At 67.7% G+C, this 56,395-nt stretch carries 50 protein-coding genes (1 of these 50 cut by a window edge); 24 read left to right on the forward strand and 26 right to left on the reverse strand.

Annotation, left to right across the window (positions count from 1 at the left end):
* Positions 1–734 precede the first annotated feature (734 nt).
* From AB4Y92_RS21010 to AB4Y92_RS21070, 13 genes are all read right to left on the reverse strand, one after another.
* Positions 735–1,028 (reverse strand): hypothetical protein, encoded by a 294-nt coding sequence (locus tag AB4Y92_RS21010; protein ID WP_057943427.1) that lies wholly within the window; start codon positions 1,026–1,028, stop codon positions 735–737.
* Positions 1,029–1,062: 34 nt separating this feature from the next.
* Positions 1,063–1,734: a pyroglutamyl-peptidase I gene (pcp, locus tag AB4Y92_RS21015; protein ID WP_441821436.1), complete on the reverse strand. Its 672-nt coding sequence runs from the start codon at positions 1,732–1,734 to the stop codon at positions 1,063–1,065.
* Complete coding sequence (locus AB4Y92_RS21020; RefSeq protein ID WP_441821437.1) at positions 1,731–2,684, reverse strand: DUF979 domain-containing protein; 954 nt, start codon at positions 2,682–2,684, stop codon at positions 1,731–1,733. The genes pcp and AB4Y92_RS21020 overlap by 4 nt, the downstream gene beginning before the upstream one ends.
* Entirely contained in the window at positions 2,681–3,391 is a 711-nt protein-coding gene (locus AB4Y92_RS21025) for a DUF969 domain-containing protein (protein ID WP_441821438.1), read from the reverse strand. The genes AB4Y92_RS21020 and AB4Y92_RS21025 overlap by 4 nt, the downstream gene beginning before the upstream one ends.
* An 85-nt stretch (positions 3,392–3,476) precedes the next feature.
* The gene (locus AB4Y92_RS21030; protein ID WP_441821439.1) at positions 3,477–4,220 is read right to left on the reverse strand and encodes a 5-oxoprolinase subunit PxpA; all 744 of its coding nucleotides are present in this window, start codon (positions 4,218–4,220) and stop codon (positions 3,477–3,479) included.
* Between the two features lie 13 nt (positions 4,221–4,233).
* Positions 4,234–4,398 (reverse strand): LiaI-LiaF-like domain-containing protein, encoded by a 165-nt coding sequence (locus tag AB4Y92_RS21035; RefSeq protein ID WP_215057316.1) that lies wholly within the window; start codon positions 4,396–4,398, stop codon positions 4,234–4,236.
* Positions 4,399–4,801: 403 nt separating this feature from the next.
* A complete protein-coding gene (locus tag AB4Y92_RS21040; protein ID WP_441821440.1) occupies positions 4,802–6,676 on the reverse strand; it encodes a DUF885 domain-containing protein in 1,875 nt (624 codons plus the stop codon).
* Between the two features lie 137 nt (positions 6,677–6,813).
* On the reverse strand, positions 6,814–9,771 hold the full coding sequence (locus AB4Y92_RS21045; RefSeq protein WP_441821441.1) for a protein kinase domain-containing protein: 2,958 nt from the start codon (positions 9,769–9,771) through the stop codon (positions 6,814–6,816).
* Positions 9,772–9,834: 63 nt separating this feature from the next.
* Complete coding sequence (locus tag AB4Y92_RS21050; RefSeq protein WP_441821442.1) at positions 9,835–10,494, reverse strand: ECF-type sigma factor; 660 nt, start codon at positions 10,492–10,494, stop codon at positions 9,835–9,837.
* 293 nt (positions 10,495–10,787) lie between these two features.
* Positions 10,788–11,774 (reverse strand): biotin-dependent carboxyltransferase family protein, encoded by a 987-nt coding sequence (locus tag AB4Y92_RS21055; RefSeq protein WP_441821443.1) that lies wholly within the window; start codon positions 11,772–11,774, stop codon positions 10,788–10,790.
* Positions 11,771–12,487, reverse strand: a complete 717-nt coding sequence (gene pxpB, locus AB4Y92_RS21060) for a 5-oxoprolinase subunit PxpB (protein WP_441821444.1) — start codon at positions 12,485–12,487, stop codon at positions 11,771–11,773. Before pxpB ends, AB4Y92_RS21055 begins: the two co-directional genes overlap by 4 nt.
* Complete coding sequence (locus AB4Y92_RS21065) at positions 12,484–12,894, reverse strand: HIT domain-containing protein (protein ID WP_057943418.1); 411 nt, start codon at positions 12,892–12,894, stop codon at positions 12,484–12,486. Before AB4Y92_RS21065 ends, pxpB begins: the two co-directional genes overlap by 4 nt.
* Positions 12,891–13,565 carry a dienelactone hydrolase family protein gene (locus tag AB4Y92_RS21070; RefSeq protein ID WP_441821445.1) on the reverse strand — a complete coding sequence of 225 codons (675 nt, stop codon included), beginning with the start codon at positions 13,563–13,565 and terminating at the stop codon, positions 12,891–12,893. The genes AB4Y92_RS21065 and AB4Y92_RS21070 overlap by 4 nt, the downstream gene beginning before the upstream one ends.
* Positions 13,566–13,700: 135 nt before the next feature.
* Between AB4Y92_RS21070 and rimO the strand changes: the two genes are divergently transcribed.
* Positions 13,701–15,059, forward strand: coding sequence for a 30S ribosomal protein S12 methylthiotransferase RimO (gene rimO / locus AB4Y92_RS21075; RefSeq protein ID WP_441821446.1), 1,359 nt, complete (start codon positions 13,701–13,703; stop codon positions 15,057–15,059).
* Positions 15,060–15,329: 270 nt separating this feature from the next.
* Here rimO and AB4Y92_RS21080 read toward each other — a convergent pair whose 3' ends face one another.
* Both AB4Y92_RS21080 and AB4Y92_RS21085 read right to left on the reverse strand, forming a co-directional pair.
* Positions 15,330–16,469, reverse strand: a complete 1,140-nt coding sequence (locus AB4Y92_RS21080) for an NAD(P)/FAD-dependent oxidoreductase (protein WP_441821495.1) — start codon at positions 16,467–16,469, stop codon at positions 15,330–15,332.
* Between the two features lie 49 nt (positions 16,470–16,518).
* A complete protein-coding gene (locus AB4Y92_RS21085; protein ID WP_441821447.1) occupies positions 16,519–17,076 on the reverse strand; it encodes a YaeQ family protein in 558 nt (185 codons plus the stop codon).
* Positions 17,077–17,249: 173 nt separating this feature from the next.
* Between AB4Y92_RS21085 and AB4Y92_RS21090 the strand changes: the two genes are divergently transcribed.
* The gene (locus AB4Y92_RS21090) at positions 17,250–18,131 is read left to right on the forward strand and encodes a pseudouridine synthase (protein ID WP_441821448.1); all 882 of its coding nucleotides are present in this window, start codon (positions 17,250–17,252) and stop codon (positions 18,129–18,131) included.
* A gap of 27 nt (positions 18,132–18,158) precedes the next feature.
* Here the strand turns inward: AB4Y92_RS21090 and AB4Y92_RS21095 are convergent, their stop codons facing one another.
* Together AB4Y92_RS21095 and AB4Y92_RS21100 are read right to left on the reverse strand one after the other, a co-directional pair.
* The gene (locus AB4Y92_RS21095; RefSeq protein ID WP_441821449.1) at positions 18,159–18,914 is read right to left on the reverse strand and encodes a type 1 glutamine amidotransferase; all 756 of its coding nucleotides are present in this window, start codon (positions 18,912–18,914) and stop codon (positions 18,159–18,161) included.
* Positions 18,915–19,277: 363 nt separating this feature from the next.
* The gene (locus AB4Y92_RS21100; protein ID WP_441821450.1) at positions 19,278–21,419 is read right to left on the reverse strand and encodes a DEAD/DEAH box helicase; all 2,142 of its coding nucleotides are present in this window, start codon (positions 21,417–21,419) and stop codon (positions 19,278–19,280) included.
* Positions 21,420–21,783: 364 nt separating this feature from the next.
* On the opposite strand from AB4Y92_RS21100, the gene AB4Y92_RS21105 reads away from it, so the two are divergent.
* The 11 genes from AB4Y92_RS21105 (at position 21,784) to AB4Y92_RS21155 (ending at position 34,032) form a co-directional block, all read left to right on the forward strand.
* Positions 21,784–22,560, forward strand: coding sequence for a DeoR/GlpR family DNA-binding transcription regulator (locus AB4Y92_RS21105; RefSeq protein WP_441821451.1), 777 nt, complete (start codon positions 21,784–21,786; stop codon positions 22,558–22,560).
* A 255-nt stretch (positions 22,561–22,815) separates the two neighbouring features.
* Positions 22,816–24,012: an MFS transporter gene (locus AB4Y92_RS21110; RefSeq protein WP_441821452.1), complete on the forward strand. Its 1,197-nt coding sequence runs from the start codon at positions 22,816–22,818 to the stop codon at positions 24,010–24,012.
* Between the two features lie 87 nt (positions 24,013–24,099).
* Complete coding sequence (locus AB4Y92_RS21115; RefSeq protein WP_215057278.1) at positions 24,100–24,777, forward strand: glutathione S-transferase family protein; 678 nt, start codon at positions 24,100–24,102, stop codon at positions 24,775–24,777.
* A gap of 79 nt (positions 24,778–24,856) precedes the next feature.
* Positions 24,857–26,419: a protein adenylyltransferase SelO gene (locus AB4Y92_RS21120; RefSeq protein ID WP_441821453.1), complete on the forward strand. Its 1,563-nt coding sequence runs from the start codon at positions 24,857–24,859 to the stop codon at positions 26,417–26,419.
* Positions 26,420–26,886: 467 nt separating this feature from the next.
* Positions 26,887–27,426 (forward strand): hypothetical protein, encoded by a 540-nt coding sequence (locus AB4Y92_RS21125; RefSeq protein ID WP_441821454.1) that lies wholly within the window; start codon positions 26,887–26,889, stop codon positions 27,424–27,426.
* A gap of 102 nt (positions 27,427–27,528) precedes the next feature.
* Positions 27,529–29,421, forward strand: a complete 1,893-nt coding sequence (locus tag AB4Y92_RS21130) for an ATP-binding cassette domain-containing protein (protein WP_441821455.1) — start codon at positions 27,529–27,531, stop codon at positions 29,419–29,421.
* Between the two features lie 510 nt (positions 29,422–29,931).
* Positions 29,932–30,510, forward strand: a complete 579-nt coding sequence (locus AB4Y92_RS21135) for an SRPBCC domain-containing protein (protein WP_441821456.1) — start codon at positions 29,932–29,934, stop codon at positions 30,508–30,510.
* Positions 30,507–31,223, forward strand: coding sequence for a helix-turn-helix domain-containing protein (locus AB4Y92_RS21140; protein ID WP_441821457.1), 717 nt, complete (start codon positions 30,507–30,509; stop codon positions 31,221–31,223). The genes AB4Y92_RS21135 and AB4Y92_RS21140 overlap by 4 nt, the downstream gene beginning before the upstream one ends.
* 38 nt (positions 31,224–31,261) lie before the next feature.
* Entirely contained in the window at positions 31,262–32,395 is a 1,134-nt protein-coding gene (locus tag AB4Y92_RS21145) for a hypothetical protein (RefSeq protein WP_441821458.1), read from the forward strand.
* A gap of 194 nt (positions 32,396–32,589) precedes the next feature.
* Complete coding sequence (gene thpR / locus AB4Y92_RS21150; protein ID WP_441821459.1) at positions 32,590–33,177, forward strand: RNA 2',3'-cyclic phosphodiesterase; 588 nt, start codon at positions 32,590–32,592, stop codon at positions 33,175–33,177.
* 39 nt (positions 33,178–33,216) lie between these two features.
* The gene (locus tag AB4Y92_RS21155) at positions 33,217–34,032 is read left to right on the forward strand and encodes a YdeI/OmpD-associated family protein (protein WP_441821460.1); all 816 of its coding nucleotides are present in this window, start codon (positions 33,217–33,219) and stop codon (positions 34,030–34,032) included.
* 298 nt (positions 34,033–34,330) lie between these two features.
* Here AB4Y92_RS21155 and AB4Y92_RS21160 read toward each other — a convergent pair whose 3' ends face one another.
* The 5 genes from AB4Y92_RS21160 to AB4Y92_RS21180 all read right to left on the reverse strand — a co-directional run bounded on the left by AB4Y92_RS21160 (position 34,331) and on the right by AB4Y92_RS21180 (position 39,701).
* Positions 34,331–35,710, reverse strand: coding sequence for an esterase-like activity of phytase family protein (locus AB4Y92_RS21160; RefSeq protein ID WP_441821461.1), 1,380 nt, complete (start codon positions 35,708–35,710; stop codon positions 34,331–34,333).
* A 57-nt stretch (positions 35,711–35,767) separates the two neighbouring features.
* Positions 35,768–36,619 (reverse strand): endonuclease/exonuclease/phosphatase family protein, encoded by an 852-nt coding sequence (locus AB4Y92_RS21165; RefSeq protein ID WP_441821462.1) that lies wholly within the window; start codon positions 36,617–36,619, stop codon positions 35,768–35,770.
* A gap of 62 nt (positions 36,620–36,681) precedes the next feature.
* Complete coding sequence (locus tag AB4Y92_RS21170; RefSeq protein WP_441821463.1) at positions 36,682–37,101, reverse strand: hypothetical protein; 420 nt, start codon at positions 37,099–37,101, stop codon at positions 36,682–36,684.
* A 164-nt stretch (positions 37,102–37,265) separates the two neighbouring features.
* Positions 37,266–39,062: a M14 family metallopeptidase gene (locus tag AB4Y92_RS21175; protein ID WP_441821464.1), complete on the reverse strand. Its 1,797-nt coding sequence runs from the start codon at positions 39,060–39,062 to the stop codon at positions 37,266–37,268.
* A gap of 27 nt (positions 39,063–39,089) precedes the next feature.
* Positions 39,090–39,701 carry a hypothetical protein gene (locus AB4Y92_RS21180; protein WP_441821465.1) on the reverse strand — a complete coding sequence of 204 codons (612 nt, stop codon included), beginning with the start codon at positions 39,699–39,701 and terminating at the stop codon, positions 39,090–39,092.
* A gap of 248 nt (positions 39,702–39,949) precedes the next feature.
* Here AB4Y92_RS21180 and AB4Y92_RS21185 point away from each other — a divergent pair, with 248 nt between their 5' ends.
* The 4 genes from AB4Y92_RS21185 (at position 39,950) to AB4Y92_RS21200 (ending at position 44,041) form a co-directional block, all read left to right on the forward strand.
* The gene (locus tag AB4Y92_RS21185) at positions 39,950–40,576 is read left to right on the forward strand and encodes a glutathione S-transferase family protein (RefSeq protein WP_441821466.1); all 627 of its coding nucleotides are present in this window, start codon (positions 39,950–39,952) and stop codon (positions 40,574–40,576) included.
* Between the two features lie 226 nt (positions 40,577–40,802).
* A complete protein-coding gene (locus tag AB4Y92_RS21190) occupies positions 40,803–41,603 on the forward strand; it encodes a hypothetical protein (RefSeq protein ID WP_441821467.1) in 801 nt (266 codons plus the stop codon).
* A gap of 151 nt (positions 41,604–41,754) precedes the next feature.
* Positions 41,755–43,377 (forward strand): POT-type proton-dependent oligopeptide transporter, encoded by a 1,623-nt coding sequence (locus AB4Y92_RS21195; RefSeq protein ID WP_441821468.1) that lies wholly within the window; start codon positions 41,755–41,757, stop codon positions 43,375–43,377.
* A 46-nt stretch (positions 43,378–43,423) separates the two neighbouring features.
* Complete coding sequence (locus AB4Y92_RS21200) at positions 43,424–44,041, forward strand: rhomboid family intramembrane serine protease (protein ID WP_441821469.1); 618 nt, start codon at positions 43,424–43,426, stop codon at positions 44,039–44,041.
* A 97-nt stretch (positions 44,042–44,138) separates the two neighbouring features.
* On the opposite strand, the gene AB4Y92_RS21205 is transcribed toward AB4Y92_RS21200, so the two are convergent.
* The gene (locus AB4Y92_RS21205; RefSeq protein WP_441821470.1) at positions 44,139–44,330 is read right to left on the reverse strand and encodes a hypothetical protein; all 192 of its coding nucleotides are present in this window, start codon (positions 44,328–44,330) and stop codon (positions 44,139–44,141) included.
* Between the two features lie 318 nt (positions 44,331–44,648).
* On the opposite strand from AB4Y92_RS21205, the gene AB4Y92_RS21210 reads away from it, so the two are divergent.
* The 5 genes from AB4Y92_RS21210 (at position 44,649) to cfa (ending at position 50,272) form a co-directional block, all read left to right on the forward strand.
* Positions 44,649–46,211: a hypothetical protein gene (locus tag AB4Y92_RS21210; RefSeq protein ID WP_441821471.1), complete on the forward strand. Its 1,563-nt coding sequence runs from the start codon at positions 44,649–44,651 to the stop codon at positions 46,209–46,211.
* Between the two features lie 69 nt (positions 46,212–46,280).
* Positions 46,281–46,556 carry a GNAT family N-acetyltransferase gene (locus AB4Y92_RS21215; protein ID WP_057943388.1) on the forward strand — a complete coding sequence of 92 codons (276 nt, stop codon included), beginning with the start codon at positions 46,281–46,283 and terminating at the stop codon, positions 46,554–46,556.
* A 506-nt stretch (positions 46,557–47,062) separates the two neighbouring features.
* The gene (locus tag AB4Y92_RS21220) at positions 47,063–47,776 is read left to right on the forward strand and encodes a pseudouridine synthase (RefSeq protein ID WP_057943387.1); all 714 of its coding nucleotides are present in this window, start codon (positions 47,063–47,065) and stop codon (positions 47,774–47,776) included.
* Positions 47,777–47,910: 134 nt separating this feature from the next.
* Positions 47,911–48,744, forward strand: a complete 834-nt coding sequence (locus AB4Y92_RS21225) for a hypothetical protein (RefSeq protein ID WP_441821472.1) — start codon at positions 47,911–47,913, stop codon at positions 48,742–48,744.
* Between the two features lie 382 nt (positions 48,745–49,126).
* Entirely contained in the window at positions 49,127–50,272 is a 1,146-nt protein-coding gene (gene cfa, locus AB4Y92_RS21230) for a cyclopropane fatty acyl phospholipid synthase (RefSeq protein WP_441821473.1), read from the forward strand.
* A 199-nt stretch (positions 50,273–50,471) separates the two neighbouring features.
* Here cfa and AB4Y92_RS21235 read toward each other — a convergent pair whose 3' ends face one another.
* Positions 50,472–51,914, reverse strand: a complete 1,443-nt coding sequence (locus AB4Y92_RS21235; protein ID WP_441821474.1) for an amino acid permease — start codon at positions 51,912–51,914, stop codon at positions 50,472–50,474.
* A gap of 248 nt (positions 51,915–52,162) precedes the next feature.
* Here AB4Y92_RS21235 and AB4Y92_RS21240 point away from each other — a divergent pair, with 248 nt between their 5' ends.
* Positions 52,163–52,471 carry a hypothetical protein gene (locus tag AB4Y92_RS21240; RefSeq protein ID WP_441821475.1) on the forward strand — a complete coding sequence of 103 codons (309 nt, stop codon included), beginning with the start codon at positions 52,163–52,165 and terminating at the stop codon, positions 52,469–52,471.
* Positions 52,472–52,601: 130 nt separating this feature from the next.
* Positions 52,602–53,924, forward strand: a complete 1,323-nt coding sequence (locus AB4Y92_RS21245; RefSeq protein ID WP_441821476.1) for a glycerophosphodiester phosphodiesterase family protein — start codon at positions 52,602–52,604, stop codon at positions 53,922–53,924.
* 492 nt (positions 53,925–54,416) lie between these two features.
* Here AB4Y92_RS21245 and AB4Y92_RS21250 read toward each other — a convergent pair whose 3' ends face one another.
* Positions 54,417–55,256 carry an NAD-dependent protein deacetylase gene (locus AB4Y92_RS21250; RefSeq protein WP_441821477.1) on the reverse strand — a complete coding sequence of 280 codons (840 nt, stop codon included), beginning with the start codon at positions 55,254–55,256 and terminating at the stop codon, positions 54,417–54,419.
* A 272-nt stretch (positions 55,257–55,528) separates the two neighbouring features.
* Positions 55,529–56,395, reverse strand: the end of a protein-coding gene (locus tag AB4Y92_RS21255) for a YadA family autotransporter adhesin (RefSeq protein WP_441821478.1). It continues 2,343 nt past the right edge of the window; the window shows 867 of its 3,210 coding nt (coding positions 2,344–3,210); its start codon lies beyond the right edge, outside the window; it ends in the stop codon at positions 55,529–55,531.

The following is a 56,395-nucleotide window of genomic DNA, read 5'->3' on the forward strand; positions in this document are numbered from 1 at the left end:
CGTGCGCCGGGTCCCACCTTGGGCAGGATGCCCAATGTGGGACCTGCCTGCGCAGGCACCGCACTCGTGGCTTTTGACTCGAAACAGCCCAAAGCGTTTTCTTTGGTTACTTTCTTTGTCGCTTTGGACAAAGAAAGTGACCCGCCGCTGTATGGCGGAAGCGTTTAGCGTTTGATCTTGCTTGTGGCTTCTAAGGCTTCTAAGGCTTCTAAGGAAACGGAAGTCTCTGATCGAAACAGCCAGACCTACGCACTCCCACCTACCGTCATTCCCGCGAACGCGGGAATCCAGGGCCTTTCGTGCGAGAACGATTGAAGTCGCTGGATTCCCGCGTTCGCGGGAATGACGAGCAAAAGAAGCCTCAAGCAAGAGCAAGAGCGAAAGCAAGATCAAACGCCTAAAGCTTCCGCCATGGAGCGGCGGGTCACTTTCTTTGTCCAGAGCCACAAAGAAAGTAACCAAAGAAAGGGCTTCAGCTGTTTCGAGTCAAAAGCCACGAGTGCGGTGCTTGCGCAGGCAGGTCCCGCAGTGGGCATCCTGCCCACGGCGGGACCCGGCGCACGTCCATGTGCGCCGCCCTCCGGGTGTCCTTCGGTCTCGCGAGTTAGTAGCGGCGCCCAGCAACGGCAAAAGCCATGGCAACTGCCACAGCTGAGCTAAGCCAAAGTCAAAGGCAAGCTAAAGCCGAGCCAAGCCAATTAGAGCTTTGAAAATCAGGTCGCGCGGATTGCCGCTCAGGGCTTCTGATACGTCACAAAGAACCCCTGCAAATCCCCATTCTCGATATACGGCTCCACACTGACCACGTCGTACCCACGGGTAGTGAACGCCTGATGCGCCCGGCTGAGCGCGTTGGCCGCGCCCTGATTGCGGAAACCCCAGCTCGCATCGACCCATAAGGTCACCGCGCGCAGATTCTGAGTCACCGCCTCCTGCGCGACCTTGTCCGGATTCTTGTCGAACAGGCCGGCGTGCGCGGGCGAGGCCGCGGCGGCGGCGAGCAGAACGGCGAGCAGCAGACGTTGCATGGGTAGACTCCGTGGAAGCGGCCGCGGGCCGCGATCAGTGTTCGGCGCCGCCGGCGATGCGGCGGTCCAGCGTGGTGGCCAGCGCGGTGTCCACGGCCACGCGCAAACCCTGGGCGACGGTGTCGATCGCCAGACTCGCGGCGCCGGCGTGGTGCGCGGCTTGCGCGGGAGAATACGGAATGTGGATGAAGCCGCCTCGAACGCCGGCATCGCCGCGTGCGCTCAAGGCGTGCATCAAGCCGTAGAACACCTGATTGCACACATAAGTACCGGCGGTCTGGGAAATCTCCGCCGGAATGCCGGCCTCGCCCAATGCGGCCAGCATCGCCTTGACCGGGAGCGTGGCGAAGTAAGCGGCCGGGCCGCCGGCGATGACCGGCCGGTCGATCGGCTGCGCGCCGCGATTGTCGGCGATGCGCGCATCGATCAGATTGATCGCGACACGCTCGATCGACAGCCGCGAACGCCCGCCGGCCAAGCCCACGCACAGCACCAGCGCCGGGCGCACGGCGTCGATGTGATTGTTCAACTCGCGCAGCGAATCGTCGAAGGCGACCGGCAAGCGGCGCGCGACGATGCGATGGCCGGCGACGACTTCGCCGTCGAGCGAATTCACCGCGTCCCAGCTGGGATTGCCGGTCTCGCCGCCGAACGGCGCGAAGCCGGTCAACAGCACGCTGCCCTGGGGTTTGCGTTGCGGGCTCATCGAAAGGCGATCCAGTACATCAACAGCACATTGCAGACCAGCAGCACCGCGCCGGTGGGCCACTGCGCGCGGATCACGCCGTAGGGGTCCTTGAGTTCCAGCAGCGCCGCCGGCACGAGGTTGTAATTGGCCGCCATCGGCGTCATCAGCGAACCGCAATAACCCGACAGCATGCCGATCGCCGCCAGCGAGGCGGCGTCGGCATGGTGGTGCTGGATCAGCAAGGGCAGGGCGATGCCGCCGGTCATCACCGGGAACGCGGCGAAGGCGTTGCCCATGATCGCGGCGAACAAGGCCATGCCGAGCGCGTAGGCGACGACCACGACGAAGGCGTTTTCCACCGGAATCACCGCGCGCACCACGCCGGCCACGGCCTGGCCGACGCCGCCGGCTTCGAACACGCTGCCCAGCGCGGCCAGCAGCAGCGGCAGCAGCGCGGCCCAGCCGATCGCATCGACCAGCCGGCGCGATTGCTCCACGCCGCTCCACGGCGTCTGCCGGGTCAGCCGGCAGGCCGCGAACAAGGCGACGATGCAGGCGATGGCCAGCGCGATCAAGGTCACGTTGGCGCTCTGCAGCAGCGGCGTGTCGCCGATCTTGACGAACTTCAGGCCCAGCGCGCCGATCAGCGTCACCGCCGGAATCAGCAGCGCCGGCCAGAACAGGTTGTTGCCCAGGCGCAGCGCCTCGGCGTGCTTTTCCTCGCCGGAGGTTTCCGCGTAGCGGCCCTTGCCGAGCCCGCCGAATCCGGCCAGCACTGCCAGCACCACCACGCAGGCGCCGACAACTTTGTTCGGCAGGTGTTCGGCCAGGAACATCAGCGCGGCGATCAGTCCCCAGAACAGCGCGGTGGTGTGGCGGCGCGGATTGCCCGCATCGCGCAAGCCGCGCCAGGCTAGCGCGGCGAAGTAGGCGCCCATCAGCCAGTAGACGAAGGTCAGGGTGATCATGGCGACGGCGCCCGATCGGCCGCGGCCTGCCGCGCCTGCGCCACGCGCTGCGCGAGCTTGCGCTCGAAGCGCAGTACCCGCACCACGTGGATCACGAACGCGCAGATCGCGGTCGGGATGCCCCACAGCGCGATCTGCAGCGGGTCCATCGCCAGTCCGTGTTCGGCGAAGAAACTCTGGATCAGCAGCACCGCGCCGAAGGCGATGAAGATGTCTTCGCCGAAGAACAGGCCGACGTTGTCGGTGCCGGCGGCCATCGCGCGGATGCGCTGTAGATCTTCGTCGCTGAGCTCGCCGTGGCGGGTCTGCGCCGCGCCTTCGGCCATCGGCGCCAGCAGCGGGCGCACGGTCTGCGGATGGCCGCCCAGGCTGGTCAGGCCGACCGCCGAGGCGAGCTGGCGCATCAGCAGGTACGCGATCAGCAAACGCCCCATCGTCGCGCCGCGCAGTTTGGCCACCCACAACTGCGCGCGTTCCTTCAGGCCGTGGCGTTCGAGCAGGCCGATCACCGGCAAGGTCAGCAGGAACAGCAGCAGGAAGCGTTTCTCGGTGTAGGCCTTGCCGAGCACTTCGAGCACGTCCAGCGGCGACAGCTGCGCGGCCAGCCCGGTGATGAAGCCGGCGACCACCACCACCAGGGCCGGGTTGAGCCGCAGCACGAAGCCGAGCACGACCGCGGCGACGCCGATCAAGGGCCAATAATTCATGCCGCGTCCTCGTAGCGAAATGCAGGGGCGAGTGGAGCGAAGCGGATACCGGTCGACGCGCGGGCGGGGCCGGCGCGCGCCGCGGTCACAGCGCGGCGACCTCGATGCCGTCGGCGTGCAGGGCCTCGCGCACCGCGCGCGCGAACGCCGCCGCGTCGTCGCGGTCGCCGTGCAGGCACAGGGTGTCGGCGCGCAGCGCGATGCGGCCGCCGCCGGCGACCTCGACTTCGCCGCGCAGCACCAGATCGCGCACTTGCCGGATCGACGCGTCCAGCGATTCGATCACCGCGCCGGGCTGGCCGCGCGGCAGCAGGCGGCCGTTGGCGGCGTAGCCGCGTTCGGCGAACACTTCGTGCGCGGCGCGCAGCCCGGCCTGTTCGGCGGCGTCGGTGAGTTGCGATTGCGCCAGGCCGTAGACGATCAGATGCGGATCGAAAGCGGCGACGGCGCCGACGATGGCCTGGGCGACGATGCGATCGTCGGCGGCGAGGTTGTACAAGGCGCCGTGCGGCTTGACGTGGGTCAGGCGCACGCCTTCGTCGTCGGCGATCGACGCCAGCCGCGCGAGTTGGCTCAGCATCAGCATGGCGATTTCGTCGCGGCTCAGCGGCAGGGTGCGGCGGCCGAAATGCTCCGGATCGTCGTAGCCCGGATGCGCGCCGGCGGCGACGCCGTGCTGGCGGCACAGGCGCAAGGTGGCGCGCATGGTGGCTTCATCGCCGGCATGGCCGCCGCAGGCGATGTTGGCCGAACTCACATAGGGCACGATCGCGGCATCGTCGCCGCAGCCTTCGCCGATATCGCAATTGAAGTCGATGCGGGCGAGCATGGTCTGAATCGGACTAGTTGCGCTTGAACAGCAGGCCCAGGCCGACCGCGATCAGGATCGCCGGCCAATAGGTGACCAGCACCTTGGTCAGACTGAGGTTGGTGAAGCCCAGATTGTTGAGTAGGAACAAGGTACCGATGACGATCAGGATCAGGGCGCCGACGACGTGGGATTTCATGTGCTGCGGGTCTCGCTGGAGTGCTGGGCGTCGAAGGGCCCGGGACGGGGACGAGTCTAGTCCGGTTGGGCGGTTTGCCCAAGGGGAACTGACGCTCGACACAGCGCCGCTCGCCGGGCCGACGTGCAACTCCACCCAAGCCACGCCCACCAGTCGCCGCGCAGCGTCGTACCGCGCCGTGCAACCCCACCCAAGCCGCGTCAACTAGCCCCCTTTGCAAAAGGGGGCGGGCGCCAGCGCCGCACGAAGTCAGACCGCCGCTGCAATAGCGCCAGGGGATTACCCACACGCCGAGGTGCACCAACCCAAGCAAGCAAAAAAAACGGGACCGCACCCGCGGCCCCGTCTTCAACCGATCGCGAATCGAATCACCAACCCCGACCGATCATTCCACCCACCCGCATCACATCGAACTCTTAGGCGCCGCCTTATCCGGCGACCCCGAAGCCGGCGCCGCCGCCGCATCGCCCGCCGCAGCCGGAGCCGCTGCCGCCGCAGCCGGAACCACCGCCGGCGCCGTCCACAACTTACCCTGCGCCGCCCCACCCATCATCTGCCCGCGCACCAGCGGAATCGGCGGCCCGCCATAGCTCAGGAACTGATCGTGGAACGCCTTCCAGCCGGCGCGGCCGCCATGAGTGGCGGTCCAATCCTCGCGCAACTGCATGATCATCAACTTGCCCAGCGTGTAGTTCAGATACGCCGGATCGTAAGTGCCGCGCGCGGCCTGCTGGCGCGCATTGCCCGGATCCTGGAACGCCTTGTCCTTGAACATCTGCTCGGACTGGGCCACGGTCATGCCGCCGGTGTGCAGGCCGATCGCCGACAGATAACGCACGTTGCGCAGCAGCGCATTGGTCAGCTGGCCGATATGGATTTCCGGCGTGGCGCCGTCCAGGCCCGCATCGAACATCATCTCTTCGGTGTAATGCGCCCAGCCTTCGGCGTAGGCGTAACCGACGAACAACTGCGCGAACTTCCACTGCGAACGGTTGGCGTGCAGGAACTGCAGGAAATGCCCCGGCCAGACTTCGTGCGCCGAGGTGAACAGCAGATCGGCCTTGCCCGGCACGTAGGCGTCCTGCTCGGCCTTGGGCCACTTCGGATCGGGCGGGGCGATGTAGTAGACCGAGGGCAGGTTCTTCTCGTACGGCCCGGGGATTTCGATGTAAGCGAAGTTGTTGCGGTTGAACGGCGGCGCTTCCTCGACCTTGGCCTGCTCGGTGCCGGGAATCGTCACCAGATCCTTATCGACGATGAACTGGCGCAAGCCCGCCAACTGCGCGCGCGCGCCTTCCACCGCGCCGCCCTGCGGCTTGTCGGCATTGACCTTGTCGATGCACTCGCCGAGCGGACGGCCCTGGGCGTATTGCTCGCAGGCGCTCTTCAGCGCGGCCAGGTTGCGCGCCAGATCGGCTTCGCCCGCGGCTTTCAGCTGATCCAGCGGCAGGTCCACGCCCTCGGTGGCCTTGAGCATCTTGGAGAACTTGTCCGCGCCCAGGGCGAAATCCTGCGTGGCCTGCGGCTTGATCGAAGTCAGGTAATCGGCCAGGCCCTGCATGCTTTCGATGGCCTTGGCGTTGGAGGCCTTGAAGCGCGCCTGCAGCGCTTCGTCCTTCACCTCGGCAAAGGCCTTGGGCACGTCGTTCTTGAAGAACTCGGCGAAACCGCCGAAGCCCATCACACCCAGCTCGATATAAGTTTTCGGCAGCGGGCCCTTGAGGTTGGCGCGGATCTGCTCGGCGGCCTTGGGCAGCGCTTCCTGGTAGGTCGCGAAGGCGGCCATGCGCTGTTCCAGCGGCGCGTAGGGGCGGGTCAGGTACATGCTCGGCGACAGGTCGCCGAGGTAGAAGGCCGGGTTCTTGTTGGCGAAGCCGGAGTCTTCCAGCCAGAACAGCTGGCCGTCGATGACCGCGCGCACGTAGTCGCGCTGATAGCGTTGCGGCGCGTCCAGGCGATCGTCGCCGAAGGCGCCGACCGCGTCGCGCTGCTGATGCAGCCACTGGATATTGCGCTGCTGGCCCTCGGGCGAGAAATCCGGGAGCTTGCCGTCGAACTCGTGCTTGCCGGCGCCGGCGCCGAAGACCGGGAAGTGTTCGAAGTAACCCTGCAGGAAGCCGTCCACGGCGGCGTCCCATTCGGCCGTCGCCGGCTTGGCGGCGCTCGCGCTCGCGGTGTTGTCGGCGGAGGCCGGCGGCGGAGCGGTTTCGGACTTGCAGCCGGCGACCAGCGCGGCGGCGACACAGGCGGATAACGACAGCAGACGCAGGCTATGCATTGCAGGATCTCCAGGGCGACATGACGATGCGGCGCGGAGCCGGCCGCGCTCTTGGTCCGGCGGCCGGGAACGCACCGCGGCCGCCGATCGTCCCGCCTGAGATCGCGGCGCGCCAGTGCCTTTCGCCCTATTCGCCGTCAGCGCGACGGCTGGGGCGCGCAGGCCCGCGCCCTGCGGTTGAGCGCATCGAGTTCGGCGACGGGCAGCAGGAAGCCGGTGGTGTCCATCATGCGGCCCTGTCGGCTCAGGTGATCGAGATAGCTCATGGCGCTGCGAGTGGCGTCGTGACCCGGGCCCAGCGCCCGCCGGTCGAAATCCACCGCTTCGCGCAGGAACGCCAGGGCCTGATCCTTGCGGCAATGCTCGTGCGCGTACAAGGCCCGGTAGCTCAGCGACTGGCTGAGCATGTTCGCTCGCCACGAATCGTGGGACGACAGCCGGGCGGCGTCGGCGGTGCGCATGAATTCGCGGGCGGCCTCGATCTTGCGCGCGAAGTTCGCATCGGCCCGTTCGCGCTTTCCCTCGCGGAACAACAGGCGATCGTCGAGTTGGTCGATTCGCTGCATCACGCCGTCCTGCGGGCTGTAGTAGAGCAAGGCCTGGCGACGGTTGATATCCAGCAAGGTCCGCGCTTGCGCCACTTGCCGCTCATCTCCGTAGCGCAGCAGGCCCAGGATCAGCTGGCTCCGGTCGGTCACCGCGGGAACGCCCATGCGGTCGCGTTCTTCGATGGTCTGTTGCAGAAAAACGATGCCGTCGCGGATGTCGGCGTCGGTGCGCCAAGGCGGCGGCAAGTGGATCAGATCCTTGCCCAGATTGCCCTTGACCGAGGCGTTCACGGCGCCGTGCTGGCCAAGGGTGGCTTCCACCGTGGCCAGAGCCCTGCGCAGCAGGTTGATGTTGTCGCGCGGATCGCGCGCGATGATCCAGGACGACGCGCCCAGGGCCGAGGCGTATTCGGGATGGTCCCGGCCGTAGGTGGCCTCCATCGACGCCAGGGCCTTTTCCACTTCGTCCCTGGAAGGCCTGGGATAGCGCGACAAAGCCAGGCGGATCCTCGCCTGAGCCGTTTTCGGATGCATTTCGCCCAGGCTGGCGCGCCGGTTGCGCAGCAGTTTCTCGCTGAGCGACATCAGTTCCGGCGGGTCTCTTTGCGAGGTCGTCATCACCAGTTGTTCGAGACCGTCGTCGGCCAGCACCGGATTCACCGGCCGCGCCAATGCGATCGCGCGGCGAATGTCGGCCTCGGCCTGTTCGGCGCGCATCAGCCGGGTCAGGAATGCGGCGCGCAGCAACAGCGCCTGCGCGGTCAGTTCCTCGTGTCCGGGCCCCAGGACACGGACCTGCTCGACCAGCGAGTCGGTGGTGAGGCTCGCGATCTTGGTATCGCCCAGCCCCCATTGCGCTTTGGCCAGTTCGGCGGTGTAGGCGATGCGCGCCAGTCGGGTCGGCTCGTCGTCGCCTGTGAGTTTTTCGATTTGTCTGTTCGCCAGATCGCGTGCCTGGGCGTAACGGGTCTGGGTGTTGAGCATCGCCATGCGCGTGCTGGCCACCAGCGTATCGTCCAGTCCGGCGCGATCGAGCAGCCTATGAGCTTCATCGGTCAATCGCTCGGCATGCGCGTAGTCGCCGATCACCGCGTAACTGCGCGCCAAGGTCGCCAGACTGCGCGCGTGCAGCCCGGGCTGGTCGTCCAGCGGCAGCTTGGCCAGTTCGCGCTCGGTCTTCTCCAGCAGCGCGCGCGAAGAGAACGGCGTGCTGCCCAGTCCGGACAAGGTCGCCGCGCCCAGGGTGGAGGCGAACAGTTGGCTGACGGTCTGGGTGGCGGCGCGCGCGCGCGCGCTGCGCTGCTGTTGCCACAGCGACAGGCCCAGCGTCGCCAGCATCACCAGCGCCAGGGTCGTGCCCAGGAGCGCTGCGACCGGATTGCGCCGCCGCCACTTGCGCATGCGCGACCAACGGCTGCCCGGGCGGATGCCGAGCGGACGGTGTTCGCGCCAGCGTCGCAGGTCCTGGGCGAATTCCTTGACACTGGCGTAGCGGTCCTGCGGCTGCGAGGCCACGGCCATGAGCGCGATCGCCGACAGGTCGCCGGCCAGCTCGCGCCGCAACGCCGCCGCATCGCGCGCGCCGCGCTGACGAGCGACGGCTTGCGCGTCGTCGTCGATCAAGCGGTCCATCGGCATCGGCTCGCTGATGCTCACCGCGATGAGATTGCGTAGGCGATGTAACGGCAGCGGCCACTGCGCGCACAGCAGCCGATAGGTCAGCACGCCGAGCGCGTATTGGTCGGCGGCCGGCGCGTGCACGCCGTGTTCGCGCGCTTCCGGCGCGGCGTAGTCGGGGGTTATCGCGATATGTTCGCCCGGCGCCTCGCCGCCGCCGAATTGCGAGGAGATGCCGAAATCGACCAGATGCGCGCGTCCGTCGGCGTCGACCAGCACGTTCGACGGCTTGATGTCGCGGTGGACGATGCCTTGCGCGTGCGCGTAGCTGAGCGCTTCGCAAACCTGGATCAGCAGATCGACACGTTCGCTCACGCTGGCGTTGCGGCGGTCGCACCACAGGTCCACGGCGACGCCATCGACGTAGCGCATGGCGAACCAGGGATGGCCGTCGTCGCCGACGCCGCCGTCGAGCAAGGTGGCGATACCGGGATGTTCCAGCCGCGCCAGATAATTGCGTTCGCTCAGGAACGCCTGCAGCAAGGCCGGCGAAGCCAGGGTGGCGCGCACGCATTTAAGCGCGGCGCGCTGCTCGTACTGGCCGTCGGCGCGATGGGCGGCGTAGACCGTGCCCATGCCGCCTTCGGCGATCACGCCGTCGATCTGCCATGCGCCCAGGCGCGTGCCGACGCGCGGGTCGTCGGGTTCCGGCGTCGCCGGTTCGGCCGAGCGCGCTTGCGCCAGCAGTTCGGTGGGCGCGATGTCGAGCAGGCTCGCCTCGCTGTCGGCGGCCAGCATCGACAGCAGCGCGGCGAGCAGTTCGGGATCGCGTTGCTGCAGGTCGGCGCGCATGCGCGCCTGCGCCGGCTCGGACAGGTCGAGGTAGTCGTCGAACACCGACAGTGCGCGCAGCTTGGGATCGGAGGTCATGAGGATCGCGAACGACGAATCAGGGTCAGCGCAGCCCGCGGATGGAGGACTGCGCCGGGGTTTTCACGAATCCAACTCGGCGCTGCCGCGATCGCCGAGGCTGCTCGACAGGAACGCGCGCGCCCGCCGCCAGTCGCGGCGCACGGTGCGGTCGGTGACGCCCAGCGCCTGCGCGACTTCTTCATCGGTCATGCCGCCGAAATAGCGAAGCTCCACCAGCAGGCCCAGGCGCGGCTCGGCTTCGCTGAGGCGGTTCAGCGCTTGATCCACCGCCAGCAGATGTTCCAGGCGCGCGTCGTAGGCCAGGCCGATGTCGTCCTCTTCCAGCATCACCGCTTCGAATCCGACGCCGCGTTTTTCCGCGAGCAATCGCCGCGTTTCATCGACCAGCGCATAACGCATGGCGTGCACGAGCACGCTGATCAGGTGGGTGCGATCGTTGATGTTCAAGGTCGCCTGGCTCAGCCGCAGCCAGGTGCGATTGATCAAGGACGTGGGCGAACGCTCGGCACCTTTCCAGTGCTGGCGGATCTGCATCCGCGCCAGCCGGTGCAGTTCGCGATAGAGCGCGGTGTAGACCTGATCCCAGGCGCCGGGGCGTCCTTTCTGGGCATCGGCGATGAGTTCGGTTATCGATTCCAGTGCCGCGTCGGACAGAGCCAATACACCGGTATCCACCGGCTGCGGGGTGGGAGTCTGGCCGCCGTGATCTTGTTCTGACATGTCCGGATTTTGCCTCAAATGGCGATCCAATCATCCGCCAAATCGTGACAGTTATCGCGTTCCTATTCGAGGGCTAGCGTATTGGCGGCGACTTGGGCGTAACGGCGCAACCTGCCGGCACATGCGTTGTGGAAACTTGTTTCGGATTGCATGGCCGGCGCGTCAATTCGCGTCGATTGCTGCGCGATTGTGTCGGCAAGGTAACGCTCCGGTCGGGGCAATGGCCGCTAGCGGATCGCGGCCCTTGGCTCGCATTCAGCCAGACGGAAACCGCGGCTTCGTATCGCGCCGGATTACTGGTGCTTTAAGCGTGCTTCGATGGCCAGTTTCAGGCGCGCCCATTCCGCCCGCGCCTTGCGCGCGGCCGCCGCCGCTTGCGCCGCGTCGCAACGGACGAAGCGCAGTTCGGCGTTCGGCCGCGCCTGCGCCAGACGCGGCAAGTCGGCGGCGATGACATGACCCAGGCGCGCGTAGCCGCCGACAGTTTGCGCGTCGGCCAACAGCACGATCGGCCGTCCGTCGGCAGGCAACTGGATCGTTCCCGGCGCGACCGGTTCCGACAGCGCGCCGGCCTCCGGCGCCTGCAGCGCATCGCCGTCCAGGCGCAGGCCCTGGCGATTGCTCGCGGCGTTGACGCGCCAGGTTTGCCGGCTCAACTGCGCGGCGATTTCGCCCAAGGCCGGCGCGTCGCTGGCGAGGTAGCGGATCGGCGCGTGCGGGTCGTGGTTGAAGTCGGGATCGATCCACCAGCCGGGCATGCGCGGCTGCGAGGTTTCGATGGGGCGGTGCGCGCCGACCGGCAGGTGGTCGCCGCCGCGCAGCGCGCGTCCGTCGATGCCGCCGAAGCCGCCGCGCAGATCGGTGGCGCGGCTGCCGAGCACGCACGGCGTGTCCAGGCCGCCTTGCACCGCCAGCCAGCCGCGCACGCCGCTGCGCATGCCGCCCAGGCTCAGCACGCCGGCCGGCAAGTCGATCGGCCGCGCCGGCGGCAGCCACTGGCCTTCGAAGCGCGCTTCGCACAGCGCGCCCGTCAAGGCGATGCGCAGCGGCCGTGGCAGGCGCAGGCTCGGGCCTTGCAGGGTGAATTCCAGCACCGCGTCGCCGTCGCGGTTGCCGACCAGGGCGTTGGCGAGCGCGGCGCAGGCCGGGTCGAGCGCGCCGCCGCGGCAGATGCCCAGATGGCGCCAGCCGTCGCGGCCCAGGTCCTGCACGTGGCTGAGCGGGCCGGGCGCGACGACTTCGATATCGCAGCGCGCCTCGGGCGAATCCGCGGCGTTCACGGCGCCGCCTGCAAACGCGCGAATTCCAGCGCGTCGATGGGACGAAAGCGCACGCGGTCGCCGGGCTGCAACAGGCTGGGCGCATCGCGCGCGGCGTCGAACAAACGCAGCGGCGTGCGTCCGAGCAGGCGCCAGCCGCCGGGACCGGGCCGCGGGTAGATGCCGGTCTGGGCGCCGCCGATGGCGACGCTGCCGGCAGCGACCGCGGTGCGCGGCGTCGCCAGTCGCGGCAGCGCCAGCTCCGGGTCGAGCCCGGACAGATAGGGGAATCCCGGAGCGAAGCCGATCATCGCCACCGTGTAGTCGCGCTCGCTGTGGCGCGCGATCAGCACCTGCGGCGATACGCCGAGTTCGGCCGCGCTGTCGTGCAGGTCCGGGCCGAACTCGCCGCCGTAGGCGACCGGAATTTCGATCGTGCGCGCGGCGGGCGAGGGCGCGGCGGCGTATGCGTGCTCGCATTGTGCACGCAGCCATGCGCGCGCATCGGCGGCGTCGATGGCGAAGGGATCGAAAAACACCGCCAGGCTGGCGTAGGCCGGGACCACGTCGCGCAGCCACGACGGCGCTTGCAGGCGCAGCCGCGCCGCCAGCGCGTGCACGCGCGCGTTGAGTCCGTCGTCGATGGCGCGGCCCAGTCGCAGCAGCCAGGCGTCGTCGGCGAGGGCTTCGAATTCGATCGCCGCGTCCGACGCGGCCGGGCGGCCCGCGTTCACGCCGACAGCGCGTCCTGCAGGCGGCGGATGCGTTGCACCAAAAGGTCGGGCGAATACGGTTGCGCGGTCGCCATGCCCCAGACCGGACGCGGCCAGGCGATGTCTTCGCGATAGCGGGCGATCACGTGCACATGCAACTGCGGCACCAGATTGCCGAGCGCGGCGATGTTGAGCTTGTGCGGCGCGAACTGCGCCTGCAGCGCGCGGCTGGCGCGGGCGATTTCGCCGGTCAAGGTGAGTTGCTGGTCGTCGCTGAGGTCGATCAGCTCGACCGCGCCGTCCACCCGCGGCACCAGGATCAGCCAGGGGTGATTGGCGTCGTCCATCAGTCGCAGTTCGCTCAATTCGAACTGGGCGACCGGATGGGTGTCGTCGGCGAGTTGCGGATGCAGGTGCCAGGGGTTCATTTCAGACTGTCCGCGAGGAAATCCAGGGTGCGGGTCCAGGCCAGCGCGGCGCTGGCGGGGTCGTGGTCGGCGCGCAGCTCGCAGTTGAAGCCGTGGCCGGCGTCGTACAGGTGGATCGGCGCGGCCGGCAGCGCCTGGCGATGCTGTTCGATCGCTTCCGGCGGAATGCTGCCGTCGTGGCGGCCGAAGTGGAACATGACCGGCGCGCGCACCGGCGCGCGGGTCGGCTCGTCGAGAAAGGGCAGGGTGCGCGCGCCGTAGTAGCTGACCGCGGGCAGATCCAGGCGGGTATTGGCCAAGAACGCCAGCGAGCCGCCCCAGCAGTAACCGACCGCGCCGGTGCGCAGGCCCTCGACCTGCAGCAGGTTCGCGGCGCTGGCGACGATCTGCATGGCGCGATCGAAGCCCACCGCGTTGCGCAGTTCGCCCCCGCGCGCGGCCGCCGACTGGTCGTAGCCCAGCTCGACCCCGCGCTCGACCGGGTCGAACAAGGCCGGCGCCAGCGCCACGTAGCCGGCCTGGGCGAAACGCTCGGCGACATCGCGGATATGCGAATTGACCCCGAAAATCTCTTGAATGACCACCAGCCCGCCGCGCGGAATGCCGGCGGGATCGGCCCGCCAGGCCTGAACCGGGCCGACGGGGGTGTCCAGATCAATCCAATGAGCCATGAGCCGCTCCAGTTGCGAATGAACCTTGAATCGAGGCCAGTTTAGCCCCGGAGGCTATAATTCGCGCCCCCAGCCGCTCAGCGGCTTCCGGATCGCCGTCCGCGCCCGGATTCTCTCGTTCAGGTCTTCTCCCGCATGTCTTCCGCCAGCGTCGCGCCAGCCAATCCCAAAGTCGGTTTCGTCAGCCTGGGTTGCCCCAAGGCCCTGGTCGATTCCGAACGCATCCTCACCCAGCTGCGCGTGGAGGGTTACGACATCGTCCAGACCTACGACGATGCCGACGTGGTGGTGGTCAACACCTGCGGCTTCATCGATTCGGCGGTGACCGAATCGCTGGACGCGATCGGCGAGGCGATCGCCGAGAACGGCAAGGTCATCGTCACCGGCTGCCTGGGCAAGCGCTCGGAGCTGATCCGCGAAGCCCACCCGGGCGTGCTGTCGATCAGCGGCCCGCAGGACTACGGCAGCGTGATGAGCGCGGTGCACGCGGCGCTGCCGCCCAAGCACGATCCGTTCCTGGATCTGGTGCCGCGGCGCGACGACGGCGTCGGCGTCAAGCTCACGCCCAAGCACTACGCGTACCTGAAGATTTCCGAAGGCTGCAATCACCGCTGCAGCTTCTGCATCATCCCGTCGATGCGCGGCGACCTGGTCTCGCGGCCGGTGGACGATGTGCTGCGCGAAGCCGAGAAACTGGCGATGGGCGGGGTCAAGGAACTGCTGGTGATCTCGCAGGACACCTCGGCCTACGGCGTGGACGTCAAGTACGCCGAGCGCGAATGGCGCGGCAAGAGCTACCAGACGCGGATGAAGGCGCTGTGCGAAGGCCTGAGCGAACTGGGCATCTGGACGCGTCTGCACTACGTGTATCCGTATCCGCATGTGGACGACATCATTCCGCTGATGGCGGAAGGCAAGTTGCTGCCGTACCTGGACATTCCGTTCCAGCACGCCAGCCCGCGCGTGCTCAAGCTGATGAAGCGCCCGGGCGCGGTCGATAAGACTCTGGAGCGCATCCAGCGCTGGCGCTCGATCGCGCCGGACATCGCCATCCGCAGCACCTTCATCGTCGGCTTCCCGGGCGAGACCGAGGCCGAATTCGAGGAGCTCCTGGATTTCCTTGACGAAGCCCAGCTCGACCGCGTCGGCGCGTTCGCCTACTCGCCGGTGGACGGCGCCAAGGCCAACGATCTTCCCGATCCGGTGGACGAGGACGTCAAGCAAGAGCGCCTGGCGCGTTTCATGGAGCGTCAGGCGGAGATTTCCGCGAACAAGCTCGAAGCCAAGATCGGCAGCGTGCAGCGCTGCATCGTCGATGCGATCGACGGCGACCTGGCGATCGCGCGTTCGATGGCCGACGCGCCGGAGATCGACGGCCTGGTGCAGATCCAGAACGGCCTGGACGCGGGGTTGCGCGTGGGGCAGTTCGTGGATGTGGAGATCATGGGCAGCGACGAACATGATTTGTTCGGCGAGGCGGTGGTGGAGGGCTGATTTGCGGGCGGTTGCGCGGCCGGTGCGGCTTGGCGGTCGCGGGCCGCGCTTCGCGGTCTCGCCTCAGTGGTTGTGCCTTGCGCGGTTTCTAGGCAGGCACGCGACATTCTTTCAAGGCCGTCATTCCCGCGAACGCGGGCTCCGCTTTACTTCGGCGGAGCCGAACATCCAGTGCCTTTCGTGCGAGAACGTTTGAAGTCGCTGGATTCCCGCTTTCGCGGGAATGACGAGCAAGAAGCGAAAGGCGGCAGCAAAGGCAAAGGCCAGCCCTTAAACCGCCAACCCCGCCGCATGCCCCGACGCCCAGGCCCACTGGAAGTTGTAGCCGCCCAGCCAGCCGGTCACGTCGATCACCTCGCCGATGAAATACAGCCCGGGCACGCGCTTGGATTGCATCGTGCTGGACGACACTTCGTCGGTGTCCACGCCGCCCAGGGTGACCTCGGCGGTGCGATAGCCCTCGGTGCCGCTCGCGATCAGCGGCCACGACGAAAGCGTCGCGGCGATCTGCTTGAGCTCGGGCAGGTTGTACTGCTTCATCGGCTTGTTGCTCAGCCACACTTCGCACAGGCGCTGGGCGAAACGCTTGGCGATGGTTTCGCCGAGCACGGTCTTGAGCTCGGCCGCCGGCCGTTCGCGCTGCTGGCTCAGCAGCCAGTCGAGCGCGTCGCGGCCGGGCAGCAGGTCCAGGCGCAGATCGTCGCCGGGCTGCCAGTACGAGGAAATCTGCAGGATCGCCGGGCCGCTGACGCCGCGATGGGTGATCAACATCTGGTTGCTGAAGTCGATGCCGTTGCAACTGGCGGTCACCGGCAAAGCGACGCCGCTGAGATCGTGCAGGCGCTCCTGGTGCTTGCCGCTGAGCGTCAGCGGCACCAGCCCGGCGCGCAAGGGCAGCACGTTGTGGCCGTAGCGGCGGGCCAGTTCATAGCCGAAGCCGCTCGCGCCCATGCTCGGAATCGACAGGCCGCCGCTGGCGATCACGAGCGAAGTCGTGGCGATGTTGCCGCGCGTGCTGTGCAGGCGAAAGCCGCTGTCGCCTTCGTCGTGGGCGATGCGTTCGATCGAACAACCGGTTTCGATGCGCACGCCCGCGGCCGCGCATTCGTCCACCAGCATCTTCACGATCAGCTTGGACGACTCGTCGCAGAACAACTGCCCGAGTTCTTTCTCGTGATAGGCGATGCCATGGCGTTCGACCATGGCGATGAAATCCCACGGCGTGTAACGCGCCAGCGCCGATTTGCAGAAATGCGGATTGGCCGAAAGGTAATTGCCCGGGGTGGTGCCGGTGTTGGTGAAATTGCAGCGTCCGCCGCCGGACATCAGGATTTTCTTGCCGACCTTGTTCGCGTGCTCGATCAGCAGCACGCGGCGGCCGCGACGGCCGGCGGTCAGCGCGCACATCATCCCGGCGGCGCCGCCGCCGACGATGACGGCGTCGTAGACCTCCGCCACTTCAGGCCGCTCGCACTTGCGCGCCCTGACGCACGGTCGGGGTGAAGGTGAGGCTGGCCTTGTCGTTGCTGAGCGCGACTTCGCTGTCGGCGATCTGGCAATCCAGGCGGAAGCTACGCTCGACCATCGCCGCCATCGCGTCCACCGAGGCGGCGTCGATGTCGATCACGGTGAGGTTCTTCAGCCGGCGCAGGATCGCGACGTTCTTGTCCCACCAAATGTTCGCCGCGTTGCCGCCGTAATTCACCACCACCACCTGCCGCGCCCGCCCGCAGGCCTTGCGGATGCGCGACTCGTCCGGCTGGCCGACATCGATCCACAGCTCGATATCGCCGGTGTAATCGCGCAGCGCCAGATCCGGTTCGTCCTCGCTGCTCAGCCCCGGGCCGAACTCCAGCCGCTCGTGCGCGTTCAAGGCGAAGGCGAGCATGCGCACCATCAGCCGCTGCTGGGTCTCGGACGGATGCTGGGCCAGGGTGAGCGCATGGGCGGCGTAGTAATGCCGGTCCATGTCGCTGATTTGCAGTTCGATCTTGACGATGGTGGCGTTGGGCGCCATGGGGCATGCCTGCTGGAAAACAGCGCGCATTCTAAGCTTCCGGCGGGCCCGGCGCCCGATTTCGGGGCCGGGCGACCCGGGCCGCGCACGCAAAACCGCGCAAATGCCGCGCGGATCCGGCTTCCGCCCGCCCGCGCATCCGGTTTGCGCCCGCGATCGGCGAAGATGCGCGCATGCCCCGTCACGATGCCTCCGCCGCCAGCGCGCCGCCCAGTCGCCTGCAACTGCCGCCCGGGCCGTGGGCGAGCCTGCTCGACGGCCTGTGCGCGCGGTTTCCGGCGATCGGCCGCGAACTCTGGCGCGAGCGTTTCGCCCGCGGCCGCGTGCTCGATGCGCAGGGCCATGCGCTGGCGGCCGACGACGCTTACCGCGTCGGCATGGAGATCCGCTATTTCCGCGAAGTCGAACACGAACCGGTCATTCCGTTCGAAGAGCGCGTGCTGTATCGCGACGAACGCCTGCTGGTGGCCGACAAGCCGCATTTCCTGCCGGTGATCCCGGCCGGCGGTTTCGTCGCCGAAACCCTGCTGGGGCGGTTGCAGCGGCGCTACGGCGAGACCGATCTGGTGCCCTTGCACCGGCTCGACCGCGGCACCGCCGGGGTGGTGCTGTTCTCGCGCGATCCGGCCACGCGCGATGCCTACCAGTCGCTGTTCCGCGAGCGGCGCATTGCCAAGCGCTACGAAGCCTTGGCGCCGCCGCTTGCGCAATGGCAGTTCCCGCTGCTGCGGCGCACGCGTCTGGTCGCGGGTGAGCCGTTCTTCCTGATGCGCGAAGCCGAGGGCGAGGCCAACAGCGAGACCCGCATCGATGTGATCGAACGCGGCGCGCAGGTCTGGCGTTACGCGCTGGAACCGGTCAGCGGTCGCAAGCACCAGCTGCGCGTGCACATGGCCGGGCTGGGCGCGCCGATTCTCAACGATCGTTTCTATCCGCTGGCCGAGCAGGCCGAAGACGATTTTTCGCGGCCGTTGAAGCTGTTGGCGCGCGAGCTGGCCTTCATCGATCCGATCGACGGCAGCGAGCGATGCTTCGAAAGCGGGTTGAGTCTGTAACCGGCTAAGGCCCGGGTTGCGCGTCGCTCAGACAAACTCGCGCGAGGGCAGGGTGAATTTGCGCTGCGGCCGGCCGATCAGGTCGAGGAAATTGTTGAACACCGCGTCGGCGCGAATCTGCATGGCCTGGATGTGCTCGGCGGTCTGCGCGCGGATCGCCGCTTCGCTGGTGTCGTGGCCGAGTTCGGCCAGTTCCTGGCGATACACCGGGTTGGCCAGCCAGCGCTCGATCAGCGGCACGTCCATCTCCAGATGAAACTGGAAGCCGTAGGCGTTGTCGCCCCAGCGGAAGGCCTGCTGCTCGCAGGTGTCGGTACGGGCCAGATGCTGCGCGCCCTGCGGTACTTCGAAGCTGTAGCGGTGCCACTGGAACACCGGCGCGGCCTGCGCCAGCGGCGCCAGTACCGGATCGGCCGCGCAGGCCGCGGTCGGCTGCAGCCGGTACCAGCCGATTTCGGGCTGATGGTGCTTGCGCACCGGCGCGCCGAGCACGTGCGCGAGCAACTGCGCGCCCAGGCAGATGCCGAGCACGGGCTTGCCTTGTTCGAGCATGCGTTCGATCGCGAGCAGCTCGGTCTTCAGGTGCGTACGCGTGGCCTGGTCTTCGACGTTCATCGGCCCGCCGAGCACGATCAGGCCGCGATAGCGATCGACGTTGGGCTGCGCCTCGGGATCGCGGTCGAAGTTGGTGAAGCGGATGCGATGGCCGCGCCGACGGATCAGCGGATCCAGCGTACCCAGCGGTTCGGCGGCGACGTGTTGGAAGACCAGGATGCGGGACATGAGCGGCGGCGTTGCGGGTTACGCCTGCGACTATGCCAAACCGCGGGTGCGGTTAGCGACAAGTGGCTTATGACTTGTAGTGCGGATGTGGCGGAGTCGTCCCTTGCCAGTCGCTGCGTGTAGCTCCCTCTCCCGCTTGCGGGGTGAGCGGACGCGGCTTGCGAGCCATCGGCTCGCGCGTCTGCGAACGCCCAAACGCTGGCGTTTGGGCCGGGGTGGGCTGGGGTGAGGGCACGCGCATCCGCGGTTACGGCGTTGCCCACATTTCGCGTGCCCTCATCCGGCCCCCCGCCTTCGCGGGGGCAGGCTCTTCGGGCCACCTTCTCCCGCAAGCGGGAGAAGGGATTTTGCGAGCTGCGTGCTTTAGCGAGGCGTACGCGGCTTGAACGACTTCTTGGGCCCGCCATGCGGCGGACGCGGGCCACCGGGGCGCGGCGCGCCGCTGTGCGGACGCGGGCCGCCCGGACGCGGACCGCCGGGACCGCCCGGACCACGGCCAGGACCGCCGCCCGGACGCGGCGAACGGCCGCCCTCGGTGTCGCCCGGCGTGGCGCGCTGGATGCGCAGCGGATGTCCGGACACGCGCACCTTCTTCAGATGCTCCATCAGTTCGCGCGGCATGCCCTCGGGCAGATCGACCAGGGTGTAGTCGTCGCGGATGTCAATGCGGCCGATGTAACGGCTTTCCAGATCGGCCTCGTTGGCGATGGCGCCGACGATGTTGCCCGGCTGCACGCCATGGCTGTGGCCGACCTCGATGCGGAAGGTCTCCATGCCGACTTCGGCGTCGCGCGGCGCGCCGCGATCGTGCGAACGCTCGCTGCGTTCGGCGCGCGGCGACGGCGCTTCGTCGTCGAAGAACGACTCGGCGTTGTTGACCACCGGTCGGTGCGCGGCCGGCGGCGTGTACTGGCGTTCTTCGTGACGCGGCGCCGGCGCGGAACGCTCGTGATCGCGCGGCGGACGCGGCGCTTCGGCGCGGCGCGAATCCGGACGCGAATCCGAACGCTGATCCTGGCGGTATTCCTGGCGATGCGCGCCCGAGTTGGAAGCGTTGTCGCGCTCGACGAACTTGCGCGTGGCCTGGCCGCGGTGTTCGCGCGGGCTATCGCGCTCTTCGCGCGCATAGCGCGGCACCGCCGGCGGCGGGGTCAGCAGCAGCGGGTTGTCGCCCTGCACCAGCTTGGCCAGCGCCGCGGCGATTTCCACCGCCGGCACGTTGCGTTCGCGCTCGTAGCGCTCGACCATGTCGCGGAACAGGCCCAGGTCGCTGCTTTCCAGGGCGTCGCTGATGCGGCCGAGGAAGCGCGAGACGCGCTGCTCGTTGACCGTTTCCACGCTCGGCAGCTCCATCGGCTCGATCGGCTGGCGCGTGGCGCGCTCGATCGCGCGCAGCATGCCGCGCTCGCGCGGGGTGACGAACAAGATCGCCTCGCCCTTGCGCCCGGCGCGGCCGGTGCGGCCGATGCGGTGGACGTAGCTTTCGGTGTCGTAGGGGATGTCGTAGTTCAGCACGTGGCTGATGCGGTCCACGTCGAGACCGCGCGCGGCCACGTCGGTGGCGACCAGCACGTCGATCTTGCCGTCCTTGAGGTTCTGGATGGTCTTCTCGCGCTGCGCCTGCTGCACGTCGCCGTTGATGGCCGCGGCCGAAATGCCCCTGGCCGACAGCTTCTCGGCCAGTTCCTCGGTGCCGAGCTTGGTGCGCGAGAACACGATCATCGCGTCGAAGGATTCGGCTTCCAGGATGCGGGTCAGCGCATCGAGCTTGTGCACGCCGCTGACCGACCAGTAGCGCTGGCGGATGTTGGCCGCGGTGGTGGTGGTCGATTTGATCGCGATCTCGACCGGGCTCTTCAGATAGGTCTGAGCGATGCGCTTGATCTGCGAGGGCATGGTCGCGGAGAACAACGCGACCTGGCGCGTTTCCGGGGTCTTCTTGAGGACGCTCTCGACGTCGTCGATGAAGCCCATGCGCAGCATTTCGTCGGCTTCGTCCAGCACCAGGCAACGCAGCTCGGACAGGTCCAGGGTGCCGCGGTCGAGGTGATCGATCACCCGGCCCGGCGTGCCGACGACCACGTGCACGCCGCGCTTGAGCGCCTGCAGCTGCGGGTAGTAGCTCTGGCCGCCGTAGATCGGCAAAACATGGAAGCCGGGCAGGTGCACGGCGTACTTCTGGAACGCCTCGGCGACCTGGATCGCCAGTTCGCGCGTCGGCGCCAGCACCAGCGCTTGCGGCTTGAACTGCTTGGGATCGATCTGGGCCAGGATCGGCAGGGCGAACGCGGCGGTCTTGCCGGTGCCGGTCTGGGCCTGGCCGAGCACGTCGCGGCCTTCCAGCAGCGGCGGGATGGTCGCGGCCTGGATCGGCGAGGGCGATTCATAGCCGACGTCGGCCAGCGCGCGCAGCAGCGGCGCGGACAGGGCGAGATCGGTGAATTTCGGCGAGGCCGGGGATTCGGCGGGGGAATCGGAGGGGGTATTGGGCAAGTCGGCGCTCATGACGAGGCTCCAGCAGCGCCGGCGAGGCCGGTCGGGGAAGACCGACCAGTTTACTCGCATGTGCGTGGAGCGAAGGCTCTTAAGCGAAGCCAATCTTGGAAAGGCCGGAAAACAAGGGATTTTTGTCGGCGATAGGACGGGGCGGCGAAGGTTTTGCGCGGCCGATCGGGGCCGGGATGCGCGATTGCCTGCTGCGCTGGCGGCTCGATTCGCCGTTTCGTTCGCCATCGCGGCCATGGCCGGCTCATCCCGCGCCGATCGCGCTGTGCCGGATCGGTCGGTTGGCCCGGGGCCGGAAGCCGGTGCTTGCAGGGTTTGCACGGTTGTGCACAATTGAGTCCGATCATTAACGATTGGTCCCCCGATGTCGGCCGAAGAACTGCTGCCCCAGCAACGCCACCGCCTGATCCTCGACCGCCTGCTCGCCCAGGGCCGGGTGATCGCGGTCGATCTGGCGCGCGAGCTGGAGGTGTCGCACGACACCATCCGCCGCGACCTGCGCGAGATGGCCGCGGCCGGGCAATGCCGGCGCGTCTACGGCGGCGCGCTGCCGCTGGCGCCGGACAACGGCCCGATCGCGCTGCGCCAGACCCAGGCGCCGGCGCGCAAGGCGGCGCTGGCGCGCGCGGCGGCCGGCCTGGTCGAACGCGGGCAGGTGCTGTTTCTCGACGCCGGTTCGACCAACACCGCCATCGCCCAGGCGCTGCCGCGCGGTCATGGACTGACGGTGGTGACCAATGCGCCGGCGATCGCCGCGTTGATCGCCCAGCGCGAGGACCTGGAACTGATCGTGATCGGCGGCCGGGTCGATCCGCGCATCGGCGCCAGCCTGGGCAGCGGCGCGATCCGCGATGCCGAGGCGATCCGCAGCGATCTGTACTTCGTCGGCGTCTGCGGCGCCGACGCCGAGGCCGGCGTCAGCGCGCTGGGTTACGAGGACGCGCAGTTCAAGCTGGCGGTCGCCGCGGCCAGCCGCGCGGTGGTGGCGGTGGTCACCGACGAAAAACTCGGCACCGCCGCGCCGTATGCGGTGGTGGCGGCCGATGGACTGCATGCATTGGTGATCGAACACGGCGGCGATGCGGCGCAGGCCAAGGCCTTCGCGCGGCTGGGTGTGCGCGTGGTGCGGGCGGAGGGGTGAGTGCGTGGCGGCGGATCGAACAGCATCGGGGCTGAAGCCCCTCCCACAAAAGACCTCGTTGTATCGAACTGTCTATCTGACTTCGCTTGATTCAATCAGTACCCGGAGCACGAAACGCCCACTCGCGGGCATGCGGCGACGCCACGAGATCTTTTGTGGGAGGGGCTTCAGCCCCGATGCCTTTCGTTCCGCCGCGTCGAACTATCCACCCAGCTTCCCCTTGATCCAACCCAAGCACCGGAGTCCGAAACACCCATGAGCGAATCCGATTCCCCCGCAGCCGCGGTCGCTGCCGTCGCCAGCGCGCGCGCGGCCACCGCCCCCATCGGCGCAAGCGAACGCCTCTCTACCCGCATCGCCTTCTTCATCGCCGGCCTGGCGATGGCGGCCTGGGCGCCGCTGGTGCCGTACGCGAAAGCGCGCACCGGGGTGGACGAGGGCACGCTCGGGCTGTTGCTGCTCGCGCTCGGCGCCGGTTCGCTGATGACCATGCCGCTGACCGGCGCGATCGCCGCGCGCTACGGCTGCCGGCGGGTGATCCTGCTGGCCAGCGCGGTGGTCTGCGCGACCTTGCCGCTGCTCGCGCAGTTCTCCACGGTGCCGGCGATGGCGCTGAGCCTGTTCGTGTTCGGCGCGGCCATCGGCACCATCGATGTCGCCATCAACATCCAGGCGGTGATCGTGGAAAAGGCCAGCGGGCGCCCGCTGATGTCGGGATTCCACGGCTTTTTCAGCGTCGGCGGCATCGCCGGCGCGGGCCTGGTCAGCATCATGCTGTGGCTGCAGGCGACGCCGCTGGTGGCGGCCTTGAGCGTGGCGGTGCTGTTGGCGCTGCTGATGCTGCTCGGCGGCCGCGGCCTGTTGCGCTACGGCGACGACGGCCATGGCGGCTCGATGTTCGTGCTGCCGCACGGCGTGGTGATCCTGATCGGCGTGCTGTGCTTCATCGTGTTCCTGGCCGAAGGCGCGATGCTGGACTGGAGTGCGCTGCTGCTGGTGTCCGGACGCGGCGTGACGCCGAGCGTGGCCGGGATCGGCTACGCGGTGTTCGCGTTGGCGATGACTATCGGCCGCTTCAACGGCGACCGCATCGTGCAGCGGTTCGGCCCGCGTCCGGTGCTGGCGCTGGGCGGCGCCTGCGCGGCGGCCGGTTTCCTGCTGGCGGCGCTGCTGCCCTGGGCGGGGACGACCTTGCTCGGCTTCGCTCTGGTCGGACTGGGTTGCTCGAACATCGTGCCGATCCTGTTCACCGCCGCCGGCAATCAGAAAGCGATGCCGGCCGGCGCGGCGGTGTCGGCGATCAGCACCCTGGGTTACGCCGGCATTCTCGCCGGGCCCGCCGGCATCGGCTGGATCGCGAAGATCAGCAGCCTGCCGCTGGCGTTCCTGCTGCTGGGCGCGGCCCTGGTCGCGGTCGCGGCGAGCGCGCGCATCGCCGCGGCCAAGGCCTGAGCGGGCGGGCGCGGCGACGGCGCCCACATTGCCGTCCGCGCGCATCCCGTACCATGCCCGCACCTTCCCGCTGGCTGCATCGCGCGCATGATCAAGGTCCATCACCTCAACAACTCCCGTTCCCAGCGCGTGCTGTGGCTGTTGGAAGAACTGCAGCTTCCGTACGAGATCGTCCGCTACCAGCGCGATCCCAAGACCATGCTGGCGCCGCCGGAGTTGCGCGCGATCCATCCGCTGGGCAAGTCGCCGGTGGTCGAGCTCGACGGTCAGGTGCTGGCCGAATCGGCCGCGATCATCGAAACCCTGACCGAGCGCTACGACAGCCAGCACCAGCTCTCGCCGCCGCTGCATCCGCTGGAGAGCGAGGAACGCACGCGCTATCGCTACTGGCTGCATTACGCCGAGGGCTCGGCGATGCCGCCGTTGCTGATGAGTCTGGTGTTCGCACGTCTGAAGACCGCGCCGATGCCGTTCTTCGCCAAGCCCATCGCGCGCGGCATCGCCGACAAGGCCATGTCGTCCTTCGTCGGCCCGCAGTTGGCGCTGCACCTGGGCTATATCGAAAGCGAGCTGGGTCAGCGGCCGTGGTTCGCCGGCGAGCGCTTCACCGCGGCGGACATCCAGATGAGTTTCCCGGTGGAAGCCGCGGCCGCGCGCGCCGGCGGCAAGCGCCCGCACACGCAGGCTTTCGTCGAGCGCATCCGCGCGCGCCCGGCCTATCAGCGCGCGGTGGAAAAGGGCGGGCCGTATTCGCTGCTGAGCTGAGCGCCGGCGCTTGGGTTCGCGCCGGGCGGCACCATCTGAAGCGGTAACGCCGGCCGTCGCGGCGAAGTCCTGGGTTTTCATGCACGCACTGCGCTTCGACAATGCCTTCGTCCGCGATCTGCCGGGCGATCCGGAGACCGGGCCCGACGTGCGCCAGGTGCACGGTGCGCTGTATTCGCGCGTGCAGCCCACGCCGGTGGCCGCGCCGGTGCTGCTGGCGCATTCGGCGGAAATGGCCGCGACCCTGGGTTTCAGCGAGACCGATGTCGCCAGCGCCGAGTTCGCCGCGGTGTTCGGCGGCAACGCCTTGCTCGACGGCATGCAGCCGTATGCGGCCAATTACGGCGGCCATCAGTTCGGCCATTGGGCCGGGCAACTGGGCGACGGCCGCGCGATTTCGCTCGGCGAAACCATCAACGCCGCCGGCGAGCGCTGGGAACTGCAGCTCAAGGGCGCCGGGCCGACGCCGTACTCGCGCAGCGCCGACGGCCGCGCGGTGCTGCGCTCGTCGATCCGCGAATTCCTGTGCAGCGAGGCCATGCATCACCTCGGCGTGCCGACCACGCGCGCCTTGAGTCTGGTCGGCACCGGCGATGCGGTGGTCCGCGACATGTTCTACGACGGCCATCCGCAGGCCGAGCCCGGCGCCATCGTCTGCCGGGTCGCGCCGTCGTTCATCCGCTTCGGCAACTTCGAACTGCCGGCCTCGCGCGGCGACAACGAAGTGCTGCAGAAACTGCTGGATTTCTGCATCCGCCGCGATTTTCCGGAGCTGTCCGGCGCGGGCGAGGACCTGTACGCGCAATGGTTCGCGCAAGTGTGCGAACGCACCGCCGTGCTGATGGCGCACTGGATGCGGGTGGGTTTCGTGCACGGGGTAATGAATACCGACAATCTGTCGATTCTCGGCCTCACCATCGATTACGGCCCCTACGGCTGGATCGACAACTACGACCCGGACTGGACCCCGAACACCACCGACGCCGGCCGCCGCCGGTATCGCTACGGCCAGCAGCCGCAGGTCGCGTACTGGAATCTGAGCCGGCTGGCCGGCGCGCTGTCGGTGCTGATTCCGGTCGAAGTCCTGCAGGACGGCTTGCGCCGTTATGTCGATACCTACAACGCCGCCGAGGGCGACAGCATCGCGCGCAAGCTGGGCTTGCGCGAATGCGGCGAAAGCGATGTCGTGTTGATGCAGGAACTGCGCGACTGGCTGCAGCGGCACGAGGTCGATATGAGCATCTTCTTCCGCGCGCTGGCGAAGGTCGATGTCGCCGGCGACACCGCCGACACGCAGGTGTTCGCCGATGCCTGGTACGACGCGGAAAAGCGCGACGAAGGCGAGGCGCCCTTGCGCGCGTGGCTGGCGCGCTACGCCCAGCGCGCGCGCGCCGACGCGATGCCCGCGTCCGAGCGCATCGCGCGCATGAACGCCGCCAATCCGCGTTATGTGCTGCGCAACTACCTGGCCCAGCAGGCGATCGACCGCGCCGAGCAGGGCGATCCGGACGGGGTGCGCGAGTTGCTCGAGGTGATGCGCCGGCCCTATGAGGATCAGCCCGGACGCGAAGCCTTCGCGGCCAAGCGGCCGGATTGGGCGCGGGTGAAGGCGGGGTGTTCGATGCTGTCGTGCAGTTCCTGAGGTTCGCGGACCCTAGGATCAGGCCGATGCCGGCCCGTGTGTGCGCAATGGGCTCTTAAGCGCCGGCTCAGGCCATTTCCGGCGGCCGGCGCCGACCTGAGCGGCCGCGCGGCGCGTGCGGTGGCCGCGGACGCCGCTGCCACCGCCTCAACCCATCAGGCCGCTTGCGGGCCCGTCGGGCGGGTACGAGTACCGCTTCAGACCGGGGCGAAGCCCTTGGTGGTCTTCTTTTCGTTCTTCTCGGCGCGCTTTTCCTTCATGGTCTTGGCCGGTTTCTTCTTGCTTTCCTTCTTGCGGTCTAGGCCCTTGCTCATGACGTTTTCCTCGCTGGATGACGGCGCGGCGCGGCGGATGCCGGGCGCCTGCGCCGAGTATGCGCCTGCCCGGGCCGCCGTGTAAGCGGAAGGCTGTCGTCGCTTGCGCCCTGTGGGGGGTAACCTGCCGGCTTGGCGGAGCCGTATCCAACCGTGGCTTCAGTAAGCAAGGGCAGGGACGTGCTGAAAAACAGGATCGTCGATTTCGAGTCGGTGGCCGGCAAGATCGAACAGGCCAGAGGTGTAGAGGATCTTTGTTGTTTCGATATCGATTTGAATGCAATGGCAAAGAGGGCCGGGGTTCGCGATTGTTTTGTGTGCGGCTTCCCTTTGCACAATTGCGGAGCGCTCGCGCGCGATGCGATCGCCGTTTGCTGCCGTTGCCTCCACCTGTATGTAACGGCCGGCGACTATGTAGAGTCGCTTGCGCGGTTCAAGGCGAGCGTCGAGAACGCCAACCGCTGCGCGCAAGCGTTGGCGGCGAGGGTGAACAGCGGCCAGGCCATCGACGAAAAGACGCTCGGCGCCTTGGTGACAGGATTGCAGCTGAGCGAGGTGGAGTTTTACCTGGGACCGCCGAAAGACTTAGGCAGCTTCGACCACGGCCTGGAGCTGGGCAAATGGGTGGTTGCCGGCGTTGCGTTCGACTTGTGGTTCCAAAGCCAGGTTTGCGTCTCGGTGCGCTGGATTTAAGTATCCCCTTCAGTATTCGCCGCCCGCCCACCGCCGCGGCTTCAGGCGTGCGCCCCTGAATCTTGCCGGCGCTGGCGACAGCGCGCCTGATAGAATGGCCGGATGCCTCTGATCACCGTCCAGAACGTCGACTACAGCGTCGGCGGCCCGCTCCTGCTCGAAAACGTCGAATTGGCCATCGAACCGGGCGAACGCATCGCCCTGATTGGTCGCAACGGCGCGGGCAAGTCCACGCTCATGAAACTGCTGGCCGGAGAAATCCAGGCCGATGACGGCGAGATCCGCCGCGAAGGCAGCACCCGCATCGCCCGGCTCGAACAGGAAGTCCCGCCCGGCGCCAGCGGCACCGTGTTCGACGTGGTCGCCGACGGCCTGGGCGACCTGGGCCACTGGCTGGCCGAGTACCACCACCTCACCCATGGCGATCACTACGACGCCGACAAGCTCGCCGAAGTCCAGACCAAGATCGAGGCCGCGCAAGGCTGGGGACTGGACCAGCGCGTCACCGAAACCCTGACCCGCCTGGACCTGGACGGCGACGCGGAATTCTCCGGCCTGTCCGGCGGCATGAAGCGGCGCGTGCTGCTGGCGCGCGCGCTGGTGTCGGCGCCGGACCTGCTGCTGCTGGACGAACCGACCAACCACCTCGACATCGAAGCCATCGACTGGCTCGAACAATTCCTCAAGTCCTGGCAGGGCGCGCTGCTGTTCGTGACCCACGATCGCCGCTTCCTGCGCGCGCTGGCCACCCGCATCGTCGAGATCGACCGCGGGCAGGTCACCAGTTGGCCCGGCGATTGGGCCAACTACGAGCGCCGTCGCGAAGAACGCCTGAACGCCGAAGCGCAGGAAAACGCCCGCTTCGACAAGTTGCTGGCGCAGGAAGAGGTGTGGATCCGCCAGGGCATCAAGGCCCGCCGCACCCGCGACGAAGGCCGCGTGCGTCGGCTCAAGGCCATGCGCAACGAGCGCCAGGCCCGCCGCGACACGGTCGGCAACGTGCGCATGGATCTGGCCCAGTCGGAAGCCTCCGGCCGCAAGGTGATCGAAGCCAAGAACGTGTCCTTCGATTACGGCGGCAAGCCGCTGCTGCGCGACCTGTCCACTACCGTGTTCCGCGGCGACCGCATCGGCCTGATCGGCCCCAACGGCAGCGGCAAGACCACGCTGCTGAAGATCCTGCTGGGCGATCTGCAGGCCAACAGCGGCGAAGTGCGCGAAGGCAGCAAGCTGCAGATCGCTTATTTCGACCAGTACCGCGCGACCTTGCGTGAAGACTGGAACGCGCTGGAAAACGTCGCCGAAGGCCGCGAGTTCGTCGAAGTCGGCGGCAAGAGCAAGCACGTGATCGGCTATCTGCAGGATTTCCTGTTCACGCCCGAACGCGCGCGCGCGCCGATCACCCGCCTGTCCGGCGGCGAGCGCAACCGCCTGCTGCTGGCCAAGCTGTTCGCGCAGCCGTCCAACCTGCTGATGATGGACGAACCGACCAACGACCTGGACGTGGAAACGCTGGAGTTGCTGGAAGAACTGCTGGGCGACTACCCGGGCACGCTGCTGCTGGTCAGCCACGACCGCGACTTCCTCGACAACGTGGTCACCTCGACTCTGGTCATGGAAGGCGACGGCCAGGTCGGCGAATACGTCGGTGGCTACAGCGACTGGCAGCGTCAGCGCCCGGCCGGTTATGCCGCCGCCGCCAAGGCCACGGCCAAGGATTCGGCCAAGGCCGTGACCGCGGCCAAGCCGGCGCCGGAAGCGGCCGCGCCCGCGGTCAAGCGCAAGCTCAGCTACAAGGACGCGCGCGAACTCGAACAGATGCCGGCGCGGATCGAGCAGTTGGAGGGGCGCGTGGCCGAGTTGACCGCGCAAATGAACGAGCCCGCGTTCTATCAGCGCGACAGCGCGGCGATCAACGCGCATAACACCAGCCTGGCGCAGACGCAGCTTGAGCTGGAAGCGGCGTATGCGCGGTGGGCGGAGTTGGATGCTTGAACAGACGGCGCCTGTTTGGCGCTGCGAATCTTCAAGCCGTCATCCCCGCGCAGGCGGGGATCCAGGGCTCTATCGCGACATCGCTTTGAAGTCTTTGCTGCTCGGCCAGGGCGCATGCGCCTTGGCGTTCGGGGATGCGCGAGCGAGAGGCTTCGTCGCGATAAATCATTCAGGCGACGACGCGGTGTTCTGAAGTCAGGTGGCTTCGCTCCCGATTGATTAGCGGCCCTGGCCAGGGCTGGCCGCCCTGGCGTTCGCGGATGCGCGAGCCTTTGGCTTCATCGCGATAAATCGTTCGGGCGACGACGCGGTGTTCTGAAGTCAGGTGGCTTCGCTCCCGATTGGTTAGCGACCCCGGCCAGGGCTGGTCGCCCTGGCGTTCGCGGATGCGCGAGCCTTTGGCTCGCAAGCGCATCCGCTCACCCCAACTTCCGTCCATTGCGCCGGACCATCCCGCCAGTCCCTAATTCCCTCAACGACACCGGGACGGCCGGCGAGGGGAGCAGAGCGATGCGCACCACCATCGGATCGATCACCACCAGCATCATCGCCGCCCTCGGCCTGACGCTCGCCGCCGGCAGCGCCGGCGCCGCGGTCAAGGACGTGACCGCCAACGGTTTCACCATCGAGAACGAACAGACCGTCGCCGCCGATCCGGCCACGGTCTGGAAAGCCCTGGTCGGCGATGTCGATCGCTGGTGGCCGAAGGACCACACCTGGTGGGGCGCGGCTTCGACCTTGTCGATCGATCCGCGCGCCGGCGGCTGCTTCTGCGAGATCAGCCGCGACGGCAAGCAACAGGCCCTGCACATGACCGTGAGCTTCGTCGATCCGGGCAAGACCCTGCGCCTGCTCGGCGGCCTGGGCCCGCTGCAGGGCATGGGCCTGAGCGGGGCGATGGAGTTCCGTCTCAGCGCGGCCAAGGACGGCGGCACCCGCATCGTTCTGTACTACCGCGCCGGCGGTTACAGCCCCGACGATCTGAGCAAGTTCGTGCCGGTGATCGACAAAGTGCAGGGCCTGCAGTTGGGCGGCCTGGCCGACTACCTGCGCAAGCCCGCCACCGCGGCCAAGGACGCGCATCAGTGAATCCGGCCGGCGCCTACCGCACCCGTCACGATCGCGGCGCGACGCTGGCGACGCATCGCCATCGCGAGGCCTACGCGGCGCTGGTGCTGGACGGCGATTACACCGAAACCAGCCTCGACGGCCCGCTGCCGTGCCGGCCGGGAAGCTTGATCCTGCATCCGCCGTATCACGCCCACGGCGACCGCTTCGGCCGCAGCGGCGCCAGCGCGATCAACATCGAACTGCCCGAACCGCCGTCGGCGCAATTGATCCAGACCGCCGCCAGCGCCTGGCAAGTGCACGACCTGCGCGAGGCGCTGGAAGTGTTCCAGCGTTGCCCGCAGCGGCTGCCGGAATTGCTGGCCTGCGCCACGCCGCAAGCGGCGGCCGAACTGCCGGACTGGCAGACCGAACTGCTGCGCGGCATGGACGAAAGCGACGACGACATCGCCTTGATCGCGCGCCGGCTCGGCGTCTCGGCCGAACACGCCAGCCGCGCGCTGAGCCGCAGCTACGGCATGTCGCCGCGGGCGCTGCGGCGCGAAGCGCGCTGGCGCCGCGCGCTGGGAATGCTCGGCGGCTCGCTGCCGCTGGCCGAAGTCGCCGCCGCCGCCGGATTCGCCGATCAGAGCCATCTGCACCGCATCGTCGTCGCCCACGCCGGTTGCACGCCGATGCGGCTGCGGCAACAGATCAAGTACGTACAAGACCGGGACCTGGCCGTCGCGGCCTAATGGCTCCAACGCGCCATCGCGTAAACGGAGCTTCCCCCATGCACGCATCTGTGAAGAAAGCCTCCCTGCTGCCGGCCGCGGCCCTGCTGCCGCTGCTGATCGCCTGCGCGATCGGCCACGCCGCCGACATGCCCAAGCAACCCGACAGCGGCCCGCTGGCCGCCAAGGCCGTCAGCGACGCCATCGGCGCGACCTTGCGCGCCGATGTGCCGACCGCGCTGGCCGCGTTGAAGACCGCGCCGGTCGATCAGTTCAACGAGAAAGACGCGCGCTTTCGCACTTGCATGTTCGAACGCCACGAACGCAAGACCCCGCCGCCGATGACCGACGCGCCGGCCGATCCGCTGGCCCGGCAGGTGCTGGAGGCGTATCAGCGCTACTGGTGGCAGGCCACGCGCGATCCGGCCACGCGGCCGGCCGAGGAAAAGCAGCTCAAGACCAAGCTCGCCGCCCTGATCGGCGAAAAGCCGCCGGCCGAGGGCGAGGAAGCGTTCGAAGCTTTGACCGACCGCCTCAGCGCCGAACTCGGCAAGCGCGGCATGCACGCCTTGCAGGGCCGCACGCCGCCGCTGTACGACTTGCTGGTGTGGGGCAAGCAGGAGGAAAAGGATTACACCGTCGATCTGCCCAGCGGCGAGAAGCAACCGGTGCGCGTGTTCCTGATGGACGACTGGGTCAGCCGCGGCTGGAGCCGCTACACCGCGTGCGAACGCACCGGCACCGGCGGATGGGTCAAACCCGAAGGCCTGTACGCCGTGCATTCGGCCTATGGCGACCTGACCGGCGAAGACTTCCAGGCCAGCTTCCTCGGCCACGAAGCCCAGCACTTCGCCGACCTCAAGCGCTGGCCCGACATGAAACCGTGGGTGCTGGAATACCGCGCCAAGCTGACCGAACTGTTCAAGTCCGACAAGACCCACATGGCCTTGCTGGACAAGTTCTACCGCAGCCGCGACGACGAACCCGATCACCCGCATCCCTACGCCAACAAGCAGGTGATCATCGACATCGTCGCCAAGATGGGCTTGCCGGCCGACAGCGACCTGCACAAATCCGACCCGGTCGCCGTGCGCAACGCCGCGCGCGATGTGCTGATCGAAGACACGCGAAAGCGCGAGGCGGAAACGCCGCCGGCAGCCGCGGGCGATGCGGCGGCCAAGCCGAAGTCGTGAGGGCGGTGCGCGGTTGAAGCGGAACCGCGATTGTGCCGATCCCCGCTCACGACAGACCGTCGTGAGCGGCGATCGCCGTTGTGAGCAGTGTTCGCCACTGAAGCCCCGAAATCTTTTGTGGGAGGGAGCTTCAGCCCCGATGCTTTCGGCTGAGATAGCCGCGCACCGGTACAGGCCCCGAGTAAACTGCCCCCATGCAACAGAACTCCCTATTCGGCGACGCACCGCCGCCCACAGCCGACATCCATCGCCTGTTCTTCGCCCTGCTGCCCGATGAGGCCACGCGCGAGCGCATGGCCGCCGTCGCCGCCGAAGTGCGCACGCAGCACGACGCCGGCGGCCGCCTGATCGGCGCGCACCGCTACCACCTGACCCTGCAATTCCTCGGCGACGCCCACCAGTTCCAGGCCGACCGCGCCGCCGCCGCGCAACAGGCCGCCGCCGACATCGCCGCGGCCGCATTCGATCTGCCATTGGACCGCGCCGGCAGCTTCCGCAACCGCTCGATCCCGTGGTGGCTTGGATGCGAGCGCACCCCCGAAGGCCTGCAGACCTTGTTCGACCGCCTAGGCGTGGCGCTGGCCAAGCGCGGGGTGCGGGTGGAGGGCGGGCACAGCCTGACCCCGCACGTGACCATCGTCCGCGACGCCGCCGCGCCCTTGCATCCGCCCATCGCGATCGGGCTCATCGCCTGGCGCGTGAGCGACTTCGCCCTGATCCACAGCCAACTGGGCTCGCGCAACGCCTACACGGTGCTGGGGCAGTGGCCGCTGGCGGATTGAGCGGCGCACAATAGGCCATCCTCAGCGTGGGAGGCAGCCATGGCACAGCGAAAATCGGGATTGACGGGGGCGGCGAAGGCGGCATCGACGAAAGCCGCTTCGACCAAGACGACTACGAAGAAATCGGTCGCGAAGAAATCCGCAACGAAGACCGCGCCGCCCAAGCAGGCGGCGGCTGCGAAGAAACCCGCGAACGCCGCGTCGAAGAAAGACCATGCGGCCAAGGCGAAGATGAAAACCGCGCCGCCGACGTTGCACGATCCGCGCATCGACACCTACATCGCCGCCTCCGCGGCCTTCGCCCAACCGATCCTCGAACACGTGCGCGCGCTCGTGCACAAGGCCTGTCCGCAGGTAGAAGAGTCGATCAAGTGGGGAATGCCGAGCTTCGTCTATCGCGGCAAGATCCTGTGCGGCATGGCCGCGTTCAAGCAGCACGCCACCCTGGGCTTCTGGCAGGCGCCGAACATCGCCGATGCCGACCGATCCCGCAGCGGCGAAGCGATGGGCCAGTTCGGGCGGCTGACCGCGGTCGGCGATCTGCCCGGCCAGCGCGAACTCAGTCAGCTGGTGAAGCAGGCGATGGCCTTGATCGAGGCTGGGGTGACGCGTTCGCCGGGCAAGACCGCGCGGGCCAAGCCGCCGCTGGCGGTGCCGGACGATCTGGCCGCCGCGCTGAAGCGCAATGCGAAGGCGAGGGCGACGTATGAGGGGTTTCCGCCGAGCCAGCAGCGCGAGTATGTGGAGTGGATCGAAGAGGCTAAGCGCGATGAGACGCGCAAGTCGCGTCTTGCTCAAGCGATGGAGTGGATGGCGGAAGGGAAGATGCGGAATTGGAAATATATGGCGAAGTAGCTCGCGCCGTTTTCTCTTTGAAAAGTAACCCGAGCCGCCCCTTCTTTTCGAAAAAGCAACCCGTGCTGTTCCCTCTCCCCCCTTTGAAAAAGTAACCCGTGCTGTTCCCCCCTTTGAAAAAGGGGGGGCAGGGGGGATTCGCTTTTGCTTTTGGGGCGCGAACAGCAAGAGCAACAGCAACAGCAAATCCCCCCTAACCCCCCTTTTTCAAAGGGGGGAACCGAAGCGGGGGTTCATGGGGGGATGGACGATGGGGCGAGGCGTCCGGTTTGCCGCGCATCGCCCCAATCCACAGCCCTCAGCGCCGAAAATCCACCGCAAACCCAATCAACGTACCCGGAATCCGGCTCATGCCCACCGGGCAATCGCCATCCAACGCCACCTGCGCACGCGCGCCGCTGACGCGATTGACGCAAACCTCGAACTGCTCGCCAGCCCCGGTCTGAGTGACGCTGTAATCGTTGTCGCTGCCGATCAACACCAGATGCTTGCCGTTGCGCAGGCGCGGGCCGATCGCCAGGCCTTCGAGCTTCTCCGGGATGTCGCGCGCGCCGGCGTCGCGCAGCGCGGCCAGGATGTCGAGCTCCGGCGCCTTGCCGACCGCGCGCACATCGGCGGGCAGGTCGTCGCTGCCGGCCAGCGAACGCTCGGCAACGTTGCTCGCGCCGCGCAGCGAAATGCGATAAACGCGCTTGTGCAAGGGCGCGGCGGTGACTTCGACGCCCAGGCCGCGGTTGTCGCGCTCCAACACCAGGAATTCGCTGTCGCTCAGCGCATGGATCGCGCTCAGACCGATGCTGCGGCCCTGGTTGGTCGCGGAGAAATCGTCCGCGGTCGACGGATCGATCGCGTTCAAATCCGCGATCGGCTCCAGCCGGTACACGTACTGGGCGCGCGAACGGCCGCTGCGCAGATCGAACTCGACGATACGCACGTTGCGGCTGCGGCGGCCGTCGTTGTTGGAGCCTTCCTGGGTCAGCGGGTCCTGCATGACCGCATACAGTTTGTCGCCGGAGGCGTTGAAGCTCAGGCCTTCGAAGCCGCGATTGTCCTGGCGGCCGTTGATCACCAGCTTGCGGTCGCCGACGTAATCCAATCCGCCCTGGGCGTTGCGCGGCAGCAGGTTGGCGGGCGTGGCGAAGGCGCGCAGGAAGCGGCCGTTCGGCGAGAACTCGTACACGCTCGGGCCGTATTCGTCGGCGATGAAGAAATGGCCGTTGCGACCGATCGCCAGGCCTTCCGGATCGAAGCTCAAGCCCAGCTTGGACGCATCGCCGTTGAGCAGCTGCGGATTGAGCCCGTTGAAGCTCTCGCCGCGCGCGTTGTGGAACAAGACGGTTTTATCGACCACCGGCTGGCCAATGCGGCCGCTGCGGCGATCATAGGGAATGCGCAGACGCTGCAGGCGCGTGGCGTAGTCGATCACGCCGCCGCCCGGGCCGCGGTCGGACAGCGCGTACCAGTAGCCGTCGCGGCGGTTGTAGCTCAGGTCGGAATAGAAACCGAAGCGGTTGAGATTGGCCTGGTCGGGCGTGCCCGGCGGCAGGCGCACGGCATCGCGGGTGGTGGCCGGGGTCTCGACGACGTTGGTCAGCGACCAGCGCGCGGCGCTCGGCGGCGCGGCCATGGCGGGCATGGCGCAAGCCAGCAGCAGCGTGGTCAGGGCGGTGCGGATCATGCGGGGCTCCTGCGGGTCCGGGGGAAGCGGACCACGCTAGGAGCGGCACATGTCAGTTCAATGACGCCGGTGCGATTCCAGCGGATGGGTCGGGCGCAAACGCACGAACAAACCGAAGTGATCCGACGCCCAGACGCCGTCGCGCGGCTGATTCAGGACGATGCGCGCCTCGATCAGCTCGAAACGCTTCGGGTCGTAGAACACGTGATCGATGCGCTGCGCGGGCAGATAGGCCGGGTTGAGGGTGGTGCTGCGCGCCGGATCGGCGGCGCTGTCGGGATGGGCCTGGGCGTAGGCGTCGCGATAACGCGCGGCCAGGGCTTTGAGTTCCGGCGAATCGGCGTCGCTGTTGAAGTCGCCGGCGACGATGACGTTGCCGGTGCGCTGGCTGTCGTCGATGAAGTCCAGCAGGCTGGCGATCTGGCGGCGGCGGATCGTGCCGCCGTCGCGTTCGTTGTGCAGATGCGTGGCGTAGAAATCCACGCCGTTGTGCATGGCATCGAAGCTCGCCTGCGCGTGCGCGGCGGTGCGGTAGTCGTTCAAGGGTTCCAGCTTGCGCATGTCCTGCGCCGAGCCCGGGATCTTGTACAAGATCGCGTTGCCGTAGCGGCGCTCGGCGTCGTCCGCGTCCACCGAGACGAATCGCACCTTGTAACCGGTCGCCTCCGCGAGGTCTTCGGCCTGATTGCGCAGGCCGGGACGTTGCAGCACTTCCTGCAGGGCGATCAGGTTCGGGTCCAGGCGCCGGATTTCGTCCACGATCATCGCGCGGCGCTTGGGCCAGTCGCCTTTGTCGTGCCAAAGGTTGAGGGTGAGCACGGCGACCGGAACGGCGGCGATGGTGTCCGGCGATCGCGGCAATTCTGCGCCCGAAGCGGCCGTAGCGAGCATCGCCACGATCAGTGCCATCGCGGCCCGGATCGCGTTTCGTGGCCGCAGCGGGGCGGTGTTGGATAGGAATTCGTTGCGGTTCATGGCGAAGCGACCTCGGCGCAGCCCTGGTACATCTTGTGGCCGTCCCACAACGCGGCGCTGGCGGCGTAGACGCGATCGCTCATGCCGTCGCTGCAGCGCTCGCGCTTGTAGAGCAGCCCGATCAAGGTGCCGTCGTCGGTGACGCCCACGTAACCGTCCTTTTGTTCGTTCTCCACGACGATGGACAGTTCCATCTTGCGCAGGCCGTAGTCGAGCTGCAGCCGCATCTTCGGTTTCGGGCCGGCGTCGACCTCGGCCAGCCAGCCCGGTTCGGTGCCGATCGCGCGCAGGGCCGGCGCGGGTTTGGCCGGCGCCGCGCGGGGTTTCGCGGTGTCCGGCGGCGGCGCGGGTTTTCCCGAGCAGGCCGTCAGCAGCAAGACGGTAAGGGCCGGTAGCAGCGCGGTTCGCGAACGCATGCGGGATCTCGGCGGGGGACGGATGCGGCCAGGATAGCGCGTGGGTCGATCCGGGAGAGCCACGTCGAATTGCGGCATAAGCGATCTGCTCATTTACGCGGACAAAAAAAGCGCGGAGCCTGAGCTCCGCGCCTTTGTGCCGGTTCAGCGGTTATGGCTGTTGATCAGCGCGGCACCGACTGCGTGCGCAGCACCGGATACTGGTTGTAGCGCGTATCCCAGGCCGAGTGGCGGCGATAGAAGAAGTCCAGGCGCGCCTGCGGGCTCTTGGCGAAGGCCGCATCGCTTTGCAGCCTGGCGTCGAATTCGGCCTTGACCTTGGGGTCCTTGAGCATTTCGCGCGCCACGTCCTCGGCGACGTAATCCTCCATGTACTCCTTGCGCTCGAAGGCGTTGTTGAACTCGCCCCAGGCCGCCAGCGAATCGGGCGCCAGCGGTTCCAGGATCGCGATCGCCAGGCGCGCCTTGGGCTGGGCGATCGGCACGAACAGTGCGCCGGCGACCAAATCCTGCGTCTCGGCCTTCCAGTCGCCGCTCAGCGTGGTGCGCTGATGGCCTTCGACCGACTGCGCGGCGAACTCGGCCTTGTCGGCGCGGAAGGTTTCCACCTTGGCCTGCTTGAGCGCGCTGTCGAGACGGCGATAGCTCACCCCGTGCTGGTCGAGCTTGGCCGCGACCCACGCAGCCTGCGCCGCCGGCACCAGATAACCGCCGCGCGGCGCGAGCACCTGCCGGCTGGGCTGGATGTCGTACTTCAGCGGGATGTTCCAGATTTCCGGCTTGGTTTCGTCGTAACGCGTCATCAGCGCGCCGGACACGTCCGACGGCGTGCGCGTGTAGGCGTAGCCGCGGAAGGCGATGGTGCGGGTCTTGTCGCCGGCCTTGTAGTCGAGGGCGACGTTCTGTCCGCCCAGCGCCTGCGCGCGTTGATCGGCGGCCAGCGCGGTGCGGCGCCAGTCGGCGCCGTTCGCGCCGATCAGCTCCAGCACATCGACGATGGCGTTGCGGGTGATGCGCACGCGGGTCGGATAGTCCTTCCACGAATGCGTTTCCACCAGCATGCCCAGGCGGTTGCGCAGGAAGAAATAGCCGTGCGAGAAACGCGGCGGCGGCACGCTGTCTTCGAAGCCGGAAGCGGGGTTGTCGGATTCGACGAAGGACGGGTAGTACGACAGCGCCATCGAGCCGTTCTGGTTCAAGCGCTCGATCACGCCGTCGCGCAGCGCGGTGCCGGCCGCGCGCAGGGCTTCGTCGCCAGCGTGCACGGGCTCGACCTGGATCGATACATCGTGCTCGAACTTGGCGCCGTCGGTGACGTGCAGATCGACGTAGGCCAGCGGGTCCCAGCGCTCGACCAGCTTGAGCATGGCCTGCATTTCCGGCGCGTCGGCCTTGAGGTAATCGCGATTGAGGTTGTAGTTCTGCGCGGTGGTGCGCCAGCCCATTTCCTCCGGGCCGCGCTGATTGGGGCGGTTCCAGCGGCCGAAGCGCTCGTGGCCGTCGATATTGAACACCGGCACGAACAGCAGCACCTGCTTGTCGAGCGCGCCCTTGGCCGCTTCGCCGTCCAGGGCCTGGCGCAATGCCAGGAAGCCGGCGTCCTTGCCGTCGATTTCGCCCGAGTGGATGCCGCCCTGGACCAGCAGCACCGGCAGATTCTTCGCCTGCGCCTGCTGCGGCGTGAACGCGCCGCTGCGGGTCACCACCAATACCTTCATCGGCCGGCCTTCGGGCGTGGTGCCGAAGTCTTCGCAACGCACCGCGTCGGGATAGCGCTGGGCGAACTGCGCGCACAGCTCGATCACTTCCTGATAGCGCCCGGTTTTGACGAAGCCGCTGCGCTCGGAGACGGTGGTCAGCGGCGCGGGCGCGGCCATCGCCGGAGCGGCGAGGGCGAAGCTCAGGGCGAGCGGCAGCAGGCTGCGGGACAGGAGGGGAGAATGGAATACACGGTCGGTCATTGCGGACATCCAGCGAGCGGAAAGGGGTTATTCGAAATTGCAGGTCGCACCGGAGCAGGTGAGCGTGTTGAAGTCGTAGATCGCCGAGTGCCCCAACTCGCCGGTCGGGCGCTCCACGCCGCGGGGAACGTAGAAGCGCGCGCTGTGCGCGCCGTACAGTCCGGTCGGCAACCGGTAAGGCTTGAGCACCACGTAGGCGTTGTGCAGGGCAAAGGCCGAGGACGATTCGTCGCGCCGCGCATCGACGCTGCGCTGGCTGTCGCGCCACTGCTGCAGATCGCTGCGGCGGGCTTCGCGCAGATAGCCATCGCGTACGCCTTGGCTCAGGCCGGCTTCGCCCTCCGGGCCGGTGTAGGGGGGCGCGACCGCCACGATCGGCTTGAGCGCCGGCGGCGCGGCCACAGGTGGAAGCGACGCGACGGCCGGCGCGCGCTCGGGAGCAGGTTCAGCCTGCCTCGGTTCGGCGGCCGGTGGCGAAGGCCGCGGCGAGACGGCGGTGTCCGAGGGCGCGGCGGCGGGCTGGTCTTGCGGCCGTTCGCGCTGCGACGCGTATTCGAACGCCTTGTTGACCGAGTCGCAGCCGCCCAGCGCGATCGCGCAGCACAGAGCGCAGAGCATCAGGGTGGAACGCGTGAGCATGCGGCGATTCCTGATCGTGCGCCGGCCCGGGACGGGGCGGCGCGGCGGCGGGATGCGGATCGGCGCCTGGTGGCGTCGCGAGCGGCCTAATTTACGGGATCGCGTGCGGCCGCGCTTGTGGATTCTTTAGCTAACTGACACGAGGTGACAGGAGTCATCGCGACCGCCTGCGCGCGAGGGCGGGGCGGCTGCGGCCTCGGCCGCTCGTGGTCTAGACTTCGCATCCGTCTTGTCTGGATACCTTCGCCATGTACGCCTTGTATTACTCGCCGGGCACCGCCAGCCTGCTGGTCCATTGGCTGCTGATCGAGATGGAGATCGAACACGAGCTGCGTCTGGTCGATATGGACGCGCGTGCGCACAAGAGCGCTGAGTATCTGGCGATGAATCCCAACGGCGTGGTGCCCACGCTGATCGTCGACGGCCAGCCGCGCTACGAAGCCGCGGCGCTGGCGATGTATTTGGCCGACCGTCATCCCGACGCCGGATTGGCCCCGGCGCTCGACGATCCGCAGCGCGCGCTGTACGACCAGTGGATGTTCAATCTGGCCAGCACGCTGCAGTCGCCGCTGCGCCTGTGGTGGTATCCGTGGGACCTGCAGGCCGACGACGAGGCGGTGCGGGCCGGCGCGCAGGCTCGGATCGAAGCCGCCTGCGAACGGCTGGACGCGCAACTGGCCGCGCACGGGCCGTACCTGCTCGGCGAGCGCCTGAGCGCGGCCGACTTCTACCTGACCATGCTGATGCGCTGGACTCGCAAGATGCCTAAGCCCGCGCACGAGTGGCCGCATCTGGGCGAGTTCGCGCGGCGCATGAAGGCGCGGCCGGGCTTCGCCACGCTGTATCAGCGCGAAGGCTTGAGCGAGTGGGCTTAGGAGTCGGTGCAAAAATTCCGAAAGACAGGTTCGTCATTCCCGCCAAGGCGGGCTCCGCTTTACTTCGGCGGAGCCGAACATCCAGCGACTTCAAGCGTTCTCGCACGAAAGGCCCTGGATTCCCGCGTTCGCGGGAATGACAAGCAAAAGCGAAGATGCTCTACACCTGAAGCAACGGTTTGAACAAGCCCTAAGCGAAACGGAAAATCAAGGAGTACCGATCAAAATGGACGCCGATCAAATGCAGACGAACCTGTTTCGAAGCATCTTCCGCGCAGCAGCGTTGCACCGCGACCCGCGCGCGGCACGCATCATCGCCGCACTCGCCCTGGGCCTGACATTGTCGCTCCCGGCATTCGCCGCGAACACGAAACCGGCGTCCGACAAGTCCGAAACCCGCGCCGCGAATACAGCGGCCGGCACGCGGGTCGGCGGCATCGCGCCGGAGGAATGGACGGTGCGCTGGTGGCGCTGGGCGCACAGCTTTCCCGATGGCCTGACGCCGTACCAGGACACCGACGGCAGCCGTTGCGCGATGGGCCAGGACGAAGACGGCCCGGTCTGGCTCCTGGCCGGGACCGACGGCCGCTTCGACGCCAAGCGCCGCTGCCAGGTGCCGCTGGGCAAGCACCTGCTGATTCCGCTGATCAACCTGTACACCCACACCCCGCGCGTCGGCAAATACGCGACCACCTGCGCCCAGCTCAAGGCCCAGGTGGCGGTCAGCAACCGGGCCTTGGCGAGCGCGGTCATCCTCATCGACGGCAAGCCCCTGCCGCCGCCGGTGCGGCTGATTTCGCGCTGCTTCGACCCCTTCGCCGCGCAGCGCGATTCCGGCCCGCAGCAGGACGCCCAGTCCCGCCACCACGCCGCGGCCGACGGTTACTGGGCGCTGTTGCCGCCGCTGCCGCCGGGCAAGCACCGGCTGGTGGTCGGCGCCAATTACGGCACCGACAAGGATCAGGACTACGGTCGCATGATCCAGAACTTCGAATACGAGCTGCAGATCGGCGATCCGGCGATCTGAACGGCGCCGCCGCAACGGCCGGCGCGCCGCCGGGCGGGGCCAAACCGGCTGCGGGGCCGATCGGTTAGGCTGTGGGGCTGGACCGTCCGGCGCCGTTGCGCCCGGGCTTTCGCATGGAACGCGCGACCCGACCCGCACAGGACCGCCGTAGATGAACCCAGCCGCCACCGTCCCCGCCGATTCGCAGGGCAAGATGCCCCGCCAGATCGCATACATCATCGGCAACGAGGCGGCCGAGCGCTTCAGCTTCTACGGCATGCGCAACATCCTGGTGTCGTTCCTGGTCGGAACGCTGCTGCTGGCCTCGACCGAGGGCCTGGCCGAGCGCGAGCACATGGCCAAGGAAGTGTTCCACAGCTTCATGATCGGCACTTACTTCTTCCCGCTGCTGGGCGGCTGGCTGGCCGACCGTTATTTCGGCAAGTACAACACCGTCATCTGGTTCTCGCTGGTGTACTGCGCCGGCCACGCCTGCCTGGCCTTGTTCGAGCACAACCAGACCGGTTTCTACACCGGCCTGTTCCTGATCGCCTTCGGCGCCGGCGGCATCAAACCATTGGTGGTGTCGTTCTGCGGCGACCAGTTCGACCAGAGCAACAAGCACAAGGCCAAGCTGGTGTTCGATGCATTCTATTGGACGATCAACTTCGGCTCGCTGTTCGCCTCCTTGCTGATGCCGATCTTCCTGCGCGAATACGGCCCGGCGGTGGCGTTCGGCATTCCCGGCGCGCTGATGTTCCTGGCCACCTTGATCTTCTGGCTCGGCCGCAAGCGCTACGTGATGGTGCCGCCGAGCCGGGATGCGCCGGACCCGGATTCGTTCTTCAACGTCGCCCGCACCGCGCTGACCGCCAAGGTCGCCGGGCAGGGCAATCCCGGCGTGGCGGTGGCCGCGGTCGGGGTGGCGCTGGCGGCCGGCGCGCTGGCGCTGATTCCGAGCCTGGGCTTCGTCAAGAGCGCATGCATGGCGCTGGGCCTGCTGATCGGCTTCGGCGGTTACGGCGTTTCGCTGCAGCTCGAACGCGCACGCGGCAAGCATCCGGCCGCGGCGGTGGACGGCGTGCGCGCGGTGCTGCGGATTCTGATCGTGTTCGCCTTCGTGACCCCGTTCTGGTCGCTGTTCGACCAGAAGGCTTCGACCTGGGTGCTGCAGGGCCAGCGCATGGTGGTGCCGACCGAGCTGTGGTGGTGGCCGAGCTGGCTGATCTCCGGCGAGGGCGGGGCCAAGGCCGCGGCCTCGCAGATGCAGGCGATCAATCCGCTGCTGGTGATGCTGCTGATCCCGTTCAACAACCTGGTCCTGTACCCGGCCTTGCGCCGCGTGGGCTTCAACCCGACGCCGCTGCGGCGGATGGGGTTTGGTATCGCGGTCACGGGTTTGTCGTGGATCGTCGCGGCGACTATTCAGTTGTATATGGACGCCGGGCACCCCATGTCGCTGGCATGGCAGATTATTCCTTACATCTTGTTGACGTTCGGCGAGATTTTGGTCTCGGCGACGGCATTGGAGTTCGCCTACAGTCAGGCGCCGCCGTCGATGAAGGGCGTGATCATGGCGTTCTGGTATCTGACCAGCACCTTCGGCAACCTGTGGGTGATGCTGACCAACGCGGCGGTGCGCAACGACGCGGTGATCTCGCAAATCGCCTCCACCGGCCTGAGCGAGAACGCGTTCCTGATGTTCTTCTTCGCCGCGTTCGCCTTTGTCGCCGCGGCCGCGTTCGGGCTCTACGCCCGCACCTATCCGATGCAAGACCACTACCGCACGGCCTGAGCGGCCGCGCCGGACTCTCCGTGAACCTTACGAGCCAGACCCGACCATGATCACCTTCATCCTGATCGCCGTGACCGTGCTGGTGTCGTGGCAGGCGTTCGAGAAACGCCGCATCTTCGAACGCCTGGTGCTGTGGCCGCCGGGCGTGGAGCGCTTCCACCAGTACGACCGCCTGCTCACCCACGGTTTCGTGCACGCCGACTGGATGCACCTGCTGTTCAACATGATCACGCTGTACTTCTTCGGCCGCGCGGTCGAGAGCGTGTTCGCGCAGTTGGTGGGGCAGGCGATGTACGTGCTGTTCTATCTGTCGGCGATCGTGGTGGCGATCCTGCCCAGCTACCTGCGCCATCGCAAGGACGGCAGCTACGTCAGCCTGGGCGCCTCGGGCGCGGTGTCGGCGGTGCTGTTCGCCTTCGTGCTGGTCGATCCGTGGAGCTGGATCATCGTGTTCGTGATCCCGGTGCCGGCGGTGATCTACGCCATCGCCTACATCGGCTATTCCTACTGGATGGACAAGCGCGGCCGCGACAGCATCAACCACAACGCGCACCTGTCCGGCGCGATCTACGGCCTGCTGTTCGTGCTGTTGATGGAGCCGGGGCTGGGCGTGCGCTTCCTGCAGAAGCTGGCCAGTCCGAGCCTGCCGTCGTTCTTCGGCTGAGTTCCGGCGCGACCCGGGGGCCTGCGGCTATAAGACGACGGCGGCCCAGGCCGCCGTCGTTCGTTGACGCGATTCGATCGGTCCGGCGCTGCCGGACTCAGGCCGCCATCGAGCGGTCGAAGGCGTGGTCGCTCTCGCCGTAGGCGGCGGCCAGGCCGGCCTGGATCTCGGCGTCGAGTTCGCGCAGTTCGGCGTCGTCGGCTTCCCCGCCGCGGGCCAGTTCGTAGAGGCGGGCGATAACGGCGCTGGAGTGGACGTCGTCGCTGTACTGGTCGATATGCCTGGTCATCTGGAACCCCCTGCTCAGTTCTTATGTGGACTTACGCACAGTTCCACGCATATTCCGTGCCAGGGTTTTCCCTAGCTTGACGAGCGAAAAAGTGACGCGAGAGGTCAACACAGGCCGGTCATGATCAGTCGCGTGACGCGATGCGGCGACTCTCACTTCCGCTCACCCGCGCCACGATCCGGCGATGCTCACGCTCGCTCACCCGCCATGAAGGTTGCGCGTGCTAACACGGTGATCGCGTTTACGCACAGGCTGATGTGGGTACAGGGGCAGCCGCTATCATTCGCGCATTCGAAACACTTCGACGAGGAGTTAAGTATGGCGATCAAGAAAGTCGGCAAGTCCGCGGGTAAATCCGCGAAGCCCGCGGCCAAGCGCGCGGCGAAGAAAACCGCCGCGGCCAAGCCCGCCGGCAAGACCGCGGCGAAGAAGGTCGCGAGCAAGCCGGCCAAGCGCGCGGCAAGCAAGAAAAGCGCTGTAAAAAAGGCTGTGGCGAAGAAAACTGCAGGCGCCCGGAAGGCGGCGGCGAGCAAGCCGGCGGCCAAGAAGGCGGCTGCGAAGAAGGTCGCGAGCAAGAAGCCGGTTGCCAAGAAGGCCGCTGGCAAGAAAGTCGTAGGCAAGAAGTTGGTGGCGAAGAAGGCCGCGGCTAAGAAGACGAACAAGCCGGTCGCGAAGAAGAGCGCGGCGAAGAAGAGCGCGAGCAAGCAGGCCGTCGTCAAGAAGACCGCGAGCGGCAAAGTCGCGGCGAAGAAAATCGCGGCGCGCAAGCCCGCCGCCAAGCGCGTCGCGCCCAAGCCGGCCGTTCGCAAGCCGGTGCTGAAGCAGGCGGCCAAGCCGGTCGTGAACAAGCGCGCCGCGGTCAAGCCGGTCGCGGTCAAGCCGGCGCCGGGCAAGTCCGTGGTCAGCAAGAGCGCGGCCAAGCCGGTCGTCGCGAAGAAATCCGTCGCGCCGCAGGCGCAGGCGTCCAAGCCGGCCGCCAAGCCGGCGGTGACGAAGCAGACTGCCGCGTCGGCGGCGAAGAAGACTGTGAGCAAGCCCGCCGCGCAACCGGCGGCGCCCAAGCCGGCCGCACCGGCCGCAGCGAAGCAAGTCGCGCCGAAGCCCGCGAAGCCGGCCCCGGCCGCGCCGCCGGCGGCATCGGAACCGGCCAAGTCCAAGCCCGTGTCCAAGCGCGCTCAGCCGACGCCGTCGGCCACCGCCGCGGTCGCGGCGACGCCGGCTCCGGCCGATCTGTTCCAGGACCAGGCCGCGGCCGCGCCGAGCAAGCCCAAGGCCCAACGCAAGCCCAAGCCCAAGGCGGAAGCGCCGTCGGCGGTGCCGGCCGGTTCGCTGGCGGCCGCGGCGGTGGCGTCGGAATCGGCCGCGCCCGCGCTGTTGCCGGAGTCGCATGAGTCCAAGCCGCAAGCCGCGGCCGGCAGCGTCGCCGCTCAAGGCGCGGCGCAGACCGCGATCGAGGCCGAAGGCGACGCCCCCGAGGCTCGCAAGGCCGACGTTGCGCCGCAGCGCGAAGACGAAGCGGCGAACGATGCCGAAGACGAAGCCGCGGCGGGCGCATCGGCCGACGACAGCGACGACGACGGTTCCGACGATGAAGGCAGCGGCGGCGGCGAGCACACCGGCGGCGGTTCCCACATCACCCCGGAACAGGCGCTGGAAAACACCCGTCGCTTGCTTGAAGCCAAGCAGGAGCAGGCGCGTGGGGCGCAGCCGTGGCAGCAGCTCGATTCGCACCACGGCCACGTGCCGCAGCCCGGCCCGCAGTCGGAGAGCGCGGCGCAGAAGGCCGGCGAACTGCACGCGGCCGAGAGCCGGATGGACGCGATCCAGGGTTCCAACAGCACCCAGGACCGGCACAATCAGGGCAAGCGCGACAACCGCTGAGCGCCCAAGCCGGAATCGCCGCCGCGCGGTGGTTCCGGCATCGCTCCCTCTATCGCACAGGACCGTTCAATGGCCGTTTCCGTACAACACGAACCGCAGTCGCAGCGTTTCACCGTCGAGGTCGACGGCGTGCAGGCGCTGCTCGAATATCAGATGCGCGGCGATCAGCTCGTCATCACCCACACCGGCGTGCCCGAAGCGATTGGCGGCCGCGGCATCGCCAGCGATCTGGTCAAGGCCGCGTTCGAATATGCGCGCGGCGCGGGCTATAAGGTCCGTCCGGCCTGCTCGTACGCGGCCGCTTGGGCCGAGCGGCATGCGGAGTATTCGCAGCTGCTGGCTTGAGGGCAGGCGCTGACCGTTGCCCCCTTTGGAAAAGGGGGCGGCGCCCGGTGCAAGCTTCAGATACAGACGAATCGGTAGCGGGGGGATTTGCTCTTCGCAGGCAAAAGCAAATCCCCCCTGGCCCCCCTTTTTCAAAGGGGGGAATCCTCAGGGTTACAAGGCTGGCGCTGACCGTTGCCCCCTTTGAAAAAGGGGGCGGCGCCCGGCGCAAGCCCAGATGCAGACGAATCGGTAGCGCGGGGGATTTGCTCTTCGCGGGTAAAAGCAAATCCTCCCTGGCCCCCCTTTTTCAAAGGGAGGAATCCTTCGGGTGAGAGTATTGAGGTCGGGCAGGGGCGCCGTCGGCGCGATCCATCCCCCCGTGCGACGCCCAAAACCCCCGCCGGATGAATCGATCCGCGCAAAAACCGCCCCGCGACGCCCCCGCGCTCGCCAATCCGCGGCGTCTGTGCCAGCCTACGCGCCCCCCGACATCCCGCCGGCCGGTTTTCCGGCATGCTTCCGCCATGCGCCTGAACAAACACATCAGCGACACCGGTTTCTGCTCCCGCCGCGAGGCCGACGGCTTGATCGCCGAAGGACGGGTCACCGTCAACGGCATCCGCGGCCGCGTCGGCAGCGAGGTGGGCGAGGGCGACGAGGTCCGCATCGACGGCGAGATCGTGCGCGCGCGCGTGGCGGTCAAGGGCAAGCGCCAGCATGTCTATATCGTCCTCAACAAGCCGGTCGGCGTGGTCTGCACCACCGAGTCCACGGTCAAGGACAACATCGTCGATTTCGTCGGCCACGACCGCCGCATCTTCCCGATCGGCCGCCTGGACAAGGATTCCGAAGGCCTGATCCTGATGACCAGCAACGGCGACATCGTCAACGAGATCCTGCGCGCCGAGAACAAGCTGGAAAAGGAATACCTGGTCGCGGTGAACCACGAGGTCACGAACGAATTCCTGCGCGGCATGAGCCGCGGCGTGCCGATCCACGGCCAGACCACGCTGCCGTGCAAGACCGGCAAGCTGGGCCGCTTCGGCTTCCGCATCGTGCTGGTGCAGGGCCTCAACCGGCAGATCCGCCTGATGGCCGCGCACTTCGGCTTCCGGGTCAAGCAACTGCTGCGCTCGCGCATCGGCAACGTCAAGCTCGGGCACCTCAAGCCGGGTCAATGGCGCAATCTCACCGACGCCGAACTGCAGGGCCTGCTGCCGCATCGCAGCGAGTGGTGAACAGATCCACAACCCGCGGCTGAGCGGCCGCGACCGCAAGGCCCAGCGGTCCGCGATCTAGATGTGGACGTCACGCATTGCGCGATAATGTCGCGCGAAACATCCAATGGACGTCCGACTAAAAGGATTGCTGCATGAAGCGCGTCACCGCCGTCTGTCTGCTTGCCCTGGCCCTGGCGGCCTGCAAGAAGGAAGCCACGCCGCCGCCGGCCGCGACCGCGCCGGCCGTCACGCCCGGAACCGCTCTGCCGGCGCCGGTCGCGACCGACGCCGGACCGGTCGAGCTCAAGGAAGTGGTCGAAACCACGCCCAACTACGTGGTCGGCATCACCTACAACACCAAGGCCGCCCAGTACCCGGGGCTGGCGCGCGAGCTCAAGCACTACGCCGATAACGCGCGCAGCGAACTCATCGAGGCCGCCAACGGACGCACCGCCAAGGAAAACCCCTCGCCGTACGAGCTGTCGCTGACCTTCGACGACGTCGTCGATGCGCCCGACATGGTCGCGGTGTCCGCCGACGGCAGCAGCTACACCGGCGGCGCCCATGCCGCGCCGCTGATCGCGCGCTTCGTCTGGCTGCCCAAGCAGAACAAGCTGCTCAAGGCCGAGGAACTGATTCCGGACAAGGCCGGCTGGGACGCGGTCTCGCGTTTCGTGCGCGAGCAACTGCACTCGGCGCTGTCGCAGCGCATCGACGCCGACGATCTGGCCCCGGCCGTGCGCGCCGAGCAGATCGAGACCGGCGGCCGCATGATCGACGACGGCACCGCCGCCGATCCGGCCAACTTCGCCATGTTCGAACCGATGCGTTCGGCCGACGGCAAGCTCAGCGGCCTGAAGTTCGTGTTCGCGCCGTACGAAGTCGGCCCGTATTCGGACGGCACGCAGATGGTCGAGGTGCCGGCCGCAGTGTTGCTGCCGCATCTGGCGCCGGCGTATCGGCCGCTGTTCGTCGGCGGGGCCTGAGTTCGGCCTTGAGCAGTCCCTTCTCCCGCTTGCCACCCAAGGTGACTTCCTTCGGGGCGCGGGAGAAGGTGCCCGGAGAGCCTGCCCCCGCGGAGGCGGGGGGCGGATGAGGGAGGCCGCGTCGGACTCCGCCGCCTCCTCTGCCCCTGAGCAGGAATGATCAGAAACGCAACTCAGCGTTCGCCAAAAACCACACGATTCGGCACATCGCCCCAGGCCGCATTTGTTATCGTGCGGCCATGCGCAAACACCGCGCAGCGCGGCGCCGCAGCACCGGACGCCGCGACAGGAACCTCGTCTCAGGACGAGCGCGCAACGCTTCACATCGGCGCAGCGCAAGCCGTAACGCACCGCACTTCACCGACCCCCGATCGAGGCCGTCATGCCCCTGGCGTCGCTGCGTAAACGAGTCGAAGGTCTGCTGGCGCTGGCCGATGTGCGCATCGGCGGCGACCGGCCCTGGGACATCCAGGTCGAAGACGACGAATTCTATGTGCGCGTGGTCGCGCAGGGTTCGCTCGGGCTCGGCGAAACCTACATGGACGGGAGCTGGCACGCGCCGGCGCTGGACGAACTGCTGGTGCGGCTGCTGCGCGCGCACGTGGACGAGCAGGTGCACGGCTGGGCGGCGATCCTCGACGGCCTGCGCGCGCACCTGATCAACCTGCAGAGCCACCGCCGCAGCTTCACCGTCGGCGAGCGCCACTACGACCTGGGCAACGATCTGTACCGGGCCATGCTCGGCAAGCGCCTGGTCTACAGCTGCGGCTACTGGCGCGACCGGCAGGGCCAGTCCCTGCGCGATCTGGATTCGGCCCAGGAGGCCAAGCTCGATCTGGTCTGCCGCAAGCTCGGCCTCAAGCCGGGCATGCGCGTGCTGGACATCGGCAGCGGTTGGGGCGAGGCGCTGAAATTCGCCGCCGAGCGCTACGGCATCGTCGGCGTCGGCATCACCGTGTCGCACGAGCAGGCCGAGTTCGCCCGCGATCTGTGCAAGGGCCTGCCGATCGAATTCCGCCTGCAGGATTACCGCGACCTCGACCAGCGCTTCGACCGCATCTTCTCGCTGGGCATGTTCGAGCACGTCGGGGTCAAGAACTACGACAGCTACTTCGACGTCGCCCTGCGCTGCCTGGACCGCGACAGCGCCGACGGCGGCCTGTTCCTGCTGCACACCATCGGCGGCAACCGTTCGGTGACCCATACCGATCCGTGGATCGCCAAGTACATCTTCCCCAATTCGATGCTGCCCTCGGCGCGGCAGATCGCCGAACACGCCGAAGGCCGGTTCGTGATCGAGGACTGGCATAACTTCAGCGCCGACTACGACCTGACCCTGCAGGCCTGGCGCGACAACGTCGAGCGCGCCTGGGAGCAACTGGACGCGCGCTACGACGAGCGCTTCCGGCGCATGTGGCGGTTCTATCTGGCCGCTTCGATGGCGACCTTCCGCAGCCGGCACGCGCAGCTGTGGCAGTTGGTGCTGTCGCCGGAAGGCGTGCCGGGTGGGTATGTCGCACCGCGGTAGGTTGCGATCGGCCAGCAGTCGCAGCCCGCTCAAAGCCGTCATTCCCGCGAACGCGGGAATCCAGTGTCTTTACGCGAACTGGCACGAAAGTCGCTGGATTCCCGCGTTCGCGGGAATGACGGGTCAAACAAGAGTAACGAGTGGGTGACGTACTAAAACAGGAAAGCCGGGCCACCGAAACAGCAGCCCGGCCGTCGCCTCAACCCTGCTGCTCCAGCGCCAGCTTCGAATGCCGGATGCCGTAAGCGAAATACACCAGCAGCCCCAGCGACACCCAGATCACGAAGATCAGCCAGGTGATCGCCGCCAGCTCCGACAGCAGCCAGATCGAGAAGCCGATACCGATGATCGGGATCACCGGCACCAGCGGCGTGCGGAACGAGCGGTGCAGGTCCGGCTTGCGCACGCGCAACACCCACACCGACGCGCAGATGATGATGAAGGCCGAAAGCACGCCGATGTTGACCAGCTTGGCGACCTCGCCGATCGGCAGGAAGCCGGCGACCAGCGCGGTGAACACGCCCAGCACGATGGTCGGACGATGCGGGGTGCCGTACTTGGGATGGATCTTGGCGAACCAGCCCGGCAGCAGGCCGTCGCGCGACAGCGAGAACCAGATCCGCGCCGCGCCCAGCATGAAGGCGAACAATACGCTGGCGATGCCGATCACCGCCGAGAACGCGATCGCCTTCGCCACCCACGGCAGGCCCAGCGCGGCGAAAGCATCCGACACCGGCGCGTCGCCGTTGAGCTTGGAGTAGTGGGCGATGCCGGTCAGCACCAGCGACACCGCCAGGTACAGCACCATCGACACGCCCAGCGACAGCAGCACCGCGCGCGGCAGATCGCGTTGCGGGTTCTTGGATTCCTCCGCCGCCGTGGTCAGGGTGTCGTAGCCGAACACCGCGAAGAACACCACCGCCGCGGCGGTGCCGACGCCGGCGAAGCCGAAGTGGCCGACGCCGTTGGCATCGACCACGCGCTCGGGAATGAACGGAACCCAGTTGGCGGTGTCGATGTAGAACACGCCCACGCCGATCACCAACAACACCGCGACGATCTTGATCGCCACCACCAGCGTATTGAAGCGCGCGCCCCACTCGGTGCGGAACACCAGCAGCGCCGACACGGCCAGGGTGACGCCGGCGGCGATAACGTTGAACACGCGGCCTTCGCCGGTGCCGATCGCGCCTTGCGCCCACACCGGAAGATGGATGCCCATGCCTTCGAGCAGAACCTGCACGTAGCCGGACCAGCCGATCGCCACCACCGCGACGATCAAGGCGTACTCCAGCAGCAAATCCCAGCCGATCAGCCATGCCGCCAGTTCGCCCAGGGTCGCGTAGCTGTAGGTGTAGGCGCTGCCGGTGACCGGGATCATCCCGGCGAACTCGGCGTAGCACAGCGCCGCCGCGGCGCTGGCGATGCCGGCGATCAGGAAGGCCAGGGCGACCGCCGGGCCGGCGTTCTCCGCGGCCTGATGTCCGGCCAGCACGAACACGCCGACGCCGATGATGCCGCCGATACCGATCGCGGTGAGCTGCCATAACCCCAGCACGCGCCGGAAGTCCGAGCGTTTTCCCGCTTCGGCTTGCAACTGTTCCACCGACTTGTGCCGCAGGATCTTGGCAACCAGGCTCATCGAGCGCTCCTTCCGAATGACCGCCGCATCATAGCGGCTGTGCGGGCGCGCGGCGGACGGTGGCGCATGGAGGCACCTTTCGGCCGCGGTGGCGGGCCGGACGCTTCACGCACCCCGGCCGGCGGACGTTGTGGTGGAAGCGAGGCCGGCCGCGGCGATCGTGCCCAGGCACGGCGCGACGCAGCACGGCTTCGCGCCGGGCGCCGCAGGCGCTGCGGCCATCGAATGCGGACACCGCAGGAGGTTCTATGCCGTACCAGTTCGTCAACGACGTCAATCCCAAGAAGATTCAAAAGCTCGCCAACCCCGTGCAGGCGGATGGGGTGATCGAGCAGATTTCCGCGCTGGCCGAGGAGACCGAGCCGGTGAACGGCGATCAGGTCAATCAGTGGCTGGGTCTGCTCGCAGGCGACGAGATCCTCGCGCAAAAGGTCAAAGGCAGCGTCAATACGATCGAGGTGTACCCGGGCGGCAAGGGCAGTCCGGACCGCATCTTCATCACCGCCGGCGGCGGAACCGTCACCGTGGTCGCGGTCGGCGAAGCCAGTCACAAGTGATCGGCGCGGGCGACGGCCCGGTTGCGGGTCGTCGCGCGGGCCCGCCTGCCTGTCATGCGGTCGCGGCAGACTGAAGCGGCGGCGCCTGGCCGCCGCTCTCTGGCCCTGTACGACGAGGTAGGATCCCGCAATGCCGCACTTTCATCTCCCGACCCGGCCGAGCCTGCGCCGGTCGCTGGCCGCGCTGGCGCTGTGCGCCGCGAGCGCCGCCCACGCTTCCGCTCCCACGCCCGCGAAGACGCCGATGACCGACCGAGCCACCGTCCTGGGCCAGCAGGGCCTGATCGTGATCGCCCATCGCGGCGCCAGCGGCTACCGCCCCGAGCACACGCTCGAGGCCTACCGCCTGGCGATCCAGCAGGGCGCCGACTTCATCGAACCCGACCTGGTCGCGACCCGCGACGGCGAACTGGTGGTGCGCCACGAGAACGAGATCTCCGGCACCACCGACGTCGCCGACCATCCCGAGTTCGCCGATCGCAAGACCAGCAAGACCATCGACGGCGAGAAACTCACCGGCTGGTTCACGGAGGATTTCACCCTCGCCGAACTCAAGACGCTGCGGGCGAAGGAGCGCATCGCGCAGATCAGGCCGGGCAACACCCGCTTCGACGGGCAGTTCCCGATCGCCACGTTCAAGGAAGTGATCGCGCTGGCCAAACAGGAGAGCCGCGACGGCCGCGTCATCGGCATCTATCCGGAAACCAAGCACCCGACCTGGTTCGCCAGCGAAGGCACGCACCTGGACGGATCGCCGATCCACATATCGCTCGGCGAGAAGCTGGTCGCCACGCTGGTGGCGGAAGGTTTCACCGATCCGGGGCGGGTGTATATCCAGAGTTTCGAAGTCGCCAACCTGATCGAACTCAAGCAGCGCATCCTGCCCAAGGCCGGCATCGACCTGCCGCTGGTGCAGTTGTATGGCGATTTCGAGCGCGACCGGCCCTACGATTTCGTCTACAACGCCGGCCATAAGGCCGATCTGGACGCGATTTACGGCGGACTGATCGCGGCGATTCCCGGCGGCATCGACGCCAAAACATCGTTCGCGGCGCTGACCGAAACCGCGGCCTTGACCTGGATGAAGGCGAACTACGCCGCAGGCCTGGGGCCGTCCAAGAGCAGCGTGATCCTGCGCGCGCCGTTGCCGGCCAAGCGCGATGCCGACGGCGACGGCCGTGCGCTGTTGAGCACGCGCAACACCGGTTTCATCCATCCGGTGCTGGGCCGCGCGCTGGCGCTGGGGTTGCAGGTGCACCCGTACACGCTGCGCGCCGAAGAGCCGTTTCTGACCCAGACCGCCAACGGCGTCGATCAGAGCGCGCTGGGCGAGGCGCTGCAGCTGTATTCGCTGGGCGTGCAGGGGTTCTTTATCGACCAGCCGGATATTGGCGTGGCGGCGCGCAAGCTGTTCCTGGAGCAGAGCCGGATCGCGCCGGTCAAGGCGCCTTGAGGTTAGGGTGCGGCGCGAACTGAGCCGAAAGCATCGGGCCTGAAGGGCCCTCCCACAAAAGACCTCGGCGCTTCGCGAGCGTCGTGGCCGATGGGTTTGTTGTGGGAGGGCCCTTCAGGCCTGATGCTTTTCGCTCAGCCACCGCGTTCGCTACCCCGAACACGAACCAGCGAACACCAAGCCAATACACAGCGCCGAAATCTTTTGTGGGAGGGCCCTTCAGGCCCGATGCTTTTCGCTCAGCTGCCGCGTTCGATACCCCGAACACGAACCAGCGAACACCAAGCCAATACACAGCGCCGAAGTCTTTTGTAGGAGGGCCCTTCAGGCCCGATGCTTTTCGCTCAGCCACCGCGTTCGCTACCCCGAACACGAACCAGCGAACACCAAGCCAATACACAGCGCCGAAATCTTTTGTGGGAGGGCCCTTCAGGCCCGATGCTTTTCGCTCAGCCGCCGCGTTCGATACCCCGAACACGAATCAGCGAACCATCAAGCCAACGCCGCCTGCAACGTAGCCCCACAATCGGCCTGCAACTTCAAAGTCGCGATCTCATCCGCCCGCGTCACCCCGCGATTGAGCAGCGCCAACGGCAACCCGGCCTCGCGCGCCGCGCGGGCGAAGCGGAAACCGGAATAGACCATCAGCGAGGAGCCGACCACCAGCATCGCGTCGGCTTCGGCCAGGGACTGCTGCGCCGCCGCCACCCGCGCGCGCGGAACGTTCTCGCCGAAAAACACCACATCGGGCTTGACCATGCCGCCGCACTGCGCGCACACCGGCGTGTGGAAACGGTCGAAGTCCAACCCTTGCAGATCGGCGTCGCCGTCGGGCAGGGCGGCCGCGTCCAGGCCGACCCAGTCGGGATTGCGTTGCGCCAGTTCCTGCTGCAAAGCTTCGCGCGCCAGCCGCGCGCCGCAATCCAGGCAGATCACTTCGTCCAGGCAGCCGTGCAGATCGACCACCTCGAGGCTGCCGGCCCGCGCGTGCAGGCCATCGACGTTCTGCGTCACCAGCGCATGATCGGGTTCGCGCTGCTGCCAGCGCGCCAGCGCGTCGTGTCCGGCATTGGGCCGCGCGCCGGAGAACGACGGCCAGCCGACGAAGCTGCGCGCCCAGTAGCGCGAACGCGCGCGCGCATCGCCGACGAAGGCGCGTAGGTCGATCGGCGGCTTGCGCTGCCAGGCGCCGCTTTCGTCGCGGTAGTGCGGAATCCCTGAGTCGGTGCTGATGCCGGCGCCGGTCAGCACGAATACCCGGCGGTGCGGGCGCAGCCAGTCGTAGAGCGCTTGCGCAGCGGTGTGGGTGTCGTGGGCGGCGGAGGAATTCATGCGGGCGGCGATGGCTGGCGTCGATTCACGGCTCTGAGATGGCGGCGAAGGGGCGGCGATCCAAGGGCAAGCCCGGAACGCACGGTTGCGCGCCCGGCGCCGTCGATCCGCGTCCGGCGTATTGAGGATAACGGCGCAGGCGCGGCATCCGGCCGCGCCCGCCCCGGAAAACAAGAAGGCCGCCCGGATCGCTCCGGGCGGCCTGGCTGCCCGCGAGCCGAAGCTCGTGGGCCGCCGGGGGGAGGTCCCTGTGCAGCGGCATGCCGCTGCCATTACCAGACGATGCCCGCGCCGACCGTGACGCCGACATCGCCCCTGGAGTTGCTGTTGCCCGACAGCTTGTAGACGTAGCGGCCATCCTCGGTGATGGTCGAGATGCCGATCGCGAAACCGGTCTCGCCGCGGAAGCTGCTCGCCGCGATCGCCGCCATGCTCTTGCCCGGCATGTACGACTGCGGCAGGCCCGCGACCGCCATCGCCGAGGCGACGCCGGCGCTGGCCTTGTCGTCCAGCTGGCCGATCTCGCGGCGCAGGCTGTTGCCCCAGTTGTCGGTGTAGGTGTTGGACACGGTGATCGCGCGGTTCACGCCTTCGTTGAGCTGCTGCACGTTGACCGCGTCGGTGTTGGACACGCCGGCGTGGACGTTGCGGATGGTGACCGACGCGCCGCCGTTGTTGAGGGTGACCTGGCTGTTGTTGACGCTGCCATCGACGTTGGTGTCGTAACGCACCGTGCCGTTTTGCGAGGCTTTGAGCTGGGCGACGTTGACCGCGTCGTTGTCCAGACTGCCGGCGGCGACGTTGACGACCTGGCGCTGTTGCCCGGCGTTGCCGACCGAGACCGTGTTGGCGCGATCGGCCACCGCGCCCTGACCCAGCGCGACCGCTCCGGCCGCGCTGACGCTGGCGCCTTCGCCGACCGCGACGGCGTTGGTGGCGCCGGCCGCGATGGTGGTGTTGGCGCCGACCGCGGTGCTGCCGTCGGCGTTGACGCGGGCGTTGCCGCCGATCGCGGTGTCGTTGGCGCCGGCCGCGTAACTGTCGCCGCCGATGGCGGTGGCGTGATTGCCGCCCGCGCTGGAACTGGCGCCGACCGCGACGCCGCGCGAGCCGGCCGCGACCGAGGCGTTGCCGGTGCC

It is taken from the genome of Lysobacter sp. TAB13 (genome assembly GCF_052113885.1).
GTDB lineage: Bacteria > Pseudomonadota > Gammaproteobacteria > Xanthomonadales > Xanthomonadaceae > Lysobacter > Lysobacter gummosus.

Excerpts from the sequence above, each read along its gene's own strand:
- AB4Y92_RS21050 (WP_441821442.1), bottom strand. The coding sequence starts at position 10,494 with ATGTCAGAACAAGATCACGGCGGCCAGACTCCCACCCCGCAGCCGGTG.
- AB4Y92_RS21130 (WP_441821455.1), top strand. The coding sequence starts at position 27,529 with ATGCCTCTGATCACCGTCCAGAACGTCGACTACAGCGTCGGCGGCCCG.
- AB4Y92_RS21115 (WP_215057278.1), top strand. The coding sequence starts at position 24,100 with ATGATCAAGGTCCATCACCTCAACAACTCCCGTTCCCAGCGCGTGCTG.
- AB4Y92_RS21210 (WP_441821471.1), top strand. The coding sequence starts at position 44,649 with ATGGCGATCAAGAAAGTCGGCAAGTCCGCGGGTAAATCCGCGAAGCCC.
- AB4Y92_RS21095 (WP_441821449.1), bottom strand. The coding sequence starts at position 18,914 with ATGTCCCGCATCCTGGTCTTCCAACACGTCGCCGCCGAACCGCTGGGT.
- AB4Y92_RS21250 (WP_441821477.1), bottom strand. The coding sequence starts at position 55,256 with ATGAATTCCTCCGCCGCCCACGACACCCACACCGCTGCGCAAGCGCTC.
- AB4Y92_RS21120 (WP_441821453.1), top strand. The coding sequence starts at position 24,857 with ATGCACGCACTGCGCTTCGACAATGCCTTCGTCCGCGATCTGCCGGGC.
- AB4Y92_RS21175 (WP_441821464.1), bottom strand. The coding sequence starts at position 39,062 with ATGACCGACCGTGTATTCCATTCTCCCCTCCTGTCCCGCAGCCTGCTG.
- AB4Y92_RS21165 (WP_441821462.1), bottom strand. The coding sequence starts at position 36,619 with ATGGCACTGATCGTGGCGATGCTCGCTACGGCCGCTTCGGGCGCAGAA.
- AB4Y92_RS21105 (WP_441821451.1), top strand. The coding sequence starts at position 21,784 with ATGTCGGCCGAAGAACTGCTGCCCCAGCAACGCCACCGCCTGATCCTC.
- AB4Y92_RS21160 (WP_441821461.1), bottom strand. The coding sequence starts at position 35,710 with ATGATCCGCACCGCCCTGACCACGCTGCTGCTGGCTTGCGCCATGCCC.
- AB4Y92_RS21235 (WP_441821474.1), bottom strand. The coding sequence starts at position 51,914 with ATGAGCCTGGTTGCCAAGATCCTGCGGCACAAGTCGGTGGAACAGTTG.
- AB4Y92_RS21170 (WP_441821463.1), bottom strand. The coding sequence starts at position 37,101 with ATGCGTTCGCGAACCGCGCTGCTACCGGCCCTTACCGTCTTGCTGCTG.
- AB4Y92_RS21245 (WP_441821476.1), top strand. The coding sequence starts at position 52,602 with ATGCCGCACTTTCATCTCCCGACCCGGCCGAGCCTGCGCCGGTCGCTG.
- AB4Y92_RS21080 (WP_441821495.1), bottom strand. The coding sequence starts at position 16,469 with ATGATGTGCGCGCTGACCGCCGGCCGTCGCGGCCGCCGCGTGCTGCTG.
- AB4Y92_RS21215 (WP_057943388.1), top strand. The coding sequence starts at position 46,281 with ATGGCCGTTTCCGTACAACACGAACCGCAGTCGCAGCGTTTCACCGTC.
- AB4Y92_RS21225 (WP_441821472.1), top strand. The coding sequence starts at position 47,911 with ATGAAGCGCGTCACCGCCGTCTGTCTGCTTGCCCTGGCCCTGGCGGCC.
- AB4Y92_RS21040 (WP_441821440.1), bottom strand. The coding sequence starts at position 6,676 with ATGCATAGCCTGCGTCTGCTGTCGTTATCCGCCTGTGTCGCCGCCGCG.
- AB4Y92_RS21220 (WP_057943387.1), top strand. The coding sequence starts at position 47,063 with ATGCGCCTGAACAAACACATCAGCGACACCGGTTTCTGCTCCCGCCGC.
- AB4Y92_RS21135 (WP_441821456.1), top strand. The coding sequence starts at position 29,932 with ATGCGCACCACCATCGGATCGATCACCACCAGCATCATCGCCGCCCTC.
- AB4Y92_RS21145 (WP_441821458.1), top strand. The coding sequence starts at position 31,262 with ATGCACGCATCTGTGAAGAAAGCCTCCCTGCTGCCGGCCGCGGCCCTG.
- AB4Y92_RS21030 (WP_441821439.1), bottom strand. The coding sequence starts at position 4,220 with ATGCTCGCCCGCATCGACTTCAATTGCGATATCGGCGAAGGCTGCGGC.
- AB4Y92_RS21200 (WP_441821469.1), top strand. The coding sequence starts at position 43,424 with ATGATCACCTTCATCCTGATCGCCGTGACCGTGCTGGTGTCGTGGCAG.
- AB4Y92_RS21100 (WP_441821450.1), bottom strand. The coding sequence starts at position 21,419 with ATGAGCGCCGACTTGCCCAATACCCCCTCCGATTCCCCCGCCGAATCC.
- AB4Y92_RS21180 (WP_441821465.1), bottom strand. The coding sequence starts at position 39,701 with ATGCTCACGCGTTCCACCCTGATGCTCTGCGCTCTGTGCTGCGCGATC.
- AB4Y92_RS21045 (WP_441821441.1), bottom strand. The coding sequence starts at position 9,771 with ATGACCTCCGATCCCAAGCTGCGCGCACTGTCGGTGTTCGACGACTAC.
- thpR (WP_441821459.1), top strand. The coding sequence starts at position 32,590 with ATGCAACAGAACTCCCTATTCGGCGACGCACCGCCGCCCACAGCCGAC.
- AB4Y92_RS21205 (WP_441821470.1), bottom strand. The coding sequence starts at position 44,330 with ATGACCAGGCATATCGACCAGTACAGCGACGACGTCCACTCCAGCGCC.
- rimO (WP_441821446.1), top strand. The coding sequence starts at position 13,701 with ATGTCTTCCGCCAGCGTCGCGCCAGCCAATCCCAAAGTCGGTTTCGTC.
- AB4Y92_RS21185 (WP_441821466.1), top strand. The coding sequence starts at position 39,950 with ATGTACGCCTTGTATTACTCGCCGGGCACCGCCAGCCTGCTGGTCCAT.
- AB4Y92_RS21155 (WP_441821460.1), top strand. The coding sequence starts at position 33,217 with ATGGCACAGCGAAAATCGGGATTGACGGGGGCGGCGAAGGCGGCATCG.
- AB4Y92_RS21190 (WP_441821467.1), top strand. The coding sequence starts at position 40,803 with ATGGACGCCGATCAAATGCAGACGAACCTGTTTCGAAGCATCTTCCGC.
- AB4Y92_RS21090 (WP_441821448.1), top strand. The coding sequence starts at position 17,250 with ATGCCCCGTCACGATGCCTCCGCCGCCAGCGCGCCGCCCAGTCGCCTG.
- cfa (WP_441821473.1), top strand. The coding sequence starts at position 49,127 with ATGCCCCTGGCGTCGCTGCGTAAACGAGTCGAAGGTCTGCTGGCGCTG.
- AB4Y92_RS21020 (WP_441821437.1), bottom strand. The coding sequence starts at position 2,684 with ATGATCACCCTGACCTTCGTCTACTGGCTGATGGGCGCCTACTTCGCC.
- AB4Y92_RS21010 (WP_057943427.1), bottom strand. The coding sequence starts at position 1,028 with ATGCAACGTCTGCTGCTCGCCGTTCTGCTCGCCGCCGCCGCGGCCTCG.
- AB4Y92_RS21195 (WP_441821468.1), top strand. The coding sequence starts at position 41,755 with ATGAACCCAGCCGCCACCGTCCCCGCCGATTCGCAGGGCAAGATGCCC.
- AB4Y92_RS21240 (WP_441821475.1), top strand. The coding sequence starts at position 52,163 with ATGCCGTACCAGTTCGTCAACGACGTCAATCCCAAGAAGATTCAAAAG.
- AB4Y92_RS21085 (WP_441821447.1), bottom strand. The coding sequence starts at position 17,076 with ATGGCGCCCAACGCCACCATCGTCAAGATCGAACTGCAAATCAGCGAC.
- pcp (WP_441821436.1), bottom strand. The coding sequence starts at position 1,734 with ATGAGCCCGCAACGCAAACCCCAGGGCAGCGTGCTGTTGACCGGCTTC.
- AB4Y92_RS21110 (WP_441821452.1), top strand. The coding sequence starts at position 22,816 with ATGAGCGAATCCGATTCCCCCGCAGCCGCGGTCGCTGCCGTCGCCAGC.
- AB4Y92_RS21065 (WP_057943418.1), bottom strand. The coding sequence starts at position 12,894 with ATGAACCCCTGGCACCTGCATCCGCAACTCGCCGACGACACCCATCCG.
- AB4Y92_RS21070 (WP_441821445.1), bottom strand. The coding sequence starts at position 13,565 with ATGGCTCATTGGATTGATCTGGACACCCCCGTCGGCCCGGTTCAGGCC.
- AB4Y92_RS21035 (WP_215057316.1), bottom strand. The coding sequence starts at position 4,398 with ATGAAATCCCACGTCGTCGGCGCCCTGATCCTGATCGTCATCGGTACC.
- AB4Y92_RS21025 (WP_441821438.1), bottom strand. The coding sequence starts at position 3,391 with ATGAATTATTGGCCCTTGATCGGCGTCGCCGCGGTCGTGCTCGGCTTC.